We start from the raw sequence: 57,106 nt of genomic DNA, 5'->3' as shown, positions 1-57,106 counted from the left end.
GGCATCCACAGGATGATGGAGAACACCATACCCAGCGTAGACGCCCAATCCGGCAAAGCTGTATAATGCAAATGGTGCGGACCTGCCCAGATATACAGGAAGATCAGTGCCCAGAAGTGAATGATGGACAATTTATAGCTGAACACAGGTCGTCCGGCCTGCTTGGGCACAAAATAGTACATCATGCCTAAAAACCCTGCAGTCAGGAAGAACCCCACAGCGTTGTGGCCATACCACCACTGCGTCATAGCGTCCTGCACGCCGGCAAATAGTTGTACCGAACGTGACCCAAAGACAGAGACCGGAAGGCTCAGATTGTTGATCACATGCAGCATCGCAACGGTGATGATGAAGCTAAGCAGGAACCAGTTGGCAACGTAGATGTGTTTCTCGCGCCGGGTGAAAAGCGTGCCCATATAGACGGCCAGAAAGGCTACCCAGACAATGGTCAGCCACAGATCGACATACCATTCCGGTTCAGCATATTCCTTGGATTGCGTGGCGCCTAATAGATATCCGGTAGCGGCCAGCACGATGAACAGGTTGTAGCCCCAGAAGACAAACCAAGCCAGCTTGCCCCCCCAAAGTCGCACACCGCAGGTACGTTGTACGATGTAGAAGGACGACATGATCAATGCGTTGCCTCCAAACGCAAAAATCACCGCCGAAGTGTGCAGCGGGCGCAGACGTCCGAAATTCGCATAAGGTTGTGCCCAATCAAAATTGAGAACCGGAAAGGCCAATTGGAAGGCAATCACCACGCCAACCAGAAAGCCCACAACGCCCCAAAAACCGGTGGCAATAACCCCGGCTCTGATCACGTCATCCATATAGCCTGTTTCAGTGACCACTTGCACCGGTTCATCGGTTTGGCGAACCGTCCAGATGAACATGCCAAACGCGATGGCCATGATCAGCAAGGCATGGATTTGATAGGCCAGATCCCGCGCCCAATTTACAGCCATCGCTGCAAACAAGACCACGAGACCCAACAATATGATCTTGAAGTAGTGTAGCATACCGCGTGTCCCTCATGCGTATTCAGATGCCCGGACGACATCCGATTCCTGTTCGCAAGTTGGAAAATGCGGCGGCTTCAAGATTTGCGCCTTGATCTGTGTCAAAGAAGAGACTGCCCCAGTTTGCGCTGCATCAAATACGCTCCGGTATATGGTCGCTAGGCTAACCGCAGGATCAAATCAGCGAGGTTGGCCATGGGAATTGCAACAGGTTTTCAAACAATCACGACCATTGTGCACGATATGGAGCGTCAATCCGATGCAATTGACAGCGCAATTGCGACAGCCCGTGCGACGGGTGCGCATTTGAACATACTGGCTCTTGGCTTCGATCATACGGATCCGGGGTTTTATTATGCCGGGGCTCAGGCCATCGCGGTGGATGGGAATTATCAACAGGCATTGGAAGACGCCCAAACGCTTGAAACGCAGCTATCGGAAAAACTCAAACCCGAAATGTTTTCCTGGGATATCCGCCCGCTTGCCCTTCGCGCGGCTGAACTTGGGGCCTACGTGCGACAACGCCTGCGATTTTCCGATCTGTTCATCCTGCCCCGCCCCTATGGCGAAGACAAAACGGTCGAGGATGTGGCCCTTGTGGAAGCTGCTCTTTTGGGACGACAGCCCCGGTTTTGATCGTCCCCGATGGGTGGGCTCATGGGCTTGCGCCACATCATGTGACCATTGCCTGGAACGAAAGCGACGAAGCACTGGCAGCCTGCAAAGCTGCGCTCCCAGTTCTGATACAGGCCAACAAGGTCGAGATTGCGCTGATCGATCCCCCCAGACACGGACCGGATAGATCAGACCCCGGCGGGCTCATCGCGACTTATCTTGCCCGTCATGGGGCGCGATGTGAGATTTCGGTTCTGGCCAAAAGTGAGCCGCGCGTGGCCGCCATCCTGACCCGACACGGCAGAGAACAAGGCACTGACCTTATCGTGATGGGCGCTTACGGCCATCCCCGCATGCGCGAGGCCATTCTTGGCGGGGCCACACGGCAGATGCTGGAAACCTCGGAGATCCCGGTGCTGATGGCGCGCTAAATCACATGCGCGCCCATGTTACGTGTCAGGTCATGGCGTATGGCATGATGATGTTGCGGCTGATTTCTAAGCGTCGCAAATTCAATCAGGAACGTGCTGCCATGCAGGCGATAATAGATCGACTTGCCGTCCTCATTTGCCCCGGCCCAGCCGAACCTTGTGGCCATCAGATCACCCTCTGAAATGCGCGTTCTTTGCTGATCGGCCAGCGCCGTGGGCAAGTGATCGACGCAATAGACATCAAGGAGGCGAGTTAGCAGATCGATCTGAGATTGCGGCAGATCCCCCAAGGCAATGCCTTGGCGATCCGCGATCCGGTCCTCATTCCCCGCCGTGGTCAGAATATTGCCAAACGAGTCTTCCTGAAGCAAAGCCCCGCGCTTGTTTGTATCGCTCAGATCAGCAAATACGGTGCGCCCAACACTCTCTTCATCTGGTAGCACCACAAGACCTTTATGCGGACCGGATGGCACCGTGTTTGGCTCGGACGAGAAGGAAGACGGCGTAACCGATACCACCTGATCCCCCTGCAATGTATAACTGAGCGACAGATGGTGCCCTTCCCAGCGCCAGCCCCATGGGCTATCTGACGCGGGCGTTCCAAAAATCATCAAAGAAAAGCGTTCCCGGTTGCGGTCCGCACTGCCTTTGTTCCACTCATCCCGCAGAATATCCTGTTGCAGCATGATGTTCAGGGATGTCTCCATCCCGTCAGCGCTAAGGCCCGTGGACAACAGATCAAGCGCGCCATCCTTTTCCGCAGCAGACATACTTTCCAGTGGCAGGCCCGGAGCTACTGCAGAGCCGTGCATAAAGCTCCAGCGTTGGCGGGTTGGGTCATCGAATGCAAACTGCGCTGTTGCGCGTTTATCGTCGGGTAGCGTATCCAGCCATCGCACAGCTCTGTCGCGCATATCGGCACCGATGCCCTGTGCGGCAGCGGTATGCGGCATCCCGGTCAAAGCCAAGGCCGTGCCGCCGATAACGGTTTCACGCCGGGTCAAATTTAAAGAGTCGAATTTTCTATCTGTCATTGGATCGCCTCCGGCCAATTCCAGTTCAAGTATATAACCCGTTCTGCAAACCCGGCGAATGACAAATCTGTCAGGCTATATCAGCATACCGCCATCATCATCATCGCCGGTTTCGGCCATCAGCGCTTCGAGATCAGGCACGATTATTTGACGTTTGCCTTCCAGCTGGATCAAACCATCGCGCTTGAGCGAGGACAATTGACGGCTCACAGTCTCGATCGTTAGCCCCAGATAGTTCGACATGGCTTCACGGGTCAGAGGAAGTTCCACATGGACCTCACCGCTGATTGACTTCATTTCCAGCGTCGCAGTCCGGCGCGCGACTAAGTAGATAAGGCTTGCAATCTTTTCCCGGGCAGTCTTGCGACCCAGAAGCAGCATCCATTCACGCGCGGCGTCCAGTTCATCCAGCGTCATTTCCAGCAGGCGTTGCCCTATATGAGGCGTGTCCTGTATCATCTTCTCAAAAGGTTTGCGGCGAAAGCAGCACAAGGTCACATCTGTCGTGGCTTCGACATTATGCGTGGCCATCTCACGATTTGGGCGACCAATGAAATCTGATGGCAGCAAAAGCCCAACCATCTGAATGCGCCCGTCGGACATGGTTTGGGTCAAGGTGGCTACACCGGTGACGACAGAGGCCACAAAATCCAACTTGTCCCCGGCCCACAAAATCGTCTGACCCGCCTCGAAAGTGCGGTAGTATTTGATGTCTTCAAGTGTCTCCAGCTCATCCGTGTCGCATTTCGCACAAACTGCGCGAAACCGGATCGGACACTCTTCGCACGTCAGACCTTTGGTGTCATCCAATGTCATAGGTATTTCATTCTGTTCGCGTCTCTTGCGATCTGGGTAACACCATTTTACGCCTATGCCCAGTGGAGAGTTCTGTCGCTCCATTCTGTGAGCATTGAGGGACATAACGTTTTCTTTTAAGGCTTTCCGCGCAAAGAGTTTACTGCAAGCCATTGAAAATAAATATTTATAAAGAAATATACATTCTTCAATCGAATAGCTTCAGAACAAATGTTGGAGTTTAGGCCCATTTATAAGGATAAGTGGATTGGAGCCGAACAGTCATAGGAAGACAAGCATGATCGCGGATACCCGGAATTTGCTTTTTCAACCTCTTGAGCTTCCTTGTGGGGTCCTTTTGAAGAACCGCATCGCAAAATCGGCAATGTCAGACTCGCTGGGTGATGGAACCGGCACCCCAACAGACGCGCAAATGCACTTGTATCGGCGCTGGGCAAAAGGCGGTTTAGCCCTTTCAATTATCGGAGAAATACAGGGAACCCACCGATATGCCGAAAAGCCCGGCAATCTGGTCTTGAACGACACGTCAGATACAGAACGGTTTCGACAGCTCGCTAGGTGCGGTTCCGACAATGGCGCGCAACTGTGGCTGCAATTGGGACATGCTGGCGCGATGGCATACCCCCCGACCAGTGAGCCCAAAGGGCAAAGCGCGCTTGATATTCCGGGGCTTCGGTGTTCAGAAATGACCAGAAGTGAGATCAAAGCACTGCCGCTAGAATGTGCGAAGACCGCGTGTCTGGCGGAAAAAATGGGCTTTGGCGGTGTTCAAATCCACGCAGCACACGGGTTTTTGTTAAGTCAATTCCTGTCCCCTTTATTCAACAAAAGAGATGATGAGTACGGAGGACCCATCGCCTCTCGTATGAAGCTTTTATTTGAAGTCATCGAAGAGGTGAGAGCAGCAGTCAGCGCCAGTTTTCCGGTCGGCATAAAGCTTAACACAACGGATCAACTGATTGGTGGTTTGACACACGAAGATGCGCTGACAGTTATTGCAGCCCTGAATGGCACCCGCATTGACCTGATTGACCTTAGCGGCGGAACATATTTCCCGGGTGCGAAATCCGTGTCTGATAGCGGAGGCCAAGGCCCATACTTCCTAGAATTTGCCAAGCAAGCCCGCCAGATAACAGCCAAACCCCTTATGCTGACAGGCGGCTTCAAAACGCTGGATCAGGCTGCAGGCGCAATCGCAAGCGGCATGATCGATATCGTTGGCCTTGCCCGTGCCCTTATCCTTGAGCCTGACCTACCGAACAAATGGCAGAACGGACAAAACGCAGATGTAACTTTTCCAAAATTCAACACGCCTCCAGAAGGCGGAATAACGGCTTGGTACACGATGCGATTGACTGCAATCGCAGAGAAGCGCGAAGCATCGGATGTAGCAGATTTGAACCAAGCTATGGCCAACTATAACGCCCGGGATAGGGCACGGACCAAAACCTGGAGACAGCATTTCGAGGTTCAATAGCGTGCTACATAATTGCACCGACAGACCGTTCTGTGAAGACGCGAATATAGTCGCCGGGGGAAGACCCCGCCCAATAAACCCAAAGCCGGTGGGGATCGTCCTCATCTATCCAGACGTAATCGCCCTGCTCTAACCCGCGCAATTCTATGCTGATATAGTCCACGGATGTATTGGCCAGAAAATCCGTGGCCGCCATCGTATCCTGAAATGCCGCTACGCCCAGTATTGGTGCGTCAAAAAGCACATAGCCATAGTGGATGCCTGCAAGGCTGTCGAAAAAGACATAATGACTTGCGACGACAGTTCCGGCAGCGATAACACCGGCCTCGCCACCAATATCGACGCGGATCGGTTCAGCCAGCTCTATATTCTGATCCTCGTCAAAGGCATAAAGATTATCGGTGTTGAAGGTATCATTGCCGACAGAAAAAGGGACTTCGGTTTCAAGCTTAACAAACTGGCCCACCCCGTTCTGACGCAGTATTTCACCGTCAATGATTGTGGCTGACGCGGGGTTCGCCAGCGTCGCAATTGCCGTCACTATAACAAAGTCTCGAAGCATAAGATCCCTATCCTCGCACCCAACGCGTTGGGTTTCCCAAATTTTTCAAAGCTTTAGCGCGCTCAGAACAAACCTGCCAGCACTCAGATACAACCTCGCAACAATGTGTAGCCTGAGAAGGGGATCATTTCCTATCAAGACATCCCCGACCTGCGGCGCATTTGCCGCATTTTTCTCTGTGTTCGCTATTGAGCCATGGCGCGGAGCTTGCTTTTGTTGCTTTGAGCCGTATCGCCCCATAAAGTCATGAAAATGAGATTATTCACGGTATACAATGTCTTCTGAGGCGGAGCAGATAAGTTCACACCCTGTTCTTGCGGTTGATCTTGATGGCACGCTTATCCGCACGGATATGCTGTACGAGACATTCTGGGACGCTTTCGCAAAGCGTTGGAGCACGCCTTTGATTGCCGCAAATGCGTTGCGACAAGGGCGGCCCAAGCTGAAACAGATGCTTGATGAGATAAGCGATGTAGATGTGACAGTCCTGCCCTATAACGCAGACGTCATCGCCTATGTTAAGGATTGGCGCGCCAAGGGGGGTAAGACCGCTTTGGTAACGGCCTCGGACAAGCAGCTTGCGCAACGCATTGCGCAGCATCTGGATATCTTTGACGAAGTTCATGGATCAGGCGGCGATCAGAACCTGAAAGGCAAGTATAAGGCGGCGTTTCTTGAGGACCGCTTTTCCGAGCCGGGCTATGCCTATATGGGCGATTCTGTGGCGGATCTGCCGGTGTGGCAAGGCGCGCGCAAAGCTGTATCGGTGGACATCCCCCCTGCCCTGCGCAGCAAGCTCGACAGTCAAGGCGTCGAGGCCGAGCATCTGAGCACGCGGGACAACTCAATTAAACCGTATCTCAAGGCATTGCGACCTCATCAATGGTTAAAAAATATTCTGGTATTCGTGCCAATGCTTGCCGGGCATGAGCTGAACGTCGCAACTGCGATTTATGCACTGTTGGCGTTCATCGCATTCAGTGTCGTTGCCAGCAGTGTTTATCTGATGAATGACCTTCTGGATCTGGCCGCAGATCGGGCACATCCACGCAAATGCAAACGACCGCTTGCGTCCGGGGCATTACCAATTGCACACGGAACGTTGATGGCGCCGCTTCTTTTGGGGCTTGGCTTTGTCATTGCCCTGTTAATTGGGCCCCAGTTCGTTTTGGTGATGTTTACATATTACCTCGTCACCACAGCGTATTCGCTCTATCTGAAGCGGCAAATGATTATTGATATCTGCACGTTGGCCGGGCTTTATACATTACGTATTATGGCAGGTGGTGCGGCAACGGATATCTCGGTGTCGACATGGTTGCTGGCGTTTTCGATCTTTTTCTTCTTCTCACTTGCGACGGTGAAACGTCAGGCAGAACTGGTTGACAACGCAGCCAAGGACAAAGCCGAGATCGTTGGGCGTGGGTATCTGACGGCAGACGTGCCTTTGATCAGCACGATGGCCATTGCATCAGGCTATGTCTCTGTGCTGGTGATGGCGCTTTACCTGAATTCCCCCGCTGTGATGGAGCTTTATGCCACCCCAACCGCCCTTTGGGGAATATGTCTGGTTCTGCTCTACTGGATCAGCCGGATCGTGATGCTGGCCCACAGGGGCCAGATGCATGACGATCCGGTGGTTTTTGCCGCCCGCGACAGGATCAGTCGACTGTGCTTTGTCGCGATCCTTGCGATCGGCCTAAGCGCTCTGATCGATACGCCTCAGACAAGGCCCATTATCTTTACGAATGCGGTCAGGTAAGGCAGTCCGGTTTCGATACCAACCGGCCCCAAGGGGATTAAGGCGGCCAGCAGAACTGCCATTTTAAGCGGGGTCTCAACGAATGCTGTATCTTTGCCAGAACGGGCATGCAGGAAGATCACCACACTGACTGTAAACATGATCAGCGCCGCCCAACGCGCGTAATCCACCCCAAGCGCGAAGATTACCAGCAACAGGAACGGCGCGACAAACAGCCAATCTTTACGCAAGCCATTGGCACTATAGAACCAAAACAACAGCAGATATGGGATCACCGTATAAAAGGCGAAGATAACATACTGGATCGGCGGCAACGCAAATTGCGGCTCAAACAACCCCCGTGACCATACGGCAGCACCTACGGCGACCTCTTCCGACAGCACGTCTTTTGGGTCAATGTCCGAATTTCCGAAAACAACAGTAGCAATCCCAGCAATCAGGGACGGCACCAAAAGGGTGATCACAGACGCCCCGATCCCGCCGGTGCGGATCATCTGATAGGCGATGATCAACGGAAAACCATAAAACAAAAGCGCTTCGTGATTGAGAATTCCAATCGCCATCATCACACCAGACGCAACAAAACGATCCTGACGCAGCAAGGCAATTGAGATCAACGCACAAAGCAGCGCGATATGATCGTACCGCCCCACGTCATAAGCCAACGCCATATAGCCAAGAGGGCTGAAAACTAGGATCAGGCGCAGAATGGAAATGGCAGTCCAATTGTCTTCGCCGGGTTCAGGTTTCAGCGCCTTTGTAACGATATAGATGATCGTCAGGCAAACCGCGACATCCAGCAAGAAAACCAGCAGATATTCCGCAAGTGAGCCATCCTCGAACAGCGCCAGAATCGGATACAGTATCGTTCCGGTGAAGCCCCGTTTGACCATACCGAAGTCTATGTAATTGATATGATATTGCGTCATCTTCCATTCCAGGAAGTAGAACGGCTCCCGCCCATCTTTCAGGATTTCTGCTGGATAATAGACCAGACCAGCCACATAGGACAGGCAGGACCATAGAAACAGATTATTCGCAACGGACTGCGAAATGTAGCGGCCAAAACTCTTAAACATATTCCCCTCAACTCACTAAAACGAAACCGATACCGGCAATTTGATTATCATAAAAATTCAATTAGCCCAAATGGCTGTCCAAAAACCTATCATGCATAAGCGGAAATCGCCAATTCTGTTTGCGCGGGGTCGGAAAAACACTGCCCTCGCGCGCATTATTGAATTGAACGCCCGCTAAGGGCGTGAAATGCTCCGCCACCAATGGGACTGTGGATACAAGATGACCGACATTCTTGAAGGACTTCGGCAAGCGTTTCTGCTGATTATCGGTCTGGATGCTGATCTGGTCGAAATCACGCTACGGTCGCTTCAGGTCACGCTGAGCGCTGTTTTCATCGCATCACTTATTGCTCTTCCGCTTGGGGCGTGGCTTGCCATCAGGCGCTTTCCGTTCCGTCGGGCTGTGATTGCCGTGCTGAATGCACTTATGGGACTGCCACCTGTGGTGGTGGGGCTGTTTGTCTATATCCTTTTGTCCCGTTCTGGTCCGTTTGGCGTGTTCGGGTTGCTGTTCACCCCCACCGCGATGATTATTGCACAGGTCATTATCATCACACCGCTGATCGCTTCAATCGCGCATCAATCGATCCGGGATCTGTGGGCCGAATATCATGATCTTCTGCTGTCGCTAAACACCACCAAATGGCAACGCATCAAGACATTGATCTGGGATGCGCGCCGCGCGCTTTTGACGGCCTCGCTGGCCGGGTTTGGCCGCGCGATTGGCGAAGTGGGGGCCATCATGATTGTTGGCGGCAATATCGACCATGCAACACGGGTTCTGACCACCGCGATTGCACTGGAGACAGGTAAGGGCGATTTTGCCCTGGCGCTGGGTCTTGGCTTTGTGCTGATCGCGCTGGCCATCATTGTGAACCTTCTGATCCACGGGATCAGCCGCACCGAGAGGCGTGGTCGATGGTGACGTCTATTCTACCGCTGTCGCTGGAACAGGTTCGCGTTACACGCCGGGGCAAGACACTGATTGGTCCGCTAGATTTGGCGCTGGAGGGCGCGGGTACAACGATCATCCTTGGCCCGAACGGATCCGGCAAGACAACGCTGCTGCGCGTGATGCACGGGTTGCAACGGGCGTCATCAGGGGCTGTTCGCTGGAACTGCCCGACACCTGACGCACAAAGCAGGCAGTCCTATGTGTTTCAAACCCCCATTGTGATGCGTCGCACGGTCGAAGCAAACCTAACCTACCCGCTGACGCTTAACGGTATGTCGCGCACGCAGGCCAGTCAGGCGGCTCATGATTGGGCCGCGCGTGTCGGGCTTGGGCAGCGTCTTGCGCAAAATGCATCTGATCTGTCTGGTGGAGAGAAACAGAAACTTGCCCTCGCCCGTGCTTTGATCCGCACACCACAGGTTTTGTTTCTGGATGAACCCAGCGCCAATCTGGATGGGAGTGCCACCCGCGAGATCGAGACTATCTTGCAAGAGGCGGAAAAAGCCGGAACACGCATCATCATGGCAACCCATGATTTAGGTCAAGCGCGACGCCTTGCGCGTGATGTAATCTTCATGCTGAGGGGCAAACCGCATGAGGTCGCGCAGGCAGATGCGTTTTTTGCAGCCCCGCAAACCTCTGAGGCTGTGGCCTTTATAAATGGAGACATTGTCGAATGATCCGCTCTGCTTTTCTTGCCGCGGCAACCGTGGTTTTCACGCTCAGTGCTGCGCTTGCAGATGATATGAAGCTGGCAGTGACGACCTCGTTCCATAATTCCGGCCTATCAGACATTCTGCTGCCTGCCATTCAGGAAGATCTTGGGCTGGAAGTGCAGCTTTTGGTTGTTGGGACGGGTCAGGCGATCAAGTTGGGGGAAGCCGGCGATGTGGATGCAATCCTTGTGCATTCGCGCAAGGCCGAGGATGCGTTTCTGGACGGCGGCTTTGGCACCCATAGGCGTGAAATCATGTATAATGATTTCGTCTTCATCGGCCCCGAAAGTGATCCGGCACGTATTCTTGGCTCCGGGAATGCGGTAGAGGTTTTGAAAGCCTTGGAAGTCGCCAAGATGCCCTTTGTCAGCCGCGGGGATGAGAGCGGCACCCATAAAAAAGAGCTGGCGCTTTGGGGTGATGCCGAGTTCGATCCAAGCGCTTTTGGCGACTGGTACAACTCTGTGGGGGCGGGTATGGGCGCGGCCCTGAACACGGCCTCCGGTATGGGCGCGTATATTCTGGCAGACCGGGCCAGTTGGTTGAATTTCGGCAATAAGGACGGGATGGAGCTGCTTTATGCGGGCGATCCGGTGCTGTTTAACCAATATGCCTATCTACCGGTCAGCCCGGAAAAGCACGACCATGTGAAAGATGATCTGGCCTTGAAGCTCGAGGGCTGGCTGGTCAGCGCACGCGCGAAAGAGCTGATTGATGACTACAAGATCAACGGCGAAACATTGTTTACGTTCAACGCGAAGTAAGCCGCGGTCAATGACTATGCGGGTCTTCATCCAGTGAGCCGTGGACAGCGAACTGTTCCAACCCGGCATCTTGCGCTTCGATTGTGCGGAAGGCTTCTTTCACACCGGCCTCGGTCAATTCACGGCTAACTGTCAGCAATGTATTGGGGGCGTGATCCTCGCATAGTTCTGTCATGTATTGCAGCTCTTGCTGCGCTATCGCATGGGCAGCCTCGAGCGACGGAGCCCCATAGAGCGTCACGAAATGCTGTGCCAAAGCGTTGCTCAACGCGTCCAGCTCACCCTGCTCAAGCTGGGTGACGGCCACAAACGTGACGCGCCCGAACGTCTCTAGCCCCAGCCAGCCATTGGCGAAAGCCTGACGGGCCTTACCGGTCAGGTCTGCCTCTCCCCAGTTCGAAAACTCAAACCCGCCTGAAATGCACCATTCGCCGGTTCGGGCCGGGGAATGGAAGACATTTGTATCGCTTTCGTCGAAATGAATGGCACGGGCGAGTTTCATTCAGGTGTCTCCAGCAAAGTTGTCAGGGGGGTAAGTTTGGTATCTGATCCAGATTTGCGCAACAGCCCAAAATGCTCATCGATGCCGATGGTGTCCCCTGCCCTTATATCGAAGGCCAGCGCGCTCCAATCATTGTGCAAGGGTTTTACGCCATCATCAGCCCAGCGGTTGATCCAGTGCAGCGTATGGCGCACCCAGCTTTCCAGAAGCGGAATAGCCGCAACATCGCCACACCCCTCATCATAAAGCGACGTCTGGTTCGGGGTCTCGCCCGGATTATCCCCCTGTGGCAGGATGGGCATGTCAAGTGCGATGACCAGCCAATCCGGCACAGTATCAGGATCTTGCATATTTGCCGCAACGCGCATCTGACCGCAGGCCGCGTCATTGACGCGGATACCCCCGGCCCAGCCCAGATGCACGGCAATCTCGGGCGGGGCCAGCGCGCCAAGTGCATTCTGAAACCCCAAACCGCAAGCAGGCAACGCAACCATCGCATCGCGCAAAGGGACTTCGGGGGCAAAGACAAGTGCGGCTTTCAGGTCGGGCGTGGCTGTGTCGTAAACCACAAGGCCCGCATCACACCCATTTGACGCTTCGGTGCAGGCTACACCAAAGGGGTCCGCCCCGTCAGAAACCGGATAAGCCGTAAACAGCGGCGGGAAATTGGGTGATGTCATGCAAGACCTTTTGCGACCAGATCACGGGCAACACTGCGAAATCCTTCGGCTTGCGCGCTATCGGGCTTTGACACAACAATCGGCGCACCGCCGTCCGCAGCCAGCCTTATATCCAGATGCAGTGGAATTTCCGCCAGCAATGGAACGTCCAGTTTTGCGGCTTCAGCGGCAACACCACCATGGCCAAAGACATATTCTTCATGGCCGCATTTCGAACAGATATGCGTGCTCATATTTTCAATCATGCCGACAATTGGCGTCTTGAGTTGATTGAACATATCAATCCCCTTGCGCGCATCCAGAAGTGCGACGTCCTGCGGTGTAGAGACGATGATAGCACCATCCACATGGGCCTTTTGCGCCAGCGTCATCTGCACATCGCCAGTGCCAGGCGGCAAATCGACGATCAGTACATCCAGCGCACCCCATTGCACTTGCGTCAACATCTGCTGCAAGGCACCCATCAGCATAGGTCCACGCCAGACAACCGCCTGATCATCATTCATCATCAGACCCATAGACATCATAGTCACGCCGTGATTGCGCATCGGTAAGATCGTTTTGCCATCGGGCGAGGCAGGTCTGCCCGATACACCCAACATGCGCGGCTGAGACGGTCCGTAAACATCCGCATCCAGCAGGCCGACCTTTCGACCCTCTGCCGCCAAGGCGCAGGCCAGATTGGCCGACACCGTGGATTTACCCACCCCACCCTTGCCAGAGGCAATGGCCAGAATTCGATCAACGCCCGGAATTTTCTGAGGGCCCTGCGGTGCTGTACTACGTTGGCTCTTCAAATCAGGCGGCGCTTTGGGCGCGCTATGGGCCGTCATGACGGCCGAAACCTGCGTTACACCGTCAAGCGCACGCAAACGGTTTTCGGCCTCGGCGCGTACAGCCTCCATTGCAGTGACCTGCGATGCACTCACTTCAAACACAAAGCGCACAACCCCATCTTCCACTGCCAAAGCACGCACCAGCCCTGCGCTGACAATATCCTGTTCACTGGCAGGATCGGTGATGGTTTTGAGTGTCGCTAATACGTCTTCACGGGTCAACGTCACGTCAGGATTGCCCGGTAATTGTGCCAGTTACAACATGCTCCAGATCAAGCCCGTCAACGGTCAAAACAACCTTGGCCTTATAGCTTTTACCGTTGGTATCCCCTGCATTTCGCATCGCTTCTTCGATCGCTTGCTGGGATGTGACACCCACCTGCTTGAGAAACTTGCGCATCGACATGTTGAAATCATCACTCATTGATCTTTCCTCCCGGCCTGTATCAAAACATTGACCTGCTTAGGCCCGCAACCCTACCATTGCAATATATACGATATATCTTGTGAGGTTGAATGCGCATAGCAATCACCTGTTTGTTGATTTGGATGACGATACCTGTCTCTGCACTGGCCGAGACAAAGAGCTTTCGCCTGAGCGCGCCTGCCGCATTGGTTGAGACAGGGTTTCTAAAACATCTGCTGCCCCGGTTTACCCTGAAAACCCGCATCAAGGTTGATCTGGTGCCAGAAGGTGGCAGTTTCGAGGTCGCTTTTACCGAAGGCCCGGACGGACGGGCTGCCTTTCAGGGGCCAGCGATCCTGTGGCATATACTGCGCGATCCAGCCGACAAAAACGCCGGGGCCGAGGCGTTTCTGGAATGGCTCAGTTCTGATGTTGGGACCCGCACGATTGAAGCCTATCAGCTGGATGGTAAACAGCTGTTTACAACCAAGGTCGCCGTGGCTGCCCCTGCCAAGGCCCCGATCTTCGAAGGCAACGCTAAAAAGGGCGAAGAGCTGTCCCTGACCCATTGCGGGCGGTGCCATGTTATAAACGACAGCAATAGGATGGATGCCATCGGCTCGACCCCGTCCTTCGCGCTGCTGCGCACGTTTGAGGATTGGGACACGCGGTTTCAGGCATTCTACGCGCTTAAGCCCCACGCGGCCTTCACCCAGATTGAGGATGTGACAGCGCCTTTCGATGCAGCGACCCCACCGCCGATTGTACCCGTGACGCTGACGTTGGACGATCTGGACGCCATTCTTGCTTACGTCTCGGTGATCGCCCCGGCCGATCTGGGTGCACCGATTAAGTCAGCGCCGGTTGCGTCTCAGTGATCTTTGCGTTTGGAAAAGTAATCATCAGTCGTGCGCACCGCAGGCCGTTCTTTTCCTGCGAACGGATTGTTTTCTGAATGAAACTGCGCATTGACCCGGCAATTGTCACACATCTGGATCATTCGGGCGGCATCAGGATTGCTGAACATGGAATGCTTGCCAGCCAGTTTTTCGGTGATCTTTTCCACGGTCGATTTGACACCGAACAACGCACCGCATTCGATGCAGGCAAAGGGTTCTTCTTCGTGCAGGATGGTTTGTGACAGCGCCTGATCGGTCAGGTTCAACCGCGGCTGCAAGGTAATCGCATTCTCCGGGCAAATAGTGCTGCACAGCCCGCATTGCAAGCAAGCATCTTCCTGAAAGCGCAACTGCGGCATATCAGGGTTATCCCCCAAAGCGCCGGATGGGCAGAGCGAGACACAAGACAGGCATAAGGTGCAGGCATCCGTGTCCACAAGGACCGCGCCATAAGGGGCTGTTTCAGGCAGATCAACCACCTCCGTCTCAGGCCGAACCGCCTTTGCGGCCAGGCGCGCGACCTGACGGCGGGTGCCCATAGGCAGGATTGTGTTGGCGACAGGTGCCGGGGTCTGTGCGCTGTAAAGTGTTTCGCACAGGATATCCGGATCGCTGATATCCAAAAGCGTGATCTTTTCGCCGCCTGCAATGGCCGCGGTCAGAGCAACTTCTTGTTCTAAAGCATCGCGTTCCGTCTTGGGGCCAACCAAAATGCTGACACTTGCAAAGCCGCAGGCCAGAGCCGCCAAGGCTTCGGCATGACCAAAGCCTGCCAGAGCCTCGACAGTCAACGGGATCATATCGGCGGGCAATCCGCGACCGTAGCGGGCCGCCAGCGTGATCATTTCGTGCCCATGGTCCATATCGTGGACCAACAGACGTGGCGCGGTGCCCGCAGCCTTACGATAGGTCCGGGCCAAAACATCCAACCGCCGGAAAATCGTCTCAACCGGCGGGGCATCATAAGTAATCGCCCCGGATGGACACAGCGCACTACACGCACCACAGCCGGCACAGACCATCGGATCAATGCTAACGTGATCGCCGTCCGGTGTAATCGCCCCTGTGGGACAGATGTTCAAACAATTCGAACATGCGATCTGTTCAGCCCGCGAATGGGCACAAAGCGTTGGTTCCAGCCGAACGTAAAGCGGCTTTTCGAATGTGCCGACCATCTGCGCAGCTTGCAGAACGGCACTGGCCACAGCAGTCGCGCTTTTTGGGTCGGCGCGCAAATAACCGTCACGTTGTTCATGAGCCGGGAACAGCGCCGCACCCCCACTCAGATCGAGGATCAAATCACATTGCGACACGGCCCCATGGCGAGGTGCAGAAAGTTGCACCGCCCCGCGTCCACCGGGAACCAGCTGTTGTAACGCATCGATGCGTAGCTCAAACGCACCGAATGTACCTGTTGCCTGACGCAAAGCGCCACGGATAATCTCGAACCGACGATCTGCTGGAAGATCAGCTTCACCCGTCAACATGACCGTAACGCCAAGCGTTTCGCAAAGCTGCTCGGCAGCGGGCATTGCAACAGCGGACGCACCAATGATCAGGCAAATGCCTTCCGAGACCACATCAACAGATTTTAACTGCGCAGCAGGCAACAGAGCTTCAGCCACGAGCGCGGCCATCTTGGGGGACGTGTCCCCCTCGCCCCAGCCCGCTCGGTCGCGCAAGTCCACGAAGCCGGGCATGTCTGCCCCGACCTCATCTGCCAGCACTTCGAACCGTGCTCGTTCCTGCTGACAGGCGATGATCACATCGCCATCGGTTATAGCCTTGGCCGCGCTGTCTATCTCATCAAGGCACAAGCTGGTGTGGATACGGGAGCAAATGATATCTTTTCCGTCCGCGATCACATCAGCATCCAGTTTCTGGCTTCCCAGGCAATCGCATAACAGTAGTTTTTTGGACATCATGTCCCCCCAATTTACCAATCCCCGGCCTCCTCCCCGAGACAGGTGTTGTGCAAATCGTAAGCGGCACACACACATTTCACAATTGCGATCTCGAGCAGTTTTTGCATCACAGCGGTCTGTCACGGCCAGAAATGGTCGTTTCTAATTCTAAACAAATCAGAGGTTTTTCACGTTCGCAGGTAAATTATTCGTTCTCGATGCAATATTTACTTTGCAGATCGTTTGAGTTTTGCAAAGCTAAAGGGGGAGAGATCGCAGAAATGCGACCGGGAGGAAACTTGCCACTTGATGTGGGGAAATCCAGAACACTGCCAATTGGCATTGTTATAAGAAAGTCACCGGGTGTGACCCGTTGGGCAGAATGGTCCTGGAAGGTCACAGCTGTATTGCCTGGTGCGCGAAAGGCGAATTGGCAGCTTCTGCGCGAAGAAGGCGGTGTCTCGGAATATCACGCCGCGACATGTGTGGTTGAGTTATATCACACAGATGCTGAAGCCTACATGCATGGCCTGAACGCTGAAGTGCCTTCGGTTTATGTCGTGATGCGACCGACAAGCGGCAAACACCCCTATCAAGTTCTACTGGTCACGGCTTCGCCCTATGAAGCGCAGGATTACACCGAAAGCGGGGATGAACTGGTCGAAAAAATTGCCATGCCGCCAGCATTGCTTGACTGGGTTCAGGATTTTACCGACGCGCATTATGTGGACGAGAAATTCGTAAAACGGCGGCGTAACAAGACCAAGGTTGATATGACCGAGGATGGCATTGGCGATGCCCGTATTGAACAGATTGCAGATGTCTACCGCGCGCCCTCTTCGATCCGGAAAGGGCGGTTGCAATGAATAAACCGCAGGATTTCTGGTCACACCGCAAAGCAAAGGTTCAGGCCGAGCTTGACGCCGAACAGGCATTTGTCGAAGCGCAAGAGGTCGCCGCGCAGCAAGAGCTATTAGAAGAAAAATCCGATGAGGAAATTCTGGAGGAGCTGGGCCTGCCGGACCCGGAGAACATGCAGCAAGGCGATGATTTTTCTGTTTTCATGTCGAAAGCCGTTCCCGAACGCCTGCGGACCCGCGCCTTGCGCAAGCTATGGTTAAGCAATCCAAAGCTCGCCAATCTGGATGAACTGGTGGATTACGGTCAGGATTTCACCGATAGCGCAACGGTTATCGAAAACCTGCAAACGACCTATCAGGTTGGCAAGGGCATGATGAGCCACATACAAGAAATGGCCCGGCAAGCGGAAGAACAAGATGCAGATACGCCTGAGTTGCCCGTCGTAGAAGACGAGCAAGAGGCTATTGCATTTGTAGATGATGTGCCTTGCGAAGCCATAGCCGAGACAACTCAGGCAGAGCCGGAGGCGGAACGAGCACCCCAGCCGCCACGCAAGATGCAGTTTACCTTTGAACCTGCCCGTGAGGAGGGCGTCGCATGAGTGCTGTAACCGAGACACCGCAGGTTAGCGAAGAAGACCGCCTTCGCGCTGATTTGTATAATTACCTCGGATTGATCCTGTCTGCGCCTGCCGATGATATCTTGCTAAGCCAGACCGCAGGTCTGAGCGGCGACAGATCTGATCTTGGCAACGCCATTGCAACGCTCGCGCGGGTTGCGAAGGTCAGCAAACCAAAAACGCTGGAACGTGAATTCAATGCTTTGTTTATTGGCCTGGGACGTGGTGAATTGCTGCCCTATGCCAGCTATTATCTAACTGGGTTTCTGAACGAAAAACCGCTTGCAAGTTTGCGCGGCGATATGGCGGCGCGACGGATTACACGGGCCGAAAACGTGTATGAGCCGGAAGACAACATCGCATCACTGATGGAAATGATGGGCGGAATGATCGTAGGGCGCTTTGGCCCTGCTGCGACGTTGGCAGATCAAAAGACATTCTTCAACAAACATATCGGACCATGGGCCGGTCATTTCTTTACCGATCTGGAAGCCGCGAGTTCTGCGGTTTTCTATGCGTCGGTCGGCAGTGTTGGCAAAGCATTCATGGAGATTGAACGCGAAGCATTTCGCATGGCATCCGGCTGACGCCGGCACGTAAAGACTAAGGGAGGATAAGATCATGAGCACAGATCACAAAGACAACGCCAACCGGCGCGATTTCCTGAAGCTCGCCTCGACGGCAGCACCCGCAGCTTTGGCAACGGCTGCGATTGGCACCACACAACTCGAGGCGGCTGAGGTCATCACGGATGACACCAAGATGCAGGATACGGCCCATACCCGCGCTTATCTGGACAGCGCAAGGTTCTGAAAACGCCCCAATCGGGGCATTGAAACCCAGCAAGCCCGACAAACGCGGAGCCAGCAAGGGAGATTGACTATGTTAAGAAAAAAGACAAACGGGGTGGCACGGCGGTCTCAGGCAACAGGCCTGTTGGCGAATGTCGCAGAAAAATCCGTTGACCGCCGCAGCTTTCTGCGCGGATCAGGTCTGGCCATCGGCGGTTTGGCCGCGATCAGCGCAACAGGTGGCACAGTCACACAAGCTTCGGCTCAGTCCGCCGCCAAAGGCGCGGTTGAGACAATAAAATCTGTTTGCACCCACTGCTCGGTCGGCTGCACGGTGGTCGCCGAGGTGCAGGATGGTGTCTGGACCGGGCAAGAGCCCGGATGGGACAGCCCGTTCAACCTTGGCGCGCATTGTGCCAAAGGTGCCTCTGTCCGCGAACATGCCCATGGTGAACGCCGCCTGAAATACCCCATGAAAAAAGAAGGCGGTGAGTGGAAGCGCATCAGCTGGGATCAGGCCATTGATGAAATCGGCGGCGGGATGATGAAAATCCGCGACGAAAGCGGGCCAGACAGCGTCTATTGGCTGGGCTCAGCGAAGCATAACAACGAACAGGCCTACCTGTTCCGTAAGTTCGCCGCTTACTGGGGCACGAACAACGTCGATCATCAGGCGCGAATTTGTCACTCCACCACTGTTGCAGGTGTTGCGAATACATGGGGCTACGGCGCCATGACAAACAGCTACAATGATATGCACAACTCCAAGGCGATCTTCATTATCGGGGGCAACCCCGCTGAAGCGCACCCGGTATCCTTGCTGCATATCCTGCGCGCGAAAGAGCAGAACAACGCGCCGGTTATCGTGTGTGACCCACGCTTTACCCGCACAGCAGCCCACGCAGATGAATATGTCCGCTTCCGCCCGGGCACTGACGTGGCATTGGTCTGGGGTATTCTGTGGCATATCTTCGAGAACGGGTGGGAAGACAAAGAGTTTATCCGCACCCGTGTCTGGGGCATGGATCAGATCAAGGACGAAGTTGCGAAGTGGGACCCCGAAGAGGTCGAGCGCGTTACGGGCGCCCCCGGCTCTCAACTGCGTCGCGTGGCACGGACCATGGCCAATAACCGGCCCGGCACTGTCGTCTGGTGCATGGGCGGCACGCAACACACTAACGGCAACAACAACACGCGTGCCTATTGCGTGCTTCAACTGGCCCTTGGCAATATGGGCACCACTGGCGGCGGGACGAATATTTTCCGCGGCCATGACAATGTGCAGGGAGCGACAGACCTTGGCGTTCTGAGCCACACCCTGCCCGGCTATTATGGGCTTAAGCCTGGATCATGGGCCCACTGGGCGCGGGTCTGGGAGGAAGATCTCGATTGGCTGAAAGGTCAGTTTGCCGCCGGTCCCAAAGATGCCGATGGCAACGAGACCAGCCTGATGAACCTGACAGGCATCCCTGTATCGCGCTGGATCGACGGTGTTCTGGAAGATCCCGAAAACATGGACAACCCCGACAAGGTTCGGGCAATGGTCCTGTGGGGGCACGCACCGAATTCGCAGACGCGTATTAAAGAGATGAAGACCGCGATGGAGCAGCTGGATATGCTGGTCGTTGTCGATCCTTATCCAACAGTGTCTGCGGTCTTACATGACCGGACCGATGGCGTCTATTTGCTGCCGGCCTGTACGCAGTTTGAGACACGCGGCTCGGTTACGGCTTCGAACCGGTCTATCCAATGGCGTGACCGCGTTGTAGAGCCACTGTTCGAAAGCCTACCGGACGAAGTTATCATGGCCAAATTTGCCAACAAATTTGGCTGGGCAGATCGGTTCTTCCGCAATATCGATATGGATGATCCAGAAACACCCAACGTCGAAAGCATCACCCGCGAATTCAACCGAGGCATGTGGACGGTTGGCTATACCGGGCAATCGCCTGAGCGGCTGAAGCTTCACATGGCCAATCAGCACACTTTCGACAGAACGACGCTGCAAGCCGTAGGTGGCCCGGCTGATGGGGATTATTACGGCATGCCGTGGCCATGCTGGGGCACGCCAGAGATGAAACACCCCGGAACGCCCAACCTCTATGATATGTCGAAACCCGTCTCTGAAGGCGGTCTGACATTCCGTGCCCGATTCGGGGTCGAATATGAAGGCGATAACATGTTGGCCGAAGGCGTCTATTCTGCAGGGTCCGAGATTCAGGATGGCTATCCTGAATTTACCATGCAGATGCTGATCGATCTGGGCTGGGACAATGATCTCACGGGCAAGGAAAAGCTTGCGATCAATAAAGTGGCTGGCCCCGACACGAACTGGAAGACTGACCTGTCTGGCGGTATCCAGCGGGTTGCGATCAAGCACGAATGCGCGCCATTTGGCAATGCCAAGGCGCGCGCAGTTGTGTGGACCTTCCCCGATCCGGTGCCTGTCCACCGCGAACCGCTTTATACAAACCGGCGTGATCTGGTGAAAGACTACCCAACCTACGAGGATCGTAAGTTCTACCGCCTGCCGACTATGTATGCCTCGATCCAGAAAAACGACTTCAGCAAGGATTACCCGATTATTCTGACCTCGGGTCGTTTGGTGGAATATGAGGGTGGCGGTGACGAGACCCGCTCGAACCCTTGGTTGGCTGAGCTTCAGCAGGATATGTTCGTCGAGATCAACACCCGCGACGCCAACAACCTTGGCATTCGGGATGGATCACAGGTCTGGGTCGAAGGCCCGGAAGGCGGCAAGGTCAAGGTAATGGCTATGATCACGGAGCGGGTCGGCGCGGGCGTAGCCTTCATGCCGTTCCACTTTGGTGGCCATTTCGAGGGTGTGGACCAGAGGGATAAATACCCCAAAGGGGCTGATCCTTATGTGTTGGGCGAAAGTACCAACACGGCCCAGACCTATGGCTACGATTCAGTCACGCAAATGCAGGAGACGAAAGCGACTCTCTGCAAGATCACCGCAGCATAGGGAGAAGGTAAGATGGCAAGAGCAAAGTTTCTCTGCGACGCCGAACGCTGCATTGAATGCAACGCTTGCGTAACAGCCTGTAAAAACGAACACGAAGTGCCATGGGGCATCAATCGCCGCCGGGTGGTCACCATCAACGATGGCTCCCCCGGGGAACGGTCGATTTCCGTGGCTTGTATGCATTGCTCGGACGCGCCCTGTATGGCGGTGTGCCCCGTGGATTGCTTCTACCAGAACGAAGAAGGCGTGGTTCTGCACTCCAAGGACTTGTGCATCGGTTGCGGCTATTGCTTCTACGCCTGCCCGTTTGGCGCGCCGCAATACCCGCAAGCGGGCAATTTCGGATCGCGCGGCAAAATGGACAAATGTACCTTCTGCGCCGGTGGTCCCGAAGAAACCCATAGCAAGGCCGAATTCGCCAAATACGGCCGCAATCGGATCGCCGAGGGCAAACTGCCCATCTGTGCCGAGATGTGTTCGACCAAGGCGCTTCTGGCTGGCGACGGCGATGTCGTCAGCGGCATCTACCGCGAGCGTGTCGTCGCCCGAGGCTTCGGGTCCGGTGCATGGGGTTGGGGCACGGCCTACGACCAGAAAGACGGCTAAGCCGTTTCACAGGGCAGCTTTGAAACAGGCTGCCCTGACATAGTCTTTTTTGATGGGGGACCGATACATGCTGCGCATGTTTTTTGCATTTGTTCTGACGTTGGTCATAGCAACGACCGCGCTTGCGCAGGAGACCCCCGATCCGGTTGACCGCTCTGCCACTGGCGGAGCACAAACACTTGAGGATATTCTGGCCCGCCAGCGTGGCGAACAGATCGACGATGCGTTTCGCCGTACAGATACGGGCGACCCGGATACAGCTGCCGGGATTGCCAATCAGCTTGGCACGCTGGGCGGCGCGTCCGACCCCGAACTGTGGCGCGCCCTGCGCTATGGCACGGCGGATGTCACCTCAACCTCGAAAGGCCACGCAACAACCGTTCTTGTTCAGGATGGTGGCATGTGGTGGCTACAATTCCGCGAAGGCCCGTTGCTAAAATATGGCCTTTATTTGCTGGGCGGTACACTTGTTGCGCTGGTTCTGTTCTTCCTGATACGGGGCCGGGTCAAAATCGATGGACACAAAACCGGCCGGACTGTCACCCGCTTCAAAGCGATTGAGCGGTTCGGACATTGGATGCTGGCCGGGTCTTTCATTATTCTTGGCTTGACCGGGCTTATATCTATTGCGGGTCGCAAATTTTTTATTCCGTTTTTCGGCAAGGACAGTTTTGCGACCATCGCTATGGCATCCAAATGGGTTCACAACAATATTTCCTGGGCGTTTATGATCGCTTTGGTGATGATCTTTGTGATGTGGGTCATTCATAACCTGCCAGACCGCACCGATCTGAAATGGATCGCCAAAGGTGGCGGGCTGTTCGGGGGTAGTCATCCACCTGCCAAGAAATTCAACGCGGGTCAAAAGCTGATCTTCTGGTCTGTCATTGTACTTGGTGGGTCGATATCAGTTTCTGGGCTTTCGCTATTATTCCCGTTTGAGCTGCCAATGTTTGCTGCAACGTTCGAAAAACTCAATGCGTTTGGCATTCCGCAGCTTCTGGGTCTTGGGGAACTTAACACCGCCCTCGCCCCCCATGAGGAAATGCAATACGCGCAGCTATGGCATGCCATGGTCAGCTTCGTGCTGATGGCGATTATTCTGGCCCATATCTATATCGGCTCCGTCGGGATGGAAGGCGCATATGATGCTATGGGGTCAGGCGAGGTCGAAGAACAATGGGCGCGTGAGCATCATTCGCTATGGGTTGAAGAGGTGCTGACCCAAGACGCGAAACCATCGGAAAACGCCACCCCTGCCGAGTGAGATGCGTGCGCTTGTGATACTGTCATTGCTATCCTTGCCCGCCACGGCAGGTGAGTTCTTCACACTCAAAGGCCATGGCGGCCCGATCATGGATATTGACGTGTCTCCTACGGATCAGATTGCGACCGCGAGTTTCGACAATTCAGTGGGTCTTTGGTCGGATGACACACCGCGCTGGCTGGAAAACCACGAAGCAGCGGTGAACATCGTGCAATTCATTGACGAGACGACCGCTGTGTCAGGGGCGGATGATTTTGCTGTAGTTATCTGGGATTTGAAGACTGGCACAAGCACACGACTTACCGGGCATCAGGGCAAGGTGATGGGGTTGGCGATATCCCCGGACAAGACCCTTGTGGCCTCTGCCAGTTGGGATGGCCAGATTGCGCTTTGGCCGCTTGCAGGTGGCGATCCGGTCTTTCTATCAGGCCATACTGCAGGCGTGAATGATGTCGTGTTCTCGACGGATGGAACGAAGCTTTACTCTGCCTCAACGGATGGCACGATCCGCCTGTGGGATGTCGCAACCGGGCAAGAACAGCAAGTGCTGCTGCGTCATGGTTTCGGGATAAACACGTTGGTTCTGAGCCGCGACGAAACCTGGCTGGCTTACGGCGCAGTGGATGGTGTGACCCGCATTATTGACCCGCTGACGCATGAAGCCCTGGCGGATCTGTCCCTTGATCGCCGCCCTATTCTAGCGATGGCCCATGATACCGACAGTCAACAACTGGCCGTCGGTGACGGCGAAGGATACATCATGGTTATCGAAACGGCGAATTGGCAAATCACCCGTGATTTCAGGGCCACCCGGCAAGGCCCGGTCTGGGCTTTGGCTTTTTCGAATGACGGCACCAATTTGCACGCCGGAGGCATTGATGATGTCATGTATTCCTGGCCAGTCGAGACCATGGACAAACACGGGAAAATGGCCAGCCGTCAACGCAGTTTTCTAAAAGACCCCGAAACCATGTCAAACGGAGAACGGCAATTCAAACGCAAATGCTCGATCTGCCACAGCCTTTCGCCCGACAGCGAGCGACGTGCAGGGCCCACACTTTACGGGGTTTTCGGACGCAAAGCTGGCACCATCGATGATTACAGCTATTCCGACACTCTTGCGGGATCGGATATCATCTGGTCAGATCAGACAATTGACGCGCTATTTGATGAAGGACCGGACCACTTTATCCCCGGCTCAAAAATGCCTATGCAAAGGATAGCGGAAAAAGAGGACCGAGCCGACTTGATTGCCTATCTGCGTCAGGCCACGCCCCAGCAGGAGAACTGAGATGAAAGTCATGCTTATCGCCTTCGCAGCTACAGGACTTATTGCGATTGGGGCCTTCTTTGTGCTGGAGCAGATCGGCTATTCCAGCGAAACACAAGGCACAAGCAGCGCTGTGCGTTTGGACGAATAGTGCTGAAAACTGGCACATTTACCCGCCAGGCCTCTGTTCATGGATAAGCAGACTTCTGAGCATCTGGAAAAGCAATTCGCCTTTCTCAACGAGGCAGACCGCCTGAAATCAGTTCTGCGCGCGACAACGCTGTGTGACGGATCACGCCCGGAAAACTCGGGCGAACATTCCTGGCATATCGCGCTCTATGCGATGGTACTGGCCGAACATGCGAACCGTCCGGTCAATATATACAGGGTTATTCGTATGTTGCTGATCCACGATCTGGTGGAAATCGACGCTGGCGACGCCCCAATCCACGGCGACAATGATCCGGCCGAGCAGGAGCGGATCGAGCAGCTGGCGGCGGATCGTATCTTCGGTTTGTTACCCGTGTCTCAAGCCAAGGAATTTCGCGCGCTCTGGGATGAATTTGAGGCGGCAGAGACTGACGACGCGATCTTCGCCAAGTCCATTGACCGGGTGCAACCCGTCATTACCAATCTGCAAACAGGCGGCGGGACATGGCCCGCGTATAACGTCACCGCTGATCAGTTGGAAACACGTGTCGGGGTTAAAGTCAGCCGCGGTGCCCCTGCCCTATGGGATCACTTGCGCAATCGTATCGCCGCGTATTTTGCAGGTCGGTGATATAAAAAGGTCGCCATCAGGTTGCCCTGATGACGACCAGCAGCTGTGACATTTGAACAGGTTTGACCCTCTTCGGCACCGTCTGCGAGTGGGACAATACGCCTCCCACACCCCTCACTCCCCTACAAGTGGAACTTAGCCATGAGCCTGCAACCAACAGGTCATTTGTTCTGCTCAGATACATCTTGTTATGGCGTAACCACATTCAGATGCGATCAAGGCAGAACTGGCAGCGTTCCCCCAAGCCCAATGTCCGCATCACATCAAAATCCATTCACGAAATCTTTGATCTGACGCCTACATGATGAGGCAGAATCTAGGCATCATGCAGATAGAGACAGCCTTAATTTTGACAATATTTACGCAATGGTCAATCGTTTCTTTTGAAACGAACGAATTTCATTTGGAAACAATTAACCTTTTGCATGTAATCCCAAGGACATAGTTGAATTTTGGTATACACTTGCATACCGCCTTCCCCCCGTCTGCATTCAGGTATCACCCCAATAAACGAGATCCAAGGCCGGAGGTCCCATGTCAAAGATTAAAGTAGAAAATCCCATTGTCGAACTTGACGGCGATGAAATGACCCGCATTATTTGGGATTTTATCAAGAAAAAACTGATACTTCCCTATCTCGATGTGGACCTGCTTTACTATGATCTTGGAATGGAAGTCCGTGATGAAACAGACGATCAGATCACAATAGACGCGGCCAACAAGATCAAGGAAATCGGCGTTGGTGTGAAATGTGCTACAATCACACCCGATGAAGCGCGGGTCGAAGAATTTGGCCTCAAACAGATGTGGCGCAGCCCGAACGGGACAATCCGCAACATCCTTGGCGGCGTTGTTTTCCGCGCACCCATCATCTGCTCCAACGTGCCGCGGCTTGTGCCGGGCTGGACACAACCCATTGTCATTGGACGTCACGCATTTGGCGACCAATATCGCGCGACCGATTTCCTGTTTCCGGGCGAAGGGAAACTGACGATGAAATTCGTCGGCAAGGATGGCACTGTTATTGAGCGCGATGTGTTTGACGCCCCAGCCTCTGGCGTTGCAATGGGGATGTATAACCTTGACGCCTCGATCATCGATTTCGCCCGCGCATCTATGAATTACGGCCTGAACCTTGGCTGGCCGGTCTATCTGTCGACCAAAAACACCATCTTGAAAGCCTATGATGGCCGCTTCAAGGACCTGTTCCAGAAAGTCTTTGACGAGGAATTCGCCGACAAATTCAAGGAAAAAGGCATCACTTACGAGCACCGTCTGATCGATGATATGGTCGCGGCTGCGATGAAATGGTCCGGTGGCTTCGTCTGGGCGTGTAAGAACTACGATGGCGATGTGCAATCTGACACCGTCGCGCAGGGCTTTGGTTCGCTGGGCCTGATGACATCGCAATTGATGACACCGGATGGAAAGGTTGTTGAGGCAGAGGCCGCGCATGGCACCGTGACCCGCCACTACCGACAGCACCAGAAGGGCGAGGCGACATCTACCAACTCCATCGCATCGATCTACGCTTGGACAGGTGGCCTGAAGCACCGCGCAAAGCTGGACGAAAACCAGCAATTGGCGACTTTCGCTGAAACACTGGAACGCGTGGTGGTTGAGACCGTCGAGAGCGGCTTCATGACCAAAGACTTGGCACTTCTGGTTGGCCCGGATCAGAAATGGCTGACAACAGAAGGTTTCCTTGAAAAGATTGACGAGAATCTGAACAAGGCGATGTAATCTTAGAAAGGGCCAGCACATACGCTGGCCCTTTCTACATCTGGACAGACCATATCGCGGCCCTCTAAATGTAAACCGAAGGGGGCGATCATGCCAAAACATTACCTCTACTTGCTGGTCGCAATCATCACCGAAACGATCGGCACCTCAGCACTGCAATCCAGCCAACAGTTTACACGCCTGATCCCAAGCCTGATCGTGATCGTGTCCTATGCAATATCATTTTATCTGCTGGCCCTGACGCTGAAATATATGCCGGTCGGGATCATGTATGCCTTATGGTCGGGCCTAGGCATCGTGTTCATTGCATTGATCGGATATTTTTATTTTAACCAGCGGCTGGATCTGCCTGCGATCCTGGGTCTGGTATTTATCATTGCAGGAATTGTGATCATCCATCTGTTTTCTCAAACTGCCAGCCACTGATGGAAACCCCGATCCTTCTTTTGGCCGCAGGGGCATCAAGCCGAATGCTTGGGGCAGACAAGATGCTTGAAGATGTGAATGGTCAGCCGTTGCTGCGAAATCGTGCTGTTGCATGTCTGAACAGCAAAGTCGGCCCGGTACGCGTTGTGATCTCGCCTGCCTACCCTGATCGCCTCGCTGCTTTGGAAGGATTACCGGTTGAGGTAATCGAAACCGATCCCGCACATCATGGCATGTCCCACAGCATACAAACGGGTGTGGCCACATGCCCTGATACGGATCAACTTTTGATCCTTCTGGCCGATCTGCCTGAAATCACGACACAGGACATTAAAACGGTTACGGACGCGGCCGCGTCATCTGATGCGCTGATCCTGCGTGGCGCGACAAAGAGTGGCAGGATGGGCCATCCTGTTCTGGTCAAAGCCCCTTTGATTTCATCCTTGATGGAATTGCAGGGCGATCAGGGCGCGCAACCTTTGCTCAAACAACATCTGGCCCAGACAGAGTTGGTTTGGCTACCAGAAACCCATGCGATTTTGGACCTTGATACACCTGACGATTGGGAAGACTGGCGCAATGGAAGGCCTGTAAAAACTTAGGGCCACCCTTTCAGGTGGCCCTTGCACTCGTTAATACACTGTTTCAATCCCGCTATGGCTAGCTGTAAGCCTGTTATTCAAATAAAAGTTGTACGTCCTGCTATACGATACGGCGAGCAGGCCCATAAGTTTCACGACCTTTGGCCGTTTTCAGATCGGGAAAGAGTTCAAAAATTTCGCCCCGTTGTGCATTACCCAAAGCCCCCAATGTGGTATCTTCAGGTTGGAAGCTTTCCGTCCAGGCCCCGTTTGCCAAAACCACCTCATGCCGGTCACACATGAAATGTAGATAGGTGGTGCCGGTGGAATCGACCTGTGTGATACCACGCTTCGGATTAATCAGATGTTTCGCTGCGACAAGTATTTCCTTGTCGGTATAGGTCAGATTGACACGATCATTCGTAACGAGAATCCGATGATTGGGGCTGACCATCATATCGCGCTCGGGCAGACCGCCCCCAAGTGTGCCTGCTTTTATCAAAATTGGTTCCAGATGAGGGTTTGAAAGCAATTCTGCAGGCCCGATGAAACTCGATCCAATCCAACCTATTCGCTGCAAGCCATTATCACGCGTGATGACCTGATCGCCTATATGCAGTTTCTCGACAGGTAGTTCTCCGTTTAACGTCGCTATGGACGTTCCCGGAGTGAAGCATGGACAGGACGGAATTGTGCTTAAACCCGAAACATAGGCAGTTTTAAAAAAACCGCGCGCGCATCGAGTATGTGGTTTTGCGGTACTTCGTGCCATATGATCCCCCACAGACATTGGCAAATTCGTAATATATTTCGGCAGACTCTTAACTACACAACTGCGTCAGTCAGGGGAATATAACCCTTGGGGGGCGGGGCAGCCATATATTGGCTTGCCCCAATGATCGCGCTTCCAGCATAGCACCCCACTCAAAGATGCAATCCTACGCAACCGCCCCACAAGGTGTCCTCTTCCCCAAGCGGACATCCTTTATTTAGCCAATCTGGCATTCTGCAAAAAGCAGAAACCTCTATTTAGGCTCTAAACGGCGATTTAGAGCCTATTTATACATCCCCCATCTGGCCCAGATTCACTTCAGTTTTTGTGCCCTTTGGAGTATTTGCAGTATGTTTCTTAAATAATTTAAAACTTTAATATTATTATTTAAACAATGGACTAAATAAAATTGTTAATGTGTCTAAATAAAAAACAAACAGAGATATGATGTTATTCTGCCGAGAAACGAAAACCAGATTCGAGAAGATGTGGCGCGTTAAAAATGCAACACCACCGGATTCTTTCGGAGAACGCTGCGCGGCATCGTCTAAAGAATACACCTGATATCACGACAAATAAGACTGTGATTCCCATCTATGTCGAATCGAACATATATGAATTGAAGCTAAATAATATGGTACCCGAGGTCGGACTCGAACCGACAAGCCTTGCGGCGGGGGATTTTGAATCCCCTGCGTCTACCAATTCCGCCACTCGGGCTAAGACAACGGGCGATGCCCGGTCGAAGTTCTCGGGATTTAGCCAACTGTATCGGAAAGGTCAATCGGCCTTAGACGCCAATTTCAATACTGGGACCTCGGGCGCATCAAAACGCTACTCCGACCAACCAAAGGGTGATCCCAGGAAACACCAGCAGAAGACCCACACGCACCACATCTGACAGGACAAATGGCAAGACCCCACGATATGTCTGCGTTATCTGCACATCACGGGACACCTGATTGATGATGAACAGGTTCATACCAACCGGCGGGGTGATCAGGCCAATCTCAACCACAATCAAAGCAAGAATACCAAACCAGATGGCTGTCTGCTCGGTCGTCAGGCCAAAATCCAGCAATTCAATGATCGGGAAAAAGATCGGGATCGTCAGAAGGATCATCGACAGGCTGTCCATGATGCATCCGAAAACCAGATAACAGACAAGCATAGCAAGCAGTATTGCCATAGGCGCAAACCCCTGCCCTGTCACCCATTCCGCAAGCATCTGTGGCGCCTGTGTGAACGCGAGAAACGAGTTGAAAACCTGCGCGCCGAAAACAATCAAGAAGATCATGGCGCTGGCCTGTGCTGTCTCTAACACCGCGTCCAGAAAAGCACGTCCACGAAGCCCGCCTGTCACGACGCCGTATAGCCCGGTAAAGATCGCGCCAACCGCAGCCCCTTCCGTCGGGGTGAACAAGGCCTGTACACCCGGCTTTGTCCAGTTCCAGTCTGCGGCAATCCCCCCCATCACCAGCCCGAAGATCAGCACAACAGGCCAGATTTTCCAGAGGCTGCGCAAACGTGCCCTCACTGGCACGCGTACCATCATCGGGGCCGCGTCAGGATTGACGCGCGCATAGATCGCAACGGTCAACATATACCCCAAAGCCGCAAGAATACCTGGAACCAGCGCTGCTATGAACATCTTGACGATGTTCTGCTCGGTCAGGATTGCGTAGATCACCAGAATAATCGATGGAGGGATCAGAATACCCAAAGTCCCCCCCGCCGCCAGAACGCCAGTGGACAGGGCATCTGAATAGCCGCGTTTGCGCATCTCGGGCAAGGCCACCTGCCCCATTGTGCTGGCCGTCGCCAGCGAAGACCCACAGACAGCGCCAAACCCGGCACAGGCCCCGACAGCCGCCATGGCCACCCCTCCCCTGCGATGCCCCAGCCAATCGGACGCCGCCTGAAAAAGAGCCGCCGACATACCGGATTTTGTCGCAAACTGCCCCATTAGCAAAAACAGCGGCACAATGCTCAGCGAGTAGCTGGAAAACGTGTCATAGGTCAGCGTTTTCATCTGGCTGAGTGCCGCAGTCGGCTGCCCAAGCACGATCCACGTCCCGATAAAGCCAGTTCCGAACATCGCAGCCGCAATCGGCACACGCAAAAAGATCGCCAGCATCATCAGACCAAAGGCCGTCATTGCCAGTTCTGTACCTGTCATAAAGACGCCTCGGCCCCGGTTATGACCCAATTCAGGGCGCGCCAGATCGTGTAGAGACTGACCAAGAAGAAAAATACGGCACCAATCACAGCAAACCCGTAAGGAATCCAGATGGGCAGTTCTAACTCATAGGTTGTTTCCGGGAAAAAAGGTTTGCTGCCCATCCCCAGAATTTCACGCAATGCGTCCGAGCCGTAAGGGAACTTCTCGCCAAAGCCCAACCAGAGACGCCACAGGATCAAACCTGACATCACCGTAATCGCGGCATCCGACAGAAGCCCCGCAAATGCCTTTAGGCGGCTTGGCATCATATCGACAAAAACATCTACCGTCACATGGCCACGCTTTAATTGACACCATGGAAGGAAAGCGAAAATCGCCACCGCACAACCGGCTTCCACCAGTTCGAAATCCCCGGCGATGGGTGACAGACCAGCAAAAGCTAGATTGCGTCCGATGATCGACGCGACCGTGATGCCAGCAATGCAGATCAACACCAAGCCGCCCGCACAGGCCAGACCAAGCGCCATATGCTCCAGCAAACTGCCAACGCGCAGTTCCAGCTTAGGTGCCAGTGCCATGTCTCTGCCCTCTCTGTCCGCCATTCTGGATGTGGCAGGTGATTGCCCGACGCCTCTCTAGCTGTATTCATGCAGAGTGCCAATCATCCAAATTGACCTGTGTGGGCCTAATTTGGTGCCCTTACAGATTATTCGTTCCGAAGGTATCACAGGCCTCAATCTTTGCGGCCTTGTAGCCTGTGGCAAACCAGCGCTGGCGTTGCTCGGACGTCCCGTGGGTAAAAGTATGTGGGTTGGGCCTGCGCCCGGCATTACGTTGCAACGTATCATCCCCGATTTGCTTGGCTGCGTTGATGGCCTCGGCCAGATCGCCTTCTTCTATGGACCCAAACCGAGCTTGCGCATAGCGCGCCCAGATGCCGGACAGGCAATCGGCCTGCAGCTCGATACGCACAGAAATAGCGTTGCTTTCCCCTTGGCTGACCTGCTGGCGAATGCGGTTGGCCTGCCCCAGAATACCCAGCTCGTTCTGCACATGATAGGCTATTTCATGGGCGACGACATAGGCGGCGGCAAAATCACCCCCAGCCCCAAGCTGGCGAGACATCGTGACAAAGAAATCCGTATCCAGATAAGCCTTCTTGTCTGCCGGGCAGTAAAACGGGCCAGACGCGCCATTCGCCCCACCGCAGGGCGATTGTGTGGCTCCTTTGAACAACACCAGCGTGGCAGGCGTATAGGCTTCGCCCAACTCGGAGCGGAAAATCTCGGACCAGACTTCTTCGGTATCGGCCAAAGTGACCGAGACAAACTCGCCCGCCTGTCGATCAGCCTCCGTGATTTCTGCGGTCTGATATGTATCTCCACCGCCAAGCGTGCCTTCCTGCAAAAGGGGCGTAACATCAATGCCCAGAAGGTAGCCAATCAACAGTACGGCTACCAATCCAAGCCCACCAACGCCACCAGCGGCCCGACCAACACGGCGCTGACCGCGCCTGTCTTCAATGTTTCTGCTGCCCCGTCGCCCTTGCCACCGCATCACACTCCCCCCTTTTGCTTGACCCGGACACCAGCCCGTGCTGCATAGCCTTTGATACACAACAGACAACCGGGCAGGCAAATGATCAAGGGCCTTTATGATTGGACGATGTCCCTGGCGGACCATCCTCGTGCCCTATGGGCCTTGGCATTGGTCGCTTTTATCGAAAGCTCTGTCTTTCCGATCCCGCCCGATATTCTGATGATCCCGATGATCCTGGCCCGTCCATCACGTGCGTTTGTGATCGCTGGTGTTGCATTGGTGGCATCGGTTCTGGGCGGTTTGCTAGGCTATGCGATTGGGGCCTTCTTTTATGAACAGCTCGGCCAGCCGATCCTGCAGGCATTGGGCAAGGCGGATGCGATGTCTGAATTCAACACCCGTTTCAACGATCTGGGTTTCTGGCCTGTGCTGATTGCCGGACTGACACCGTTTCCTTATAAAGTCATAACCATCATGTCGGGCTGGACGGGTTTGTCGTTAGGCACATTCATTGTCACCTCGATCATCGCGCGTGGGCTGCGGTTTTTCATAGTCGCGGCACTACTTTGGAAATTCGGCGCGCCCGTCAAAGAGTTTATCGAGCGCCGTTTGGGGCTGGCCTTTACAGCCTTTGTGATATTGCTTCTTGGGGGATTTGCCGCGGTGAAATTCATATGAAACGCATGGTAATCATTGCAGCCGGGGGATCGTTTCTGTTGGTGGCGGGGGCTTTCGCCTTTCAAGCTGCGGACTATCCGCCCTGCAAGATGTGCCTGTGGCAACGCTGGCCCCATGCAGCGGCTGTCGTCATAGGTCTGGCCTTTCTGGTGCTGGGCCAGCGCATTCTGCTCTGGCTTGGTGGGCTGGCCGCGCTAATCACCTCGGGCATTGGCGCCTATCATGCGGGGGTCGAGCAAGGCTGGTGGGAAGGCCCGAACAGTTGCACATCCGGATCGATCAGCGGGCTGAGCCCCGAGCAGTTATTGGAACAGATCATGACGGCCCCCATCGTGCGCTGCGACGAGATCGCCTGGCAGTTGATGGGCATTTCCATGGCAGGCTGGAATGCGATTATTTCGCTGGGGTTAGCGGCTATATGGGGAATGGCTGCTTTGCGGATGAAAGTGTAACGAGTTCGTTATAGAATTATTCATCTCTTGGAGTATTGTAGAAAGAATTATCGAAGAAATACAAATCCTCTAGATATGCAACCAGGGCAGTATGTGTCCTGTCATCATATGGGCCCAGTATTGGGCCGTCATAAAGGTTATCATCTCTAAGAATTTTTCTTAAAATTTTCCGAGCTACTGGGCCACCATCGCTGGTAAATATTTCCAGCTCCTTTAGCGCCAAGTCCATTTGACCAATACCGGCATATGCACGACCGCGAATATCATGCTTCAAGGTGCTTCTCAATAAGAAAGTATCACCGATCCACAAGCTCCAACTTTCTGTATAGCCCTCTTGATATTTTTCTTCTAAAAATAAATCTGCATATTTTTCAATATGTTTTTTGCCAAGCTCATCTTGGTCAAGCCTAAAATAGGCAAATGCAATAAACATGAGAACTTCATTATATGTATCTGCATTTAACTTATATCCGTATAATAGACTTTCTAACGCCGCCTCATAATTCTTTTTTATAAGATATATTTCCTCGATAATTGAGTGTATCGAGCCATGATTAGGCCATATTAACAGCGCATCTTAAATACTTTCAGCGCCTTGTCATATTGTTTGATCTCAATATAAAATTCGCCCAACTCAGCATATGCACTTTCATCCTTAGGGTAATCAGAGATCGCTTGTCTATACACCGCAACAACTTCATCTGTGCGATCCAATTTTTTTAGTATACGAACCTTGTTACGTAAAGCACTCCTATGAACAGGGCTAATATCTAAAACCACATCATAACCTGCCAAAGCCTTTTCGAATTCCCCACGATCACGATACCCTCTTGCACGCCAGCATAATACCCACGTATCATTCGGCGACAACTCAAGTGCCTTTTCGAAATCGGCCTCTGCCAGCGCAAATTCCCCACGCGAACTATTTATAAATCCGCGTTGGGTCTAGGTAATATGATTTTCAGGCTGAACCTGAACAACCTGATCAATATCCGCAAAGGCTTTTTCGTGCTCATCCAAGTCATAATATGCTAAAGCGCGTTCTTTCAAAAGCAGGTGCATATTATTGTCGGACACACCGTCGCGCTTGATCAAACCAGAGCATGCTTTAATGACATCCCTTGCAGCCACATCATCATCAAAACACGCCGCTATTTGCGCCTGTGTTCCGTAATTCTTTTGAAGAAATATATAAAATGACAGGCTGAGCGTTGCGACAAGGATTAATAAAGCAATACGACGAACTGTAATCATGCTTTATAAATAGGAACGCGCCCCGCAATAAGCAAGAGTTCGCCGACGACTTTATCCCAATTTTGCCTTGATCAGCTTCCAGAAATCTTCCTTGCTGTTGCTATGAGGAAAGAGCGTATCGGGAACCGGCACATCCAAAAATGCGCATAAAGGTTCCCAGCCATCCCGCACATCGAAATGCAGCACTCTTTCGGGTGAGCCATAGGCCTCTACCTCGGCGTTACGGGCCGCAAAGGCCTTCAAAGCGGCATCCTTGTCGTCATGGGATGATTTGAACGTCTGTTTGGCGATAATTTCGCCTACCAGCTCTGGCACGTTGCGAATTTGCTCGTGCCCTTCACCAAGACCGGCTTTGCCAATCACCATTCCAACCGTGCTGGAGTAACTGCCCCACCAGCTTTCGGGGTCTCGCGTTGTGTGAATGATCTTCGCATTTGGGTAGGCTGCGGCCAGTTCTTGCCAGTAATGAGCTGCGGGCCAATCGACTGCGCTGCTATAGCCCGTGAATGCGGCGTCCCAGTCCATTGATTTGCCCTGCACTGCATCGCGCCATGTTGCCACTTGCTCGGGGTGGGCAATCACTTCATCCATGTGATGACATGGACCCAAACCAAGGTGATCCAGCGCGACCTTGAGTGACATCGTTCCAGTGCGTCCAAATCCAGACCCGATTACAGATAATGTCATGTGATATCTCCCGAAATGGTTGGTTTGAACCAATAGATAGCCCGCAACACAGGATTACCAAATTGTTGCATTCTAAACCAGAAGCCCGTTGAGCGATCGGCGGAAACCCCCGAATTCGGATAATACCTTTCAAATTCAGTTATTTAGACCAGCACAAATATCACGAAAAATATAGCAGCGCCTTGAGCCATTGCACCTTATATACGGGTTAGGGTATAGTTGAGCCACAAAATATAGACGGCCAAAAGCAAGATCGGAATTAACGTGAACGACACGCCGGAAACCCCTGAAAACGAAGACGAAAATACACCGCACCGTATGGTTCATGACGGCCCCCAAGTCTCGATCACGGACGAGATGCAGACTTCCTTCATCGAATACGCGATGAGTGTGATTATTTCCCGTGCCATTCCCGACCTGCGGGACGGGCTGAAACCAGTGCATCGGCGCATTCTTTATGCGATGTACGAGACAGGAAACACGCACGACAAATCCTACAAAAAGTCTGCGCGACCCGTTGGCGATGTCATGGGTAAATATCACCCGCACGGTGACAGCGCGATCTATGACGCGCTGGTTCGGATGGCGCAGGATTTCTCGATGTCACTGCCGCTTCTGGACGGTCAGGGCAATTTCGGCTCCATGGATGGCGATAACCCCGCAGCCATGCGCTATACCGAAGTGCGGATGGATAAGCCCGCCAATTCGCTGCTGGCAGATATCGACAAGGACACCGTTGATTTTCAGGACAATTACGACGGCAAGGACCGCGAACCCACGGTACTACCCGCCCGGTTTCCCAATATGCTGGTCAATGGCGCTGGTGGTATTGCTGTTGGGATGGCCACGAACATACCGCCCCATAATCTGGGTGAGGTGATCGACGCGACGCTGGCGCTGATCGAGTCTCCCGATTTGGAGATCGAAGATCTGATGGAATATGTACCAGCCCCCGATTTCCCGACCGGTGGTATCATTCTGGGGCGCTCAGGCGCGCGCAAAGCCTATCTGGAGGGTCGCGGTAGCGTCATCGTGCGCGCCAAGACCCATACGGAGGAAATTCGCAAGGATCGTTGGGCCATTGTCATCGACGAGATCCCGTACCAGGTGAACAAAGCCACCATGATTGAACGCATCGCCGAGGCCGCGCGAGACAAGAAGATCGAGGGTATTTCCCACGTTCAGGACGAATCCGACCGTGTCGGCGTACGCGTTGTGGTTGAATTGAAGCGCGACGCCACCGCCGAAGTTGTGCTGAACCAATTGTTCCGTTTCACGCCGATGCAGACATATTTTTCCTGCAATATGCTGGCACTAAACGGCGGCAAGCCGGAACAGCTGACGCTACGCAGTTTTCTGACCAATTTCATAGCTTTTCGCGAAGAGGTTGTTGCACGCCGAACGGCCTATGAGCTGCGCAAGGCGCGTGAGCGCAGCCATGTGTTGTGCGGTCTTGCCGTGGCCGTCACGAATATCGACGAGGTCGTCGCGACCATCCGTAATTCTGCCGACGCGGCCGAGGCGCGCGAGAAACTGATGACCCGCGCCTGGCCCGCGCAGGATATCGCTGATTATATCCGTCTGATCGACGATCCGACCCATACGGTTAATGAAGACGGCACATACTACCTGTCTGAAACACAAGCCCGCGCCATTCTGGAATTGCGCCTGCAACGCCTGACACAGATCGGTGTCAAAGAAGTTACGGCGGAGCTTGAAGAGCTAGCAGGCAAGATCAAAGAATATCTGGCCATTCTGCGGTCGCGCGAACGGATCATGCAGATCATCAGTGACGAATTGAAAGAGGTCCGCGACCAGTTTGCCATCCCACGCCGCACCGAGATTGTGGACTGGTCTGGCGACATGGAAGACGAAGACCTGATCGAGAAAGAGGATATGGTCGTTACGATCACGCAATCCGGCTGGATCAAACGCACGCCTCTGGCCGATTTCCGGGCGCAACGGCGGGGTGGCAAAGGCCTATCGGGAATGGCCACGAAAGAAGACGATGCAATCACGCAACTTTTCGTCGCCAACACCCACACACAACTGCTGTTTTTCACAACAGATGGAATGGCTTACAAACTGAAGACATGGCGCCTGCCCCAAGGCGGTCGCACGGCAAAAGGTAAGGCCATCGTCAATATCCTGCCAATACCAGCAGGTGTTTCTATCGCAGCCATCATGCCTGTGGACCGGGATGAGGAAGACTGGGGCGATCTGCAGATCGTCTTTGCCACAACGGCAGGCGACGTGCGTCGCAATGCGCTGTCGGACTTCACCAATGTTATGCGTAACGGCAAAATCGCGATGAAACTGCCTGAAGGGGTAGAACTGGTTAATGCGCGCATCTGCGCTGAAGATGACGATGTCATGCTGGTCACAAATGCTGGCCGTGCCATCCGGTTCCGCTCGACCGATGTGCGCGTCTTCTCGTCCCGTGCCTCTACTGGCGTGCGCGGGGTTAGGCTGTCCGGGGATCAGAAAGTTGTCTCGATGGCCGTGATACGCCATTTTGAGGCCACCCCGGAAGAGCGTGCAGGCTATCTCAAAATGCGTCGCGCAGTCATGGGTCTGACAGATGATGTTGAGGCTGATGATGACGAACAGATTGATGGCGCGATCACACAGGAACGCTACGCAGAAATGTCTGCCGCCGAGGATCTGATCCTGACCATCACCACAGGTGGTGCGGGCAAGATCAGCTCCAGCCATGACTACCCTGTGCGTGGGCGTGGCGGTATGGGCGTCACAGCGATGAGCACGAAAGCAGGCGAGATCGTAGCCGCCTTCCCCGTCGAGATGGATGATCAGATTATGCTGGCCACCTCGAAAGGGCAGTCTATTCGATGCCCCGTCGACGGGATTTCTTTCCGCTCGCGTAGCGCGGGGGCGTTAAAGTCTTTGATACAGGCAAAAGCGAAACTGTCGTCTCAGTCGCGCGCATCGCAGATCAGGGCGGCGACGAAGAAAATGAAGGCAGCAACGCATAGGACCATTTAAATGCGGATGAATGGCGGACAGACAGGGATTCGAACCCTGGAGACGGTCTCCCGCCTACACACTTTCCAGGCGTGCGCCTTCGACCACTCGGCCACCTGTCCGTTCGCCGGGGTTTAGCCAAAACCGATCTCTGTTGCAAGCCTGTAAGAAGACACGCATCACAATAGGATGGCCCTGCCCCATAGAACCTGGATCAATCGTCAAAATCACCTTCATCAAGGCTCCCACGTGCCGTTTCCCTTGAAACCGCAGGAGGTGTGGTCGGCGGTTTGGGTTGCTGCACTTTTCGTTTGGGTTTGCCACCCGGTAAAGTCTCGGGATTACGCAACCAGACATCACGCTGCGCGAAGGGTATTTCAATCCCTTCTTCCTCAAACCGGCGGGCGATTTCATGGTTCAGGTCGGATTTTGTTGACAGAATAAAATTCACATCTCGCAGGATCGCCCTGATCTCAAAGTCCATCGAGTCTGCACCAAACCCCATAAAAAACACAGCAGGCGGCGGATTAATGATAACACCGGGGGCGGCTTCCGCGACCTCACGCAATATCTGTTCGACCTTGCGCGTATCAGTGCCATAGGCCACACCAACAGGCAAAATCAGGCGACCATTCAAATTGCCCTTGGTCCAGTTCGTCACAGTCCCGCTGACTAAATCAGCGTTCGGAACAATCACATCAGTTCTGTCAAAAGTCTCGATCCGGGTAGAGCGCACCGATATATTCTTGACCACACCCATGGTTGGCCCGACCTCGATCCAGTCACCTTCGCCAATCGGACGCTCAATCAGCAAGATGATCCCGGACACGAAGTTGGACACGATATTTTGCAGTCCAAACCCGATCCCGACGGATAGCGCACCAGCCACAATCGCAAGAGAACTAAGGTCAATCCCCGCGCTGGTTATCGCGATCAGGGCAGCAAGGAAAATCCCGACATAGCCTGTGCCAGCAACCACAGCATTGCGTCCGCCTGCATCCAGTTTCGTGCGCGGCAGCACCTGCGTCTTCAGGGTGCCTTGCAACAGACGCGTCAACCCGTAACCCAGACCGAACACAACGGCAAAAGTCAGAAAGTCTGACGGTGAAATACGCGTCTCGCCGAACTGTATACCGTTTGAGATAAGCGCCCATGTATCCCACAATTCAGCGGGCCGCACGCCCCAGATCAGTGCCAAAACAGGCATCGCCAGCAGCGCCAGAACAAAGCCTACAAGCACGGGGATCAGACCCGTCGCAACGGCCTCATCCCCGGCAAACATTGCGTAGATGTCGCGCGCCAGTCGTTGAAGAATTGCAACCAACCCCAGTAAGGCCAATGTCATGACGGTCGGAAAGACAAGGGTATTGGCTGCCTCCGTATAGCCGATTGCTGCCAGAACGGGGCCTGCAATGGCGACTGCCATCGCTCCGCGCCCCAGAAAACGGCTGATCAGCTTTGAGGGGGCTTCAGACTGTGTTTCTTCCTCCTCATCCTTGTCTTTGATTGATGAAATCAGAATCTGACCAAAGCGGAACAGCATGAGCCCCGCCAGTGCGGTAATAGGCAAACTCAGTACCGCCTGAGCTGCAAAGGACTGACCATTAGCAAGCAAGTTCTCATGAATCAGAGCGCCGACAGCCGAATTAGCGGCAATCAAAATCGCCAGCATAACCGTATAGAAACGTGCTTCTTTCGCCTGCGTGTCGCTTACGTCAAATATCGGGCGTGGCGGATAGACAACGGGGAAAACCTGCCGAGACAACCAGCGTGCGGTCAGAAAATAGGCCACTGAGGTTGCCAGAATATCGATAACCTTGTTCCCGATCAAACCTGTCAAACTGGCCCGGTTAAACGCCAGAATGAGAAAGACGATCCCGATAAATGGCAAGATCATCCCCAGCAAAGACGCCAGAAACGCACCAACCCGAAAGCGTGCGCGGCTTTCCTTGCGGCGCGCGCGCAGCACGGACATGCCATGCTCGATCCACCGGCTTGAGCGCAGCAATAGCACAAAGCCCACACCAAGATAGACAAGGATCAGAGGTAAGTTATCGAGAAGTTTTGCGGAACTAAACCGTCCTGAAACCTCACGGCTAACGGCTGCACCGACTTTACTGACCGCTTGCGCCGCAGCGGGCCAGTTGGCCGGGTTTACCGGCGACGGATCAAGGCGCAGGATCTGATCTGCCTGACGTTGCCGAACCAGACGGTCAAGTTTGCTGATCAACCCGTTGGCGCGCGCATACGCCTCTTCCGCTTGACGAGACGGGGCCAAAGCGGTGTTCAGCTGGTCTTCCAGCGCAGTGCGCCTCGCTGTGATCTGTGCGGGCTCTTCTTGCCCTTCCTCCGGCTCTGGACCAAGAGCGTCGATCTGACTGCGCAGTGTGGCCACGCGGTCTTCATTTGCCGATTGCGCTGTCTGAAATTGTTCGCGCCACGATACCAACCGTTGGCGTAAAGCCTCAAGTTCGTTATCAGAGAGTTCATTACGGTCTAACTTGCCCTGCGTCTCCGCAGCAAACTGTTCCCATCCGCTATAATCAGCAGCGTTTGCGTTTTGGGCTTCGCTCAGAGCTTCCTGCGCATAAACATGCGATGACAATTGCGGCGATACAATTGCCAAACACAGGGTCAGGCAGGTCAGAATATAACGGATCATTCTTCGAAAACACTCGGCATGGGTTTGGGATCAGCGGCCAGCCATTCGGGTACAGGCAAGCCCTTCTCGCGCAGGAAGGCAGGGTTCCACAGTTTGGATTGATAGCGCGTCCCATAATCGCACAGGATCGTCACAATACGGTGCCCCGGCCCCATGGCCTTGGCCATACGCACGGCACCCGCCACGTTTACACCGGAAGATGCCCCAAGGCACAGGCCTTCATATTCCAGCAGGTCAAACACATAGGGTAACGCTTCTTCATCGGGAATTTGGAACGTATGATCTGGCGCGAACCCTTCAAGATTCTTGGTGATCCGGACCTGCCCAATGCCCTCGGCGATAGAGCCACCTTCGGTTTTCAGCTCGCCACTTGTGTACCAATCATACAGTGCGGCCCCCATCGGATCCGCAAGTCCGATCTTGACCCCTTTGGGTTGCAATGCAGTCGCAACACCTGCCAGCGTACCGCCAGAGCCAACTGCGCAGATAAAGCCATCCACCTTGCCATCGGTTTGGTCCCAGATTTCCGGGCCAGTCGTTTCAACATGGGCTTGCCGGTTGGCCACATTATCAAACTGGTTCGCCCAGATTGCGCCGTTCGGTTCGCTTTCGTTCAGCTTCTTTGCCAGTCGTTCGGAATAACGCACGAAATTATTCGGGTTGCGGTAAGGTGCTGCCGGAACTTGCACCAATTCCGCACCAGCCAAACGCAGCATATCCTTCTTTTCCTCGGATTGCGTTTCCGGGATCACGATCACCGTTTTGTATCCCATCGAGGCCCCCACAAGGGCCAACCCAATGCCGGTATTTCCCGCAGTTCCTTCAACAATCGTGCCACCCGGTTTCAAGTCACCCCGCGCAATTGCGTTCTTGATCATATAAAACGCTGCCCGGTCTTTGACAGATTGACCAGGGTTCATGAACTCTGCCTTGCCCAGAATTTCGCAGCCGGTTTCCTCGCTGACCTTATTAAGACGGATCAGAGGCGTGTTGCCGATCATTTCGGCGAGATTATTCTTGATGGTCATGCTGCGCCTCCCGTTGGTGTATCCTCACCGTGATAGGCGTCCCTTCAGGCGAACTCAACAGGTCTTGCGCAGCCTGTCACGGTTCAACGCCAGCCAAAAGGCAGAAATCACCAGTGGACCATTCCCGGCCTCACCAGTTTCGATGGCCTCCATCAACATATCGAAGGGAACAACCAGAGAGCGGATATCCTCGGCCTCGGTGTCCAGACCGCCAATACCCTCGATGTCATCAGGCAAATCTGCAATACCGATGAACGACACCATATGTTCCGTGTTCGCACCCGGAGAACTGTAATATCCCGCAATTTTATGAAGGGCGGACGGGATTATGCCTGCCTCCTCCATCACTTCGCGCATAGCAGTCTGTTCGTAGGTTTCACCGGGATCGACACGTCCGGCAATTGCCTCGATAGACCACGGCACCGGATCGCCACGGCGAAACAAGGCGGCACGGAATTGCTCAATCAGCATGACCCGGTCGCGCTTTGGATCATAAGGCAACACCGTCACCGCATCGGCCGTCACAAAAACAGCCCTGTCCACAGCTTGCCCCATATCGCCGGAAAACTGCCGGTAACGCAGTGTCAGATCATCAAGGACAAAAAATTTGGAATAGCTGCGTTGCTGCTGTTCCAATACTACATCGCTCTGCGACAGGCCGCTGCGCAGGTTTGTCGGCACGGGTTCGCTTTGCGCGTTCAGTTGCGCCTGCGCACGGGCAAGGATCATCGGCAGGCGGCTTGCGACCTCTGCAGGCGTCAGCGTTCCAAAATAGGACATAACCTCTATCGCCGCTTCCCGCCACAATGGGCCATGGTCCTGCTGCCAGACAGTCAGATCCCAAGGGTCCCCGACCTGCCAGCGCTCCGCTTGTGGAATATAAACCTGAGCCGTAATCGGGATGCCATCAACATGCACCTCACGCGGTTGCAGATCATAGGCATAAGGGCCTTCGAAATAGTTGAGACGATCTATGTCAGTATCAGTCAAATCACTCAGCAAGACACCACGCGCTTCGTCAGCGCTATTCTTGAAGATCATCGGAAAGGTTTGGCCTGCCGCATAATGAACGCTGTGACCGGGCAATGTAGCATCCCGGCCCTTTGGCTCACGCCCCAAAACCTGCGTCAGCAGCGTTTCATCGCGTAATGTTCCATACAGAAAAAGCTGCGCCACACCTGCTAGGCCCAGCGTCTACTGGCCCATTCCCCGGCTAAACCGCCAACTATACCGCCTATAACAAGCGTCAGAATGACATTTTGGTCAATCATCCACTCGCCATATTTGAAGATAATACCAAAAGTTTCGACCAAGGCTTCAACCGGACCATCATAAGCCCCGCGGGTTGACAGGCTCAGCATTTCAGAAATTGCGAAAATCAGCAGGGTAAAAAACAAGGATACTGCAATCGCATAGAAACCCGTATTGATCGCCGCGAAATAATTCTGGCCAGCAAGGCGACCAATAACCTTCCAACCGCAAATTGCAGGAACTATTACACTTATCTGCGTAAGCCAACCTGTTGCAGTGCCCTCTGGCAACACCAAACGGACGTTCTCAGCCGTGATAAATCCTGTAATTCCGAATATAACCGCCGCGATGAGTTTCGAGGCTGTAGGCATGTTTGTGCGCATAAGTCTTACTCTGGTCTGGTCATTGTGATTTGCGTCACATCACAGTTTCCACTCCAGAAGGTCGCTGCGCAAGAGGTCAGATAAAAATTCCACATTTTATGGAAACGTTGATCAAAACCAAGGCCGGCTACGTCGCCCCAACGGTTATTAAAAACCTCATGCCAGCGTCTTAGCGTCTGGCTGTAGCTGTCGCCAAATTCCATTGAACTTTTCAACAGCAAACCTGCCCGCGCCACCTCTTCTTTAAGGGCCGTTGGACTAGGAAGCATACCCCCTGGGAAGATATATTTCTGAATAAAATCAACGCCTCTCTTATAAACCTTCCAGCGTTTATCGGCGACTGTGATGATCTGCAAAGTGGCGTTTTTTCCGGGTTTCAAACGGTCCCGCACCGCGTCGAAATAAGTGGGCCAGTAGCGTTCCCCTACAGCCTCGAACATCTCGATAGAGGCTATTCCATCATATGTGCCCTTTTCGTCGCGGTAATCTTGTAATTTGATCTCGACCATATCCGCGAGTCCAGCCTCTGCAATCCGGCTTACTGCATAATCATGCTGTTCTTGGCTTATTGTTAACCCAGTGACCTTTAATCCATGTTCTCGGGCAGCGTATTCGGCAGAATCCACCCCAGCCACACCCGATCTCAAGCACATGATCCCCGGCAACTGCCCCCATTTGATCAACCATGCTTGCGTATTTCTGCTCTTGCGCTTTTTCCAGGCTTTCCTGGCCTGTTATAAAATAGGCTGAGCTGTACGTCATCGTATCGTCCAGCCACAGCGAATAGAATTCATTCCCCAGATCATAATGGTAGGAGATATTCTTTTTCGCCTGCGCCTTGGAGTTTGACTGCATCCAGAACCGCAACCTTTCATAGGCGCGCACTAAGGTTACACCGGGATAGCCATCATACATATCCTCATTGTGCCCATCATGGACAAGATCCATGAAAGCCTGCAGGTCCGGCGTGCTCCACCAGCCGTCCAGATATGCATCGCAAAATCCCAGGTCGCCCTCACGGATCAAACGGGCAAACAGATCATCATTATGAACGGTAAACTCAGCCACAGGTCCCGGTTTTGGACCTTCTGCACGAAAAATGCGCCCGTCTTCCAGCTTCATATCCAGACGTCCGGTTTGCATCTTTTGCGCAACCTTGAAAGCCTGCGCAAAGTACCGTGGCAGGTTTTGCTCACCCTCAATCTTCGTCAGGATCCCCATCCCCGACCTCCCACTCTATTTTTTCAAGCCAGATTAAGTAGATAGCCTGTAACTATGTAAAGCAAGTCAGAAATATCAAATTGCGTTAAGTCAATTTTGGATCACTTTTTCTGCGTAAAATCAGCGGTTCTTGTAAGCATCCAGTGCCCGTTGACGACCGATATCAAGCGCGACAAGAGGGGATGGATAATCATCCTTCGCCGATAGACCCCAACTTCTGGGAATTGCTCTATAGTAATTCTGCGCTTCCTGCCCATAGTCATCAAAAAGCTCTTTGATAAACTTTGCCCTATAAGATTTTGATTTATCAAACTTTTCTGCCTGAGTATCCGGATTGAATATGCGGAAATACGGCGCTGCATCTGGCCCTGATCCTGCCGCCCACTGCCATCCCATTGCGTTTGAGGCCGGGTCCCAATCGATCAGGCAATCCTCAAACCAGTCAAGCCCGACCTGCCAATGGGTCATCATATGCTTGGTCAAGTAGCTTGCAACAATCATCCGCCCACGATTGTGCATTGTTCCGGTCACATACATCTCGCGCATCGCTGCATCAACCAGCTGAATACCCGTGCGCCCCTGTTTCCAACGCAAGGTTTGATCGCCATCACCTTGCCACGGAAACCCATCCCATTCCTCACGCCAGTTTTGCGAGATAATTCGCGGCGTGTGATAGGCCAGATGATAGGCAAATTCACGCCAGACAAGTTCTTTCAGGAAGATTTCCGCATCCGCTTTACCGTTACGTAACGCCTGCCACCCGGCGTGCCAACAGCTGCGCGGAGAAATCTCGCCATAGGTCAGGTTTTCAGACAAACGTGATGTGCCATCCACCGATGGTATGTCCCGCGCAACACTGTAGTCCACGACCTTATTTTCGATAAACATCTCAAGCCGGTTTTGAGCAGCTTGTTCGCCAACGCAGACATGTTTGGCAACAATATCCGCGCCTCGTTGCATCGCAGCCCCCATCTTCCACGCTTTTATATCATCGCTGGCAGGCCATTGATCGGGGGCTTGCAGATGCGTAACAGGGAGTAAGGCAGGGTCAAGATCAGACCCGCGCACAGCTTTCCACATCGGCGTAAATACCTTGTAGAACCCACCTGTTTTGGTCTCAACCGACCAGGGTTCAAACAACAGATGACCGGTATGACTGACCACATCCAACCCATCCGTTTTTAGGCTGGCTTTCACGTCGGCATCACGGGCAATGGCGGCAGGATCATAGGCGCGGGTCCAATGCACAGCCCCTGCCCCGGTTTGCGACACCAGATCCCGCAGAACATCAAGCGCAGAGCCGCGCCTCAGGATCAAGCGCGATCCGATCCCGTCCAGCACTTTGTTGAAATGCTTAACGCCCAACCCCAAGCGCCATTTCGGTGCAGCGCCATGCGTAGCAACCAGATCATCATGGATGAAAACCGGGATGATCGGACGACCTGTAGCGGCAACCGCTGTCAGACCGGGATGATCACTCAGGCGCAAATCGCGCCGTATCCAATAAATTATCGGCACCCCGTTCATTTGCTCGCCCTATTTTTTCTTACAAAACCTGATCTAGCGCGCCGATGAGTTGGTCAACTTCCTCAGGCTTGGTGTAATGCACAAAGGACAGGCGCAGCACACCTTTATCCATATCCACGCCCATCGCCTGCAATGCACGTATCGCGTAAAAATCACCGCCCCCCGCCATGATACCATGGCGCGCCAGTTGCTTGGCCGCAGCTCCGCCGGGTATCTGCAATTCCAAGGCAACCGTTGGGGCCCGAAATGCGGTCTGCACAGGACCAATCAGACGGACTGAGTTCTTCGCGCTTACATAATCCAGAAGCGGTTGCAGGCATGCTGCCTCATGAGCCCGCATCAGATCATGCACGACAACGCCCTTGGCTGAAGGGGACACCTGACCGCCCACATGATGATCGTAGAGCGCATCAATATAATCTGCCATCCCGGCACATGCCGCGATCTGCGCATGATCCGGGCCCGCTGGCGTAAACCGCTTATACAGCGTCTCACCATTGAAATAATGCCCCTGATTTGGCAATCGCGTGCCCAAATCGCGACGGATCACCATCAGGCCTTGATGCGGCCCATAGGTTTTATAGGCAGAAAACATATAAATATCCGCCCCCAACGCACCCACATCCGGCAACCCATGGGGTGCATAGCTGACCCCATCGACACATACCACAGCGCCTGCCGCATGCACTTTGGCCGTGATCGCGGCGACATCATTGATCTCTCCCACAACATTGGAACAATGGGGGAAACACACCAGACGCACCTTGTCGTCCAGCAAAGCGTCCAAGGCTGCAATATCCAGATGCCCTGTCTGCGGGTCGATCTGCCATTCCCGGACTTCAAATCCTTCCTCAGCCAACCGCCGCCAAGGGCCTGTGTTGGCCTCATGATCCTGATTGGTCACGATAATCGCATCCCCCGGCCCCATCCACTGCCGAAATGCCTGCGCCAGCACATATGTGTTCTGCGTGGTTGAGGGGCCAAAGGACAGCTCATCAGTCTCGACACCCAGTATCGCCGCCAAACGCATCCGCGCTTCATCCATCTCTTCCCCGCCTAGGCGGGACGCTTCATAGGCCCCATAGGGCTGCACTTTGCGCTCAGTGTAGAAACGATGCAGTCGGTCTATCACCGGGCGGCATGTATAAGATCCGCCAGCATTTTCGAAAAACGCTTGTCCCTTCAAGTCAGGCACATCAAACGCAGGAAATTGAGCCCGCACAAAATCCAAATCAAGTTTCATCGCAATACCACCTACAATACACAACTCAAGGTCAATCAGCTTCCAAATGGTCCAAATACCTCCGCCGGAGGCATCGGTCCTGCGCAATGTAGCCTAGCAGGGACGATCAGCAGGACCAAACAAAATAAGGCCCCGGAGCAACGCTCCGGGGCCAATTTTATTACAGCTTAAAGTACTATTCCGCTGGCGTCTCGACCGAGGGAATACCTGCTGCCTCGCGACGGCTATCATTGTAGATCGCCTTGATCAGCGACACACACATCAACACCATCACGACCGAGAATGGCAACGCACCAATCACCATCGCTGTCTGGATCGCGTCAATACCACCAATGAGCAACAACGCCGCCACCACAGCCCCTAGGGCGACACCCCAGAAGATGATGTGTGGACGTGCCTTTGGCCCCTCGTCGCCTGCAGCATTGATCGTATTGACGATCAGAACGGCCGAATCCGCCGAGGTCACAAGATAGGTCATAAGCAGAATCACAATGATCACCGCCATCAACCAACCCAATATGCCAGAGCCCAGAATAATGTCTGTCATCGCGAAGATCTTGCCACCATCTGTTGCCTCGTTAATGGCCCCTTGTGCGACACCTGACAGTTCAAGATCGATGGCAGTCCCACCAGCCCATGTGAACCAGACAAAGCACATGATTGCAGGGACAAAGACCGCGCCAAGAACGAATTCCCGTATCGTGCGCCCTTTGGAAATCCGTGCAAGGAACAGGCCGACAAACGGTGCGAATGCCACCCACCATGCCCAGTAGAACACGGTCCATGATCCTTGCCAGCCGACCAGCTTCTCGGCAACTTCGTCACCGCCCTGATAGACCGTCACCATCATCGCTGGCAGTGCAATGACATATTCCCACATGCCAACAACCAGCGCCCAAAGCCCAAACCATGTCGAGCCGAATAGCAAGAAAAAGGATAGCAAGAAAATTGACAGCCCCATATTGAGGTTAGACAGCCATTTGATACCCTTACCCACACCTGACAACGCAGACAGGGTCGACGCCCCCATGATTACCACAAGTGCAAAGATGATCCCAGCCGATGAAGGGCTGCCATCCTCGACGGTCAGCCAGTCGCCTACACCAATACGCGACATACCATCGACGAACTGGTTCACACCAAAGCCAAGTGTCTGTGCGACCCCCAGTATCGTGGCCACAACGGCGACGATATCGATCAAGTGCCCTACGGGTCCAGATAACTTGCTCCCGAATATCGGCACCAGCGATGACCGTATCGTCAACGGCAAGCTGCGCCGGTATGCAAAATATCCCAAAGCCAACCCACAGATCGCATAAGATGACCAAGCAGAAAAACCCCAATGCAGGAACGACCATTTATAGGCGTTGAGAATGTTGTTCTCTGACCCGCTGTCGGCAAATCCTTGAATAACATCCGGGTTATTATTGAAATGGTAAATCGGTTCAGCCACAGCCCAAGTGAGCATACCCACACCGATCCCGGCACCGAACATCATCGAGAACCACGAGAAATTTGAGAATTCCGGCTCGTCATCCGGCAGACCCATTTTTAAGCGCCCAGCAGCAGGCCAAAGTGCAAGTATGATACAGACCACCACAAACGAAGCCATGACGAAAACATACCAAGAGGCGAAGTTGGAAAGAATATACGCATTAAAGCCTTTCAAAACCTCCGCAGCATGATCGGGAAAGGCCACAGCCCAGATCACAAGAAGCCCTATGATGACCTTTCCAACAACCGTCACATCGACGCTGAATCCTTTATAAAAGCCTTTATCCGCCGTGCGGATCGGCAACTCCGTTATAGGAGGTTTGAGTGCCATGATTTCATCCCTGTCATTTGTTATTATGACAGTAGCGTAACGCGGATATCCTATTTAGCAAAAGTATGAAACTGGCGAGAGTGATCAAAAAACGACATATTTCAGCGTAACTTCTTGAAATAAATCAGAATGAAACGGTTCATTAGTTGCGCTATCCATCGAATTGAAACACAAGATGTAGTATTTAGGCGTTCACATCAACAACGACTCGCCCTTTGATTTGCCCTTTCAGGATGTCGCTTCCAAGCTTCGGGAGCTCTGAAAGAGTCGCAGGTTGTATCATTGTATCCAACTTATCCATGGGCATATCTTTTGCGATCCTCTTCCACGCTCGGACGCGATTGTCATAAGGTTGCATCACGCTGTCGATACCCAGCAGATTGACGCCGCGCAAAAGGAACGGGATCACTGTTGCAGGCAATGCAGCACCGCCCGCCAAACCCACAGCAGCGACCGAAGCGCCATATTTCATCTGGCCCAGAACGCGCGCCAGCATCGCGCCCCCCACGGCGTCCACGCATCCCGCCCAGTTTTCTGTCTCAAGGGGGCGTTTGACCGTCTCGTTGATCTCTTCACGCGCCACGATCTGACTGGCACCAAGGGATTTAAGGTAATCAGCCGTATCCGGGCGTCCCGTTACACCTGCCACTTCGTAGCCCAGATGCGCCAGAATAGCAGTCGCGACGGAGCCTACGCCTCCGGCAGCGCCCGTCACAAGAACTGGGCCATTGTCTTTTTGCAGGCCGTGATCCTCCAAAGCCATTATAGCAAGCATTGCTGTGAACCCCGCCGTCCCAATTGCCATAGCATGCCGCGTGCTGATGCCATCAGGCAGGGGCACCAGCCAATCCGCTTTGACACGGGCCTTTTGCGCATAGCCGCCCCAATGCATTTCTCCCACGCGCCAGCCAGTCAACACCACGGTGTCACCCGGTTTGTAGCGTGGATCGTCAGATGTCTCGACTGTTCCTGCAAAATCAATTCCCGGAACATGCGGATACGTCCGCACCAGACCGCCCCCCGGCCCGATACATAGCCCATCTTTGTAGTTCAATGTTGAGTATTCCACGGCAACGGTCACATCACCGTCTGGCAGGCGATCCTTGTCAATCTGTGTGACCGTCGCCTGTGTTGTACCATCCTCATCCTTTGTCACCAGCAACGCATTGAACATTCCATGCCTCCTCAAACTGTGGTTTCGGTTCATAGAAGCCGAATTGATCCGAAAGCGCAAAGGCGAAAGCTGCGGTGGCACAAAATCATCTTGCTCTGATCTGTGCTCTGACCTAACTTTTTAGGCTATTGGACACATATCACCAGACCAGAGGATTGCCCCGCATGACCGAACTCACAAAACTGATCGGATCAACAGCCCTGTTGCTGGCCGCAAGTGCGGCCCACGCTGCCGACCCGGACTTGATGGTTTTCGACTATTCCGGCTTTGAAGACCCTTCATTCCATAGTGAGTATCTTGAAAAACACGGGGTTAGCCCGACATACACATTCTTCGGGGACGAAGAAGAAGCGTTCCAGAAAATAACCTCAGGATTCAACGTGGACGTCACCCATATCTGCGGCGGGTCAATACAAAAATGGGTAGATGCAGATCTGTTAGAGCCATGGGATACATCCAAAATCTCTGAATTCGGAAACTTGAATCAAAGCCTTATGGGAAGTGATGTAGCTGGGGATGGACCAGTTTACTTTATTCCCGTTGATTTCGGGACCACAGCCATCGCTTACAACCCTGAAAAGGTCCCTGCCGAAGATATCGCTACGCTGGATATCTTCAAAAACCCCGATTATGTGGGCCGCGTGACCATTCCGGACAATGTAGATGACGCCTATGCATTGGCTTATCTGGCGACAGGCACTCAGGATTGGGCAAATGCAACGGAAGAAGATTTTCAAAACGCCTCTAGCTGGTTGCGGGAAGTTCACCCAAATTTGCGAACCTATTGGACTGACCCTGCAGAGCTTTCCCAGCTTTTGGCGTCGGGCGAAGTTCTTGTGTCCTGGGCGTGGAACGAGACTGTACCCACTATGGCCGAGCAGGATTTTCCCGTCGGCTATCAACGGGAAGCTACGGAAGGATCTTCCGTATGGTTATGCGGTTATGTCCAACTGAAATCAGGACCCGGTTCAGAAGAGAAAACCTACGATTTCATCAACGCACTTTTATCGCCGACTTCCACGCAACCGTTTCTGGATGAGGGGTATGGTCATTCCAATGCAGCCTCGATGAAAAATATCAATGCTGAAAAACTGGAAGAAGTAGGGCTTGGCGATGCTAATGCCCCATTACTGGCACAACTGCCGATGTCACTGGAGCTGCGCACGAAGCAAAGCGAAGAATTCGAACGGATCAAAACCGGCTTCTGATTAAGGCTTTCCATCTAAACCAGACAAGAAAAAGCACCCCCTCTTTCGAAGGGGCGCTTTTTTAACTTTGTGTCTATCCGTGTTAGCGAATGAGACGGCCGCGCTTGCGGATTTTTGTCTCTGCTTGCGCGATTGGCTCAGGTTTGGACAGATCGACATAGGAGTCGAGCTCAACGTCACAGCCGTTAATGTCCATTCCGCCGCCAAGTGCTGTGTATTGCGATGCCTCGAAATACAAGCCACCCGCGCTTTTCATTGCGCCACCGGGGCTGAAGCGAGGGGCCGCACCAACAACACCATAAGCGCCGCTCGAAGCACCGAAACCGCCAAGTGACAATGACTCTTTCGAGAACAGGTAGGTGTTGAACTTACCAGTGTCACAATAGCTGTTTGGATTACCCCAAAGAACATCACCCGAGAAGTTCAACTGACCTGCGCCAAAAAAGAACACATCTTCAAAGTGCAGAGCAGGACCACCGCCGATGCCAATTTGGCCGTTTGCGACGATTGCAATATTCTTTGCATCAATACCGCCGGCCAACTGCATGCCATGGTTTACCACATAAATTGTGTGTGGTTCCAACTCACCGGGTTGAACTGTCCACCACCCGCGGTTCACACGGACGATTTTCGCGCGCCCATTCTCATCATAGATGTTTTCGGGCAGAAGATCGCCGGAATATGTTGTGGCACCGGATGTATAGAGCGCGTTCCACAACTCACCAAATTTCGCTGAAAGATTTGGTAAGATTGTTGGCTGCATATTGCTTTCAACCCGCACTTCCTCGGCAGTCGCACTGCCCTGACGTGTGTGGTTGATGACAACACTGTCTTTGCTTTCCGCACTCATGCGAACACTTGGACCAAAGAAGTCATTACCGCCCGTACGCAGGCCGGTTCCGCCGTGGAAGCAGACATCGCCGTTAAGGGTGTTACCACCACCTGTATCCATGAAGTTCGACGTAATAATAGTCGCAGAGGCGCAGGATGGGATAATAGGCTCACCACTTCCCGCTGTGATTACCTCTTCATCGGTCAGCGCAATAGCACTTGCATTCGTTTCAAAATATTTGTCATGGGCAAGGCTGAGCATGTAGTTGCCAATACCATTGCCACGCTCTGCGGTGCGGTTTGCAGAGACATAAACCGCGTTCGACGGCTTGTCGCTTGACGTATCAAGTATGTTTGCCTCGGAATCCCAGTATCCGATTACAATATCTTCCGCCTTGATCGGCTCCCCATGCAGGTTACTGTCAAGATTTATAGATGCCAGCCTAAGCGCCATTGCGCGGGCAGCTTCTTCATCAGGTAACTGTGCTGCGGCGGCCATTGCGGATGCGTCTGCAGCAGTTTGCATGATGTTATTGACACGCCAGCCGTTGGAACCATCAACCGCAATACCGCCGATCATGAACATCATCATAGTCCACATAAGTGATTTTACTGTCCCCGCACCTGATTCACTTTTCGCAAATTCGGATCCTTTCCGGAACGTCTTTTTAATAGCAGCATCCAAATGTGCGTTATGCATTTTCTTCTCCTTCATTCGTCTCTTCTTCGCCCTTCCACATGGTGACAGCTGCACTCAACTGGCTGGAATCGCCCCAGAATCTTTGAGTGAAAACTGCAATTTGTGAGAAAGGCACGCTTACGGTCGTTGAGACCAAGCCATTACTTTCAACAATATTCGCGCTGTAATTTGCCCCGCCACCAAAGCGCTTTACGACTTCAGTTTCCGCTTGGGATGGGGTCATGATGCCAAGGGCAACAAGGCGGCTTGCATCACGTGATGCATCATAAAGTAGCGTCTGACGGTGCATCAGCATGGATGCATCTACAGTGAAGGCCAACAAAGCGGCCATGAATGGCAACCATAGAACATATTCAATGGTGACATTCCCATCTGTCGCACGTGCAAAGCTTTTAAACTTTGTTAACAAACCGCGTTTCATTATTACTATCCCCATCAATGGATCGATTGGAGATAAGAAACATTATGCCCGTGACCTGGTCAGGGCTAGATTTAGGCGTTTTGGCGACATGGCTAACAGATTGTGCCCATTTTGGTGACGCCACGTCATAAAGAAAACATTAAGGACTTGTCGGCTTTTCTGCGGTTTCCTGAAACGAAAATAGTCATTTCATGTGAACCGTTTCTAAAACAAAAAATCACCCAGACAATTTCATGGCAATACTGTCATAATCGTTAATGACCGTTGGGAAAAATTGAGGCGACATTGTTCATAAATTATTTACATTCTTCGCAATAAGCGAATCCAACCCTTAAAGCCCGAGATTTAGACTTGGCCACCCCTTGAACCAAGCGCGTATGACACGTATGTTTGTACAGTCCTTCGGGACTATGGACATAAACGCGCTCGTAATAAGCGGATCGGACCCGGGGGCGGTACCCGGCGACTCCACCAAAACTCCCTCGTTTGGGGATCATGGGGTCGAAATAGGATCGACGGACGTCTAAAGGGGTTAGCTTTGTCTCGGTGAGTTACCACCGTTATCGGTACAATTAAGCTAGTTGCAAACGACAACAAAGCTCCAGTTGCTCTCGCTGCTTAAGCAGTGCGAAAGACTGAAATCTTAAGCCCTATCGCCTAGCTGCGATAGGCGGGGTTCGCAGGCACCTGGCAACAGAAGCCTGCACTCATCATCCCAGAAATAATATAGCCGACTGCAGCTTAACCCTCGGCCTGTGCTTCTGCCCGACTTTTGCCAGACACATCCATTGCCAAAGTTGCCGCCATGAACGGGTCAAGATCGCCGTCCAGAACGCCCTTTGTATCAGATGTTTCGTGATTGGTGCGCAGGTCTTTGACCATCTGGTAAGGTTGAAGCACGTAAGACCGGATCTGGTTGCCCCACCCCGCATCGCCCTTGTTCTCGTGGGCCTCATTGATTGCAGCGTTTCGTTTGTCTAGCTCCATCTGATAGAGGCGTGACTTAAGGGCTTTCATGGCAATATCGCGGTTCTGGTGTTGTGACTTCTCAGACGAGGTCACAACAATTCCTGTGGGCGCGTGAGTGATCCGCACAGCCGAGTCAGTTGTGTTCACGTGTTGGCCCCCTGCCCCGGAGGACCTGTAGGTATCGATACGAATATCCGCCGGGTTCACGTCGATTTCGATATTGTCGTCAACCACCGGATATACCCAGACCGAGCAGAACGACGTATGCCGCTTGGCCGCCGAGTCGAACGGGGAAATCCGCACAAGGCGATGCACCCCGGATTCTGATTTCAACCAACCATAAGCATTATGACCGGTAATTTTGTAAGCTGCGGATTTGATCCCCGCTTCTTCGCCCGGCGTTTCAGATTGCAGCTCGACCTTGTAACCGCGCTTCTCAGCCCAGCGGACATACATTCGCGCCAGCATAGAGGCCCAATCGCAGGATTCCGTGCCACCAGCGCCCGAGTTGATTTCAAGAAATGTATCATTGGCGTCTGCCTCACCATCCAGCAGCGCCTCAAGCTCTTTCGCGGCGGCTTTATCGACAAGGGCCATCAAGGCCGTCTCGGCCTCGGTCACGACGTCTGCGTCGCCCTCCACCTCACCCAGTTCGATCAGCTCGACATTATCATCCAGCTCTTGCTTCATGGCCGTATAGCTGTCCATCGCATCCACCAAAGACTGGCGGTCGCGCATCAGCTTTTGCGCGTTCTCGGTGTCATTCCACAAATCCGGGTCTTCAACACGCGCGTTGAATTCCTCCAGCCGATGCTGGGCAGTGTCCCAATCCATGCGCTGCCGCAAAAGATCGAGGGATTTTTGGATAGCCTCAACAGCATTCTGAGCGTCTGCACGCATGGCACTGACCTTTTGAAAGAGTGTATTCGTAAGTGTGATACGGGTATCATTGTGCGGGGGCAAGCCGTGCTAATACAGCCCGCCCGCACTGAGCGTGCCAAAATTCGCGCGCTCCGGTATCACAGCTGTTTTACCGCTTGACGTGGTTACTTCGCGCACAGCTGTCACATCGCTGTCACCACTTGTATAGAGGTTCAGGTTCGACCCCATAGCAAAGCCACCATCCAGAACGGCGCCAAGACCATATACCGGCTCCTCGCCCTCCCGGAAATACTCGGCCACAACATTGGGGCCATTGGCACCATCATCCAGACGCGCACCTGTTGTTCGGTCGATTTTCACGAAGTACCCACCGGGTGGCACCTTGAATTCCCCGCCGCCATATTTTTCAACGGCCTTTTTCATGAAATTATTGAACACAGGGCCGCACATGCCGCCGCCCGACGCGCCACGTCCAAGCGTGCGAGGGCGGTCATATCCAATATAGCAGCCAGCCACGATGTTGGACGTAAAACCAACGAACCAGACATCCTTGGCGTCATTGGTCGTGCCGGTTTTACCGGCTGTCGGTACGCTCAGGTTCACAGTTTTTGCCGCCGTGCCCCGCTCGACAACACCCTGCATCATTGATGTCAGCTGATAGGCGGTGATCGGGTCCATCACACGTTCGCGGTTAGAAACGATGGTTGGCGCAAAGTTTTGATCAAGAGAGGCCCCCTGACAATCTTCGCAAACACGTTGGTCATGGCGATAGACAGTGCGACCCCAGCGGTCCTGCACCCGGTCGACCAGCGTGGGCTCGACCCGTTCGCCGCCATTGGCAAAC

At 53.6% G+C, this 57,106-nt stretch carries 54 protein-coding genes, 2 tRNA genes, 1 other RNA gene and 2 pseudogenes (2 of these 59 only partly in view); 26 read left to right on the top strand and 33 right to left on the bottom strand.

The window, feature by feature from the left end; all coding sequences use genetic code 11:
- A protein-coding gene (gene ccoN, locus ACZ1HF_RS03150) for a cytochrome-c oxidase, cbb3-type subunit I (RefSeq protein ID WP_472656138.1) crosses the window boundary here: on the bottom strand, positions 1-1,019 show its 5' portion. The gene continues 583 nt to the left of window position 1, outside the view; only the first 1,019 of its 1,602 coding nucleotides appear in the window; it begins with the start codon at positions 1,017-1,019; the stop codon falls past the left edge of the window.
- A 195-nt stretch (positions 1,020-1,214) separates the two neighbouring features.
- Between ccoN and ACZ1HF_RS03145 the strand changes: the two genes are divergently transcribed.
- Both ACZ1HF_RS03145 and ACZ1HF_RS03140 read left to right on the top strand, forming a co-directional pair.
- Positions 1,215-1,655 carry a hypothetical protein gene (locus ACZ1HF_RS03145; RefSeq protein ID WP_472656137.1) on the top strand — a complete coding sequence of 147 codons (441 nt, stop codon included), beginning with the start codon at positions 1,215-1,217 and terminating at the stop codon, positions 1,653-1,655.
- Positions 1,652-2,065: a universal stress protein gene (locus tag ACZ1HF_RS03140; protein WP_472656136.1), complete on the top strand. Its 414-nt coding sequence runs from the start codon at positions 1,652-1,654 to the stop codon at positions 2,063-2,065. The genes ACZ1HF_RS03145 and ACZ1HF_RS03140 overlap by 4 nt, the downstream gene beginning before the upstream one ends.
- On the opposite strand, the gene ACZ1HF_RS03135 is transcribed toward ACZ1HF_RS03140, so the two are convergent.
- Together ACZ1HF_RS03135 and fnrL are read right to left on the bottom strand one after the other, a co-directional pair.
- The gene (locus ACZ1HF_RS03135) at positions 2,062-3,099 is read right to left on the bottom strand and encodes a DUF3500 domain-containing protein (protein ID WP_472656135.1); all 1,038 of its coding nucleotides are present in this window, start codon (positions 3,097-3,099) and stop codon (positions 2,062-2,064) included. The genes ACZ1HF_RS03140 and ACZ1HF_RS03135 overlap by 4 nt on opposite strands.
- A gap of 75 nt (positions 3,100-3,174) precedes the next feature.
- A complete protein-coding gene (gene fnrL / locus ACZ1HF_RS03130) occupies positions 3,175-3,915 on the bottom strand; it encodes a transcriptional regulator FnrL (RefSeq protein WP_472656134.1) in 741 nt (246 codons plus the stop codon).
- 277 nt (positions 3,916-4,192) lie between these two features.
- Here fnrL and ACZ1HF_RS03125 point away from each other — a divergent pair, with 277 nt between their 5' ends.
- Entirely contained in the window at positions 4,193-5,392 is a 1,200-nt protein-coding gene (locus ACZ1HF_RS03125) for an NADH:flavin oxidoreductase/NADH oxidase family protein (protein WP_472656133.1), read from the top strand.
- Positions 5,393-5,396: 4 nt separating this feature from the next.
- On the opposite strand, the gene ACZ1HF_RS03120 is transcribed toward ACZ1HF_RS03125, so the two are convergent.
- Complete coding sequence (locus tag ACZ1HF_RS03120; protein ID WP_472656132.1) at positions 5,397-5,954, bottom strand: hypothetical protein; 558 nt, start codon at positions 5,952-5,954, stop codon at positions 5,397-5,399.
- 274 nt (positions 5,955-6,228) lie between these two features.
- On the opposite strand from ACZ1HF_RS03120, the gene ACZ1HF_RS03115 reads away from it, so the two are divergent.
- Complete coding sequence (locus tag ACZ1HF_RS03115) at positions 6,229-7,716, top strand: UbiA family prenyltransferase (protein WP_472656131.1); 1,488 nt, start codon at positions 6,229-6,231, stop codon at positions 7,714-7,716.
- On the opposite strand, the gene ACZ1HF_RS03110 is transcribed toward ACZ1HF_RS03115, so the two are convergent.
- Positions 7,677-8,795, bottom strand: coding sequence for a hypothetical protein (locus ACZ1HF_RS03110; protein WP_472656130.1), 1,119 nt, complete (start codon positions 8,793-8,795; stop codon positions 7,677-7,679). The two genes, ACZ1HF_RS03115 and ACZ1HF_RS03110, sit on opposite strands and share 40 nt — an antisense overlap.
- Before the next feature lie 220 nt (positions 8,796-9,015).
- On the opposite strand from ACZ1HF_RS03110, the gene ACZ1HF_RS03105 reads away from it, so the two are divergent.
- The 3 genes from ACZ1HF_RS03105 to ACZ1HF_RS03095 are packed head-to-tail and all read left to right on the top strand — an operon-like array spanning position 9,016 to position 11,230.
- Complete coding sequence (locus tag ACZ1HF_RS03105; RefSeq protein ID WP_472656129.1) at positions 9,016-9,720, top strand: ABC transporter permease; 705 nt, start codon at positions 9,016-9,018, stop codon at positions 9,718-9,720.
- On the top strand, positions 9,714-10,430 hold the full coding sequence (locus tag ACZ1HF_RS03100; RefSeq protein ID WP_472656128.1) for an ABC transporter ATP-binding protein: 717 nt from the start codon (positions 9,714-9,716) through the stop codon (positions 10,428-10,430). The genes ACZ1HF_RS03105 and ACZ1HF_RS03100 overlap by 7 nt, the downstream gene beginning before the upstream one ends.
- Positions 10,427-11,230, top strand: coding sequence for an ABC transporter substrate-binding protein (locus tag ACZ1HF_RS03095; RefSeq protein ID WP_472656127.1), 804 nt, complete (start codon positions 10,427-10,429; stop codon positions 11,228-11,230). Before ACZ1HF_RS03100 ends, ACZ1HF_RS03095 begins: the two co-directional genes overlap by 4 nt.
- Positions 11,231-11,237: 7 nt before the next feature.
- On the opposite strand, the gene ACZ1HF_RS03090 is transcribed toward ACZ1HF_RS03095, so the two are convergent.
- From ACZ1HF_RS03090 to ACZ1HF_RS03075, 4 genes are read right to left on the bottom strand one after another with little or no spacing between them, the layout of a single operon-like run.
- Positions 11,238-11,732, bottom strand: coding sequence for a DUF6505 family protein (locus ACZ1HF_RS03090; protein ID WP_472656126.1), 495 nt, complete (start codon positions 11,730-11,732; stop codon positions 11,238-11,240).
- A complete protein-coding gene (locus tag ACZ1HF_RS03085) occupies positions 11,729-12,412 on the bottom strand; it encodes a biotin/lipoate--protein ligase family protein (protein WP_472656125.1) in 684 nt (227 codons plus the stop codon). Before ACZ1HF_RS03085 ends, ACZ1HF_RS03090 begins: the two co-directional genes overlap by 4 nt.
- Entirely contained in the window at positions 12,409-13,476 is a 1,068-nt protein-coding gene (gene apbC / locus ACZ1HF_RS03080) for an iron-sulfur cluster carrier protein ApbC (RefSeq protein WP_472656124.1), read from the bottom strand. Before apbC ends, ACZ1HF_RS03085 begins: the two co-directional genes overlap by 4 nt.
- Position 13,477: 1 nt before the next feature.
- Positions 13,478-13,672 (bottom strand): DUF6494 family protein, encoded by a 195-nt coding sequence (locus tag ACZ1HF_RS03075; RefSeq protein WP_472656123.1) that lies wholly within the window; start codon positions 13,670-13,672, stop codon positions 13,478-13,480.
- Positions 13,673-13,764: 92 nt separating this feature from the next.
- Here ACZ1HF_RS03075 and ACZ1HF_RS03070 point away from each other — a divergent pair, with 92 nt between their 5' ends.
- Positions 13,765-14,532, top strand: coding sequence for a hypothetical protein (locus ACZ1HF_RS03070; protein ID WP_472656122.1), 768 nt, complete (start codon positions 13,765-13,767; stop codon positions 14,530-14,532).
- Here the strand turns inward: ACZ1HF_RS03070 and ACZ1HF_RS03065 are convergent.
- The gene (locus ACZ1HF_RS03065; protein WP_472656121.1) at positions 14,526-16,475 is read right to left on the bottom strand and encodes a 4Fe-4S binding protein; all 1,950 of its coding nucleotides are present in this window, start codon (positions 16,473-16,475) and stop codon (positions 14,526-14,528) included. The genes ACZ1HF_RS03070 and ACZ1HF_RS03065 overlap by 7 nt on opposite strands.
- A 281-nt stretch (positions 16,476-16,756) precedes the next feature.
- On the opposite strand from ACZ1HF_RS03065, the gene ACZ1HF_RS03060 reads away from it, so the two are divergent.
- The 13 genes from ACZ1HF_RS03060 to ACZ1HF_RS03000 all read left to right on the top strand — a co-directional run bounded on the left by ACZ1HF_RS03060 (position 16,757) and on the right by ACZ1HF_RS03000 (position 28,412).
- A complete protein-coding gene (locus tag ACZ1HF_RS03060) occupies positions 16,757-17,323 on the top strand; it encodes a DUF3305 domain-containing protein (RefSeq protein WP_472656120.1) in 567 nt (188 codons plus the stop codon).
- Positions 17,320-17,919: a DUF3306 domain-containing protein gene (locus ACZ1HF_RS03055; protein ID WP_472656119.1), complete on the top strand. Its 600-nt coding sequence runs from the start codon at positions 17,320-17,322 to the stop codon at positions 17,917-17,919. Before ACZ1HF_RS03060 ends, ACZ1HF_RS03055 begins: the two co-directional genes overlap by 4 nt.
- Entirely contained in the window at positions 17,916-18,524 is a 609-nt protein-coding gene (locus ACZ1HF_RS03050; RefSeq protein WP_472656118.1) for a TorD/DmsD family molecular chaperone, read from the top strand. The genes ACZ1HF_RS03055 and ACZ1HF_RS03050 overlap by 4 nt, the downstream gene beginning before the upstream one ends.
- A gap of 34 nt (positions 18,525-18,558) precedes the next feature.
- The gene (locus ACZ1HF_RS03045) at positions 18,559-18,750 is read left to right on the top strand and encodes a twin-arginine translocation signal domain-containing protein (RefSeq protein WP_472656117.1); all 192 of its coding nucleotides are present in this window, start codon (positions 18,559-18,561) and stop codon (positions 18,748-18,750) included.
- A gap of 69 nt (positions 18,751-18,819) precedes the next feature.
- Positions 18,820-21,717: a formate dehydrogenase subunit alpha gene (locus ACZ1HF_RS03040; protein WP_472656116.1), complete on the top strand. Its 2,898-nt coding sequence runs from the start codon at positions 18,820-18,822 to the stop codon at positions 21,715-21,717.
- Positions 21,718-21,729: 12 nt separating this feature from the next.
- On the top strand, positions 21,730-22,323 hold the full coding sequence (gene fdh3B / locus ACZ1HF_RS03035) for a formate dehydrogenase FDH3 subunit beta (protein WP_472656115.1): 594 nt from the start codon (positions 21,730-21,732) through the stop codon (positions 22,321-22,323).
- Between the two features lie 67 nt (positions 22,324-22,390).
- On the top strand, positions 22,391-23,590 hold the full coding sequence (locus tag ACZ1HF_RS03030) for a formate dehydrogenase subunit gamma (protein ID WP_472656114.1): 1,200 nt from the start codon (positions 22,391-22,393) through the stop codon (positions 23,588-23,590).
- Between the two features lies 1 nt (position 23,591).
- Positions 23,592-24,881: a c-type cytochrome gene (locus ACZ1HF_RS03025; RefSeq protein ID WP_472656113.1), complete on the top strand. Its 1,290-nt coding sequence runs from the start codon at positions 23,592-23,594 to the stop codon at positions 24,879-24,881.
- 1 nt (position 24,882) lies between these two features.
- Positions 24,883-25,011, top strand: coding sequence for a hypothetical protein (locus ACZ1HF_RS03020; RefSeq protein WP_472656112.1), 129 nt, complete (start codon positions 24,883-24,885; stop codon positions 25,009-25,011).
- 39 nt (positions 25,012-25,050) lie between these two features.
- On the top strand, positions 25,051-25,641 hold the full coding sequence (locus ACZ1HF_RS03015) for an HD domain-containing protein (protein ID WP_472656111.1): 591 nt from the start codon (positions 25,051-25,053) through the stop codon (positions 25,639-25,641).
- 534 nt (positions 25,642-26,175) lie between these two features.
- The gene (locus ACZ1HF_RS03010; protein WP_472656110.1) at positions 26,176-27,384 is read left to right on the top strand and encodes an NADP-dependent isocitrate dehydrogenase; all 1,209 of its coding nucleotides are present in this window, start codon (positions 26,176-26,178) and stop codon (positions 27,382-27,384) included.
- Between the two features lie 90 nt (positions 27,385-27,474).
- Positions 27,475-27,810, top strand: coding sequence for a DMT family transporter (locus ACZ1HF_RS03005; RefSeq protein ID WP_472656109.1), 336 nt, complete (start codon positions 27,475-27,477; stop codon positions 27,808-27,810).
- Positions 27,810-28,412 (top strand): nucleotidyltransferase family protein, encoded by a 603-nt coding sequence (locus ACZ1HF_RS03000; RefSeq protein ID WP_472656108.1) that lies wholly within the window; start codon positions 27,810-27,812, stop codon positions 28,410-28,412. The genes ACZ1HF_RS03005 and ACZ1HF_RS03000 overlap by 1 nt, the downstream gene beginning before the upstream one ends.
- 100 nt (positions 28,413-28,512) lie before the next feature.
- Here the strand turns inward: ACZ1HF_RS03000 and ACZ1HF_RS02995 are convergent, their stop codons facing one another.
- The 5 genes from ACZ1HF_RS02995 to ypfJ all read right to left on the bottom strand — a co-directional run bounded on the left by ACZ1HF_RS02995 (position 28,513) and on the right by ypfJ (position 32,902).
- Positions 28,513-29,163: a Hint domain-containing protein gene (locus ACZ1HF_RS02995; protein ID WP_472656107.1), complete on the bottom strand. Its 651-nt coding sequence runs from the start codon at positions 29,161-29,163 to the stop codon at positions 28,513-28,515.
- A gap of 635 nt (positions 29,164-29,798) precedes the next feature.
- Positions 29,799-29,883, bottom strand: a tRNA-Leu gene (locus tag ACZ1HF_RS02990).
- 106 nt (positions 29,884-29,989) lie between these two features.
- The gene (locus ACZ1HF_RS02985) at positions 29,990-31,342 is read right to left on the bottom strand and encodes a TRAP transporter large permease (protein WP_472656106.1); all 1,353 of its coding nucleotides are present in this window, start codon (positions 31,340-31,342) and stop codon (positions 29,990-29,992) included.
- On the bottom strand, positions 31,339-31,923 hold the full coding sequence (locus ACZ1HF_RS02980; RefSeq protein ID WP_472656105.1) for a TRAP transporter small permease: 585 nt from the start codon (positions 31,921-31,923) through the stop codon (positions 31,339-31,341). The genes ACZ1HF_RS02985 and ACZ1HF_RS02980 overlap by 4 nt, the downstream gene beginning before the upstream one ends.
- A 121-nt stretch (positions 31,924-32,044) precedes the next feature.
- Complete coding sequence (gene ypfJ, locus ACZ1HF_RS02975) at positions 32,045-32,902, bottom strand: KPN_02809 family neutral zinc metallopeptidase (RefSeq protein ID WP_472656104.1); 858 nt, start codon at positions 32,900-32,902, stop codon at positions 32,045-32,047.
- An 81-nt stretch (positions 32,903-32,983) separates the two neighbouring features.
- Here ypfJ and ACZ1HF_RS02970 point away from each other — a divergent pair, with 81 nt between their 5' ends.
- Positions 32,984-33,562 (top strand): YqaA family protein, encoded by a 579-nt coding sequence (locus ACZ1HF_RS02970; RefSeq protein ID WP_472656103.1) that lies wholly within the window; start codon positions 32,984-32,986, stop codon positions 33,560-33,562.
- Positions 33,559-34,014 carry a disulfide bond formation protein B gene (locus ACZ1HF_RS02965; protein ID WP_472656102.1) on the top strand — a complete coding sequence of 152 codons (456 nt, stop codon included), beginning with the start codon at positions 33,559-33,561 and terminating at the stop codon, positions 34,012-34,014. Before ACZ1HF_RS02970 ends, ACZ1HF_RS02965 begins: the two co-directional genes overlap by 4 nt.
- 16 nt (positions 34,015-34,030) lie before the next feature.
- On the opposite strand, the gene ACZ1HF_RS02960 is transcribed toward ACZ1HF_RS02965, so the two are convergent.
- The 4 genes from ACZ1HF_RS02960 to ACZ1HF_RS02945 form a co-directional block, all read right to left on the bottom strand.
- Complete coding sequence (locus tag ACZ1HF_RS02960; RefSeq protein WP_472656101.1) at positions 34,031-34,447, bottom strand: hypothetical protein; 417 nt, start codon at positions 34,445-34,447, stop codon at positions 34,031-34,033.
- Positions 34,448-34,578: 131 nt separating this feature from the next.
- Positions 34,579-34,944 (bottom strand): tetratricopeptide repeat protein, encoded by a 366-nt coding sequence (locus ACZ1HF_RS02955; RefSeq protein WP_472658967.1) that lies wholly within the window; start codon positions 34,942-34,944, stop codon positions 34,579-34,581.
- A gap of 15 nt (positions 34,945-34,959) precedes the next feature.
- On the bottom strand, positions 34,960-35,268 hold the full coding sequence (locus ACZ1HF_RS02950; RefSeq protein WP_472656100.1) for a hypothetical protein: 309 nt from the start codon (positions 35,266-35,268) through the stop codon (positions 34,960-34,962).
- 51 nt (positions 35,269-35,319) lie between these two features.
- Entirely contained in the window at positions 35,320-35,955 is a 636-nt protein-coding gene (locus ACZ1HF_RS02945; RefSeq protein WP_472656099.1) for a sulfotransferase family protein, read from the bottom strand.
- A gap of 264 nt (positions 35,956-36,219) precedes the next feature.
- Here ACZ1HF_RS02945 and gyrA point away from each other — a divergent pair.
- Positions 36,220-38,948: pseudogene (gene gyrA / locus ACZ1HF_RS02940) on the top strand (DNA gyrase subunit A).
- A gap of 21 nt (positions 38,949-38,969) precedes the next feature.
- Here gyrA and ACZ1HF_RS02935 read toward each other — a convergent pair.
- From ACZ1HF_RS02935 to acuI, 10 genes and pseudogenes are all read right to left on the bottom strand, one after another.
- Positions 38,970-39,059: transfer RNA gene (locus ACZ1HF_RS02935), tRNA-Ser, on the bottom strand.
- 92 nt (positions 39,060-39,151) lie between these two features.
- Positions 39,152-41,599, bottom strand: a complete 2,448-nt coding sequence (locus ACZ1HF_RS02930) for a DUF3772 domain-containing protein (protein ID WP_472656098.1) — start codon at positions 41,597-41,599, stop codon at positions 39,152-39,154.
- Entirely contained in the window at positions 41,596-42,627 is a 1,032-nt protein-coding gene (locus ACZ1HF_RS02925; RefSeq protein ID WP_472656097.1) for a cysteine synthase A, read from the bottom strand. Before ACZ1HF_RS02925 ends, ACZ1HF_RS02930 begins: the two co-directional genes overlap by 4 nt.
- Before the next feature lie 54 nt (positions 42,628-42,681).
- Positions 42,682-43,803, bottom strand: a complete 1,122-nt coding sequence (locus ACZ1HF_RS02920; protein WP_472656096.1) for an NUDIX domain-containing protein — start codon at positions 43,801-43,803, stop codon at positions 42,682-42,684.
- Between the two features lie 5 nt (positions 43,804-43,808).
- Positions 43,809-44,261: a TrgA family protein gene (locus tag ACZ1HF_RS02915; RefSeq protein WP_472656095.1), complete on the bottom strand. Its 453-nt coding sequence runs from the start codon at positions 44,259-44,261 to the stop codon at positions 43,809-43,811.
- Between the two features lie 5 nt (positions 44,262-44,266).
- Positions 44,267-45,482 (bottom strand): annotated as a pseudogene (locus ACZ1HF_RS02910) (class I SAM-dependent methyltransferase).
- Positions 45,483-45,602: 120 nt separating this feature from the next.
- Positions 45,603-47,009, bottom strand: coding sequence for a cryptochrome/photolyase family protein (locus ACZ1HF_RS02905; protein WP_472656094.1), 1,407 nt, complete (start codon positions 47,007-47,009; stop codon positions 45,603-45,605).
- A 19-nt stretch (positions 47,010-47,028) separates the two neighbouring features.
- Positions 47,029-48,252, bottom strand: a complete 1,224-nt coding sequence (locus tag ACZ1HF_RS02900) for an aminotransferase class V-fold PLP-dependent enzyme (RefSeq protein ID WP_472656093.1) — start codon at positions 48,250-48,252, stop codon at positions 47,029-47,031.
- A 175-nt stretch (positions 48,253-48,427) separates the two neighbouring features.
- Complete coding sequence (locus tag ACZ1HF_RS02895) at positions 48,428-50,077, bottom strand: BCCT family transporter (protein ID WP_472656092.1); 1,650 nt, start codon at positions 50,075-50,077, stop codon at positions 48,428-48,430.
- A 184-nt stretch (positions 50,078-50,261) separates the two neighbouring features.
- Positions 50,262-51,251 carry an acrylyl-CoA reductase (NADPH) gene (acuI, locus tag ACZ1HF_RS02890; RefSeq protein WP_472656091.1) on the bottom strand — a complete coding sequence of 330 codons (990 nt, stop codon included), beginning with the start codon at positions 51,249-51,251 and terminating at the stop codon, positions 50,262-50,264.
- A 164-nt stretch (positions 51,252-51,415) separates the two neighbouring features.
- On the opposite strand from acuI, the gene ACZ1HF_RS02885 reads away from it, so the two are divergent.
- Positions 51,416-52,459, top strand: coding sequence for an extracellular solute-binding protein (locus tag ACZ1HF_RS02885; RefSeq protein ID WP_472656090.1), 1,044 nt, complete (start codon positions 51,416-51,418; stop codon positions 52,457-52,459).
- Between the two features lie 82 nt (positions 52,460-52,541).
- Here the strand turns inward: ACZ1HF_RS02885 and ACZ1HF_RS02880 are convergent, their stop codons facing one another.
- Together ACZ1HF_RS02880 and ACZ1HF_RS02875 are read right to left on the bottom strand one after the other, a co-directional pair.
- Positions 52,542-53,870: a hypothetical protein gene (locus ACZ1HF_RS02880; protein WP_472656089.1), complete on the bottom strand. Its 1,329-nt coding sequence runs from the start codon at positions 53,868-53,870 to the stop codon at positions 52,542-52,544.
- 112 nt (positions 53,871-53,982) lie between these two features.
- Positions 53,983-54,411 (bottom strand): TadE/TadG family type IV pilus assembly protein, encoded by a 429-nt coding sequence (locus tag ACZ1HF_RS02875; protein WP_472656088.1) that lies wholly within the window; start codon positions 54,409-54,411, stop codon positions 53,983-53,985.
- 358 nt (positions 54,412-54,769) lie between these two features.
- Here ACZ1HF_RS02875 and ssrA point away from each other — a divergent pair.
- Positions 54,770-55,119: a transfer-messenger RNA gene (gene ssrA, locus ACZ1HF_RS02870) on the top strand.
- Positions 55,120-55,152: 33 nt separating this feature from the next.
- Here ssrA and prfB read toward each other — a convergent pair.
- Positions 55,153-56,280, bottom strand: coding sequence for a peptide chain release factor 2 (gene prfB / locus ACZ1HF_RS02865; RefSeq protein WP_472656087.1), 1,128 nt, complete (start codon positions 56,278-56,280; stop codon positions 55,153-55,155).
- 69 nt (positions 56,281-56,349) lie between these two features.
- Positions 56,350-57,106: the 3' portion of a penicillin-binding protein 1A gene (locus ACZ1HF_RS02860; protein ID WP_472656086.1), read on the bottom strand. It continues 1,784 nt past the right edge of the window; 757 of the gene's 2,541 nt are visible here — the last part of the coding sequence; its start codon lies off the right edge, out of view — the gene reads right to left on this strand; the stop codon is at positions 56,350-56,352.

Source organism: Litoreibacter sp. GN1-5 (genome assembly GCF_055693805.1).
The sequence above is the reverse complement of the archived record's forward strand: the minus strand, read 5'-3'. Positions and strand labels throughout refer to the sequence as shown.

Bases quoted from the DNA above. Each gene is read 5' to 3' on its own strand.
- ACZ1HF_RS03050 (WP_472656118.1), top strand. From the start codon at position 17,916: ATGAGTGCTGTAACCGAGACACCGCAGGTTAGCGAAGAAGACCGCCTT.
- ACZ1HF_RS02895 (WP_472656092.1), bottom strand. From the start codon at position 50,077: ATGGCACTCAAACCTCCTATAACGGAGTTGCCGATCCGCACGGCGGAT.
- ACZ1HF_RS03100 (WP_472656128.1), top strand. From the start codon at position 9,714: ATGGTGACGTCTATTCTACCGCTGTCGCTGGAACAGGTTCGCGTTACA.
- ypfJ (WP_472656104.1), bottom strand. From the start codon at position 32,902: ATGCGGTGGCAAGGGCGACGGGGCAGCAGAAACATTGAAGACAGGCGC.
- ACZ1HF_RS03135 (WP_472656135.1), bottom strand. From the start codon at position 3,099: ATGACAGATAGAAAATTCGACTCTTTAAATTTGACCCGGCGTGAAACC.
- ACZ1HF_RS03020 (WP_472656112.1), top strand. From the start codon at position 24,883: ATGAAAGTCATGCTTATCGCCTTCGCAGCTACAGGACTTATTGCGATT.
- ACZ1HF_RS03070 (WP_472656122.1), top strand. From the start codon at position 13,765: ATGCGCATAGCAATCACCTGTTTGTTGATTTGGATGACGATACCTGTC.
- ACZ1HF_RS02985 (WP_472656106.1), bottom strand. From the start codon at position 31,342: ATGACAGGTACAGAACTGGCAATGACGGCCTTTGGTCTGATGATGCTG.
- fdh3B (WP_472656115.1), top strand. From the start codon at position 21,730: ATGGCAAGAGCAAAGTTTCTCTGCGACGCCGAACGCTGCATTGAATGC.
- ACZ1HF_RS03095 (WP_472656127.1), top strand. From the start codon at position 10,427: ATGATCCGCTCTGCTTTTCTTGCCGCGGCAACCGTGGTTTTCACGCTC.
- ACZ1HF_RS03085 (WP_472656125.1), bottom strand. From the start codon at position 12,412: ATGACATCACCCAATTTCCCGCCGCTGTTTACGGCTTATCCGGTTTCT.
- ACZ1HF_RS03025 (WP_472656113.1), top strand. From the start codon at position 23,592: ATGCGTGCGCTTGTGATACTGTCATTGCTATCCTTGCCCGCCACGGCA.
- ACZ1HF_RS03015 (WP_472656111.1), top strand. From the start codon at position 25,051: ATGGATAAGCAGACTTCTGAGCATCTGGAAAAGCAATTCGCCTTTCTC.
- ACZ1HF_RS02905 (WP_472656094.1), bottom strand. From the start codon at position 47,009: ATGAACGGGGTGCCGATAATTTATTGGATACGGCGCGATTTGCGCCTG.
- ACZ1HF_RS02960 (WP_472656101.1), bottom strand. From the start codon at position 34,447: ATGTTTATTGCATTTGCCTATTTTAGGCTTGACCAAGATGAGCTTGGC.
- ACZ1HF_RS03075 (WP_472656123.1), bottom strand. From the start codon at position 13,672: ATGAGTGATGATTTCAACATGTCGATGCGCAAGTTTCTCAAGCAGGTG.
- ACZ1HF_RS02945 (WP_472656099.1), bottom strand. From the start codon at position 35,955: ATGACATTATCTGTAATCGGGTCTGGATTTGGACGCACTGGAACGATG.
- ACZ1HF_RS03045 (WP_472656117.1), top strand. From the start codon at position 18,559: ATGAGCACAGATCACAAAGACAACGCCAACCGGCGCGATTTCCTGAAG.
- ACZ1HF_RS03105 (WP_472656129.1), top strand. From the start codon at position 9,016: ATGACCGACATTCTTGAAGGACTTCGGCAAGCGTTTCTGCTGATTATC.
- ACZ1HF_RS03055 (WP_472656119.1), top strand. From the start codon at position 17,320: ATGAATAAACCGCAGGATTTCTGGTCACACCGCAAAGCAAAGGTTCAG.
- ACZ1HF_RS03115 (WP_472656131.1), top strand. From the start codon at position 6,229: ATGTCTTCTGAGGCGGAGCAGATAAGTTCACACCCTGTTCTTGCGGTT.
- ACZ1HF_RS03030 (WP_472656114.1), top strand. From the start codon at position 22,391: ATGCTGCGCATGTTTTTTGCATTTGTTCTGACGTTGGTCATAGCAACG.
- ACZ1HF_RS03005 (WP_472656109.1), top strand. From the start codon at position 27,475: ATGCCAAAACATTACCTCTACTTGCTGGTCGCAATCATCACCGAAACG.
- ACZ1HF_RS03110 (WP_472656130.1), bottom strand. From the start codon at position 8,795: ATGTTTAAGAGTTTTGGCCGCTACATTTCGCAGTCCGTTGCGAATAAT.
- ACZ1HF_RS03125 (WP_472656133.1), top strand. From the start codon at position 4,193: ATGATCGCGGATACCCGGAATTTGCTTTTTCAACCTCTTGAGCTTCCT.
- ACZ1HF_RS02925 (WP_472656097.1), bottom strand. From the start codon at position 42,627: ATGACCATCAAGAATAATCTCGCCGAAATGATCGGCAACACGCCTCTG.
- ACZ1HF_RS02885 (WP_472656090.1), top strand. From the start codon at position 51,416: ATGACCGAACTCACAAAACTGATCGGATCAACAGCCCTGTTGCTGGCC.
- ACZ1HF_RS03040 (WP_472656116.1), top strand. From the start codon at position 18,820: ATGTTAAGAAAAAAGACAAACGGGGTGGCACGGCGGTCTCAGGCAACA.
- ACZ1HF_RS02965 (WP_472656102.1), top strand. From the start codon at position 33,559: ATGAAACGCATGGTAATCATTGCAGCCGGGGGATCGTTTCTGTTGGTG.
- acuI (WP_472656091.1), bottom strand. From the start codon at position 51,251: ATGTTCAATGCGTTGCTGGTGACAAAGGATGAGGATGGTACAACACAG.
- ACZ1HF_RS02915 (WP_472656095.1), bottom strand. From the start codon at position 44,261: ATGCGCACAAACATGCCTACAGCCTCGAAACTCATCGCGGCGGTTATA.
- ACZ1HF_RS03090 (WP_472656126.1), bottom strand. From the start codon at position 11,732: ATGAAACTCGCCCGTGCCATTCATTTCGACGAAAGCGATACAAATGTC.
- ACZ1HF_RS02980 (WP_472656105.1), bottom strand. From the start codon at position 31,923: ATGGCACTGGCACCTAAGCTGGAACTGCGCGTTGGCAGTTTGCTGGAG.
- ACZ1HF_RS03120 (WP_472656132.1), bottom strand. From the start codon at position 5,954: ATGCTTCGAGACTTTGTTATAGTGACGGCAATTGCGACGCTGGCGAAC.
- ACZ1HF_RS03065 (WP_472656121.1), bottom strand. From the start codon at position 16,475: ATGTCCAAAAAACTACTGTTATGCGATTGCCTGGGAAGCCAGAAACTG.
- prfB (WP_472656087.1), bottom strand. From the start codon at position 56,280: ATGCGTGCAGACGCTCAGAATGCTGTTGAGGCTATCCAAAAATCCCTC.
- ACZ1HF_RS02930 (WP_472656098.1), bottom strand. From the start codon at position 41,599: ATGATCCGTTATATTCTGACCTGCCTGACCCTGTGTTTGGCAATTGTA.
- ACZ1HF_RS03010 (WP_472656110.1), top strand. From the start codon at position 26,176: ATGTCAAAGATTAAAGTAGAAAATCCCATTGTCGAACTTGACGGCGAT.
- ACZ1HF_RS03000 (WP_472656108.1), top strand. From the start codon at position 27,810: ATGGAAACCCCGATCCTTCTTTTGGCCGCAGGGGCATCAAGCCGAATG.
- ACZ1HF_RS02950 (WP_472656100.1), bottom strand. From the start codon at position 35,268: ATGATTACAGTTCGTCGTATTGCTTTATTAATCCTTGTCGCAACGCTC.
- ACZ1HF_RS03145 (WP_472656137.1), top strand. From the start codon at position 1,215: ATGGGAATTGCAACAGGTTTTCAAACAATCACGACCATTGTGCACGAT.
- ACZ1HF_RS02970 (WP_472656103.1), top strand. From the start codon at position 32,984: ATGATCAAGGGCCTTTATGATTGGACGATGTCCCTGGCGGACCATCCT.
- ACZ1HF_RS02875 (WP_472656088.1), bottom strand. From the start codon at position 54,411: ATGAAACGCGGTTTGTTAACAAAGTTTAAAAGCTTTGCACGTGCGACA.
- ACZ1HF_RS02995 (WP_472656107.1), bottom strand. From the start codon at position 29,163: ATGGCACGAAGTACCGCAAAACCACATACTCGATGCGCGCGCGGTTTT.
- ACZ1HF_RS02900 (WP_472656093.1), bottom strand. From the start codon at position 48,252: ATGAAACTTGATTTGGATTTTGTGCGGGCTCAATTTCCTGCGTTTGAT.
- ACZ1HF_RS02880 (WP_472656089.1), bottom strand. From the start codon at position 53,870: ATGATCGGCGGTATTGCGGTTGATGGTTCCAACGGCTGGCGTGTCAAT.
- fnrL (WP_472656134.1), bottom strand. From the start codon at position 3,915: ATGACATTGGATGACACCAAAGGTCTGACGTGCGAAGAGTGTCCGATC.